This window comes from Anaerorhabdus sp. (genome assembly GCF_036637135.1).
Taxonomy (GTDB): domain Bacteria; phylum Bacillota_I; class Bacilli_A; order Erysipelotrichales; family Erysipelotrichaceae; genus Anaerorhabdus.
This window is the reverse complement of record NZ_JAVWNC010000009.1, coordinates 1-53,820: the sequence shown is the minus strand read 5'-3', so window position 1 is coordinate 53,820 and position 53,820 is coordinate 1. Positions and strand designations below refer to the sequence as shown.

Annotated in this window: 46 protein-coding genes and 2 tRNA genes; 34 read left to right on the top strand and 14 right to left on the bottom strand. The window is 31.6% G+C overall.

Going from position 1 to position 53,820, the window contains the following annotated elements; all coding sequences use genetic code 11:
• Positions 1 to 110 precede the first annotated feature (110 nt).
• Positions 111 to 195: transfer RNA gene (locus tag RR643_RS02970), tRNA-Leu, on the top strand.
• 404 nt (positions 196 to 599) lie between these two features.
• A complete protein-coding gene (locus tag RR643_RS02965; RefSeq protein WP_332482284.1) occupies positions 600 to 941 on the top strand; it encodes a hypothetical protein in 342 nt (113 codons plus the stop codon).
• A gap of 182 nt (positions 942 to 1,123) precedes the next feature.
• Here RR643_RS02965 and RR643_RS02960 read toward each other — a convergent pair whose 3' ends face one another.
• The 3 genes from RR643_RS02960 to RR643_RS02950 form a co-directional block, all read right to left on the bottom strand.
• A complete protein-coding gene (locus RR643_RS02960) occupies positions 1,124 to 1,603 on the bottom strand; it encodes a hypothetical protein (protein WP_332482283.1) in 480 nt (159 codons plus the stop codon).
• A gap of 273 nt (positions 1,604 to 1,876) precedes the next feature.
• Complete coding sequence (locus tag RR643_RS02955; RefSeq protein ID WP_332482282.1) at positions 1,877 to 3,310, bottom strand: M56 family metallopeptidase; 1,434 nt, start codon at positions 3,308 to 3,310, stop codon at positions 1,877 to 1,879.
• Positions 3,307 to 3,684: a BlaI/MecI/CopY family transcriptional regulator gene (locus RR643_RS02950; protein ID WP_332468557.1), complete on the bottom strand. Its 378-nt coding sequence runs from the start codon at positions 3,682 to 3,684 to the stop codon at positions 3,307 to 3,309. Before RR643_RS02950 ends, RR643_RS02955 begins: the two co-directional genes overlap by 4 nt.
• 288 nt (positions 3,685 to 3,972) lie before the next feature.
• On the opposite strand from RR643_RS02950, the gene RR643_RS02945 reads away from it, so the two are divergent.
• The 4 genes from RR643_RS02945 to RR643_RS02930 all read left to right on the top strand — a co-directional run bounded on the left by RR643_RS02945 (position 3,973) and on the right by RR643_RS02930 (position 8,628).
• Complete coding sequence (locus RR643_RS02945; protein WP_332468558.1) at positions 3,973 to 4,350, top strand: hypothetical protein; 378 nt, start codon at positions 3,973 to 3,975, stop codon at positions 4,348 to 4,350.
• Between the two features lie 79 nt (positions 4,351 to 4,429).
• Positions 4,430 to 5,293, top strand: coding sequence for an alpha/beta fold hydrolase (locus tag RR643_RS02940; RefSeq protein ID WP_332482281.1), 864 nt, complete (start codon positions 4,430 to 4,432; stop codon positions 5,291 to 5,293).
• Positions 5,294 to 5,474: 181 nt separating this feature from the next.
• Positions 5,475 to 7,067: a GGDEF domain-containing protein gene (locus tag RR643_RS02935; protein WP_332482280.1), complete on the top strand. Its 1,593-nt coding sequence runs from the start codon at positions 5,475 to 5,477 to the stop codon at positions 7,065 to 7,067.
• The gene (locus tag RR643_RS02930; RefSeq protein WP_332482279.1) at positions 7,057 to 8,628 is read left to right on the top strand and encodes a GGDEF domain-containing protein; all 1,572 of its coding nucleotides are present in this window, start codon (positions 7,057 to 7,059) and stop codon (positions 8,626 to 8,628) included. The genes RR643_RS02935 and RR643_RS02930 overlap by 11 nt, the downstream gene beginning before the upstream one ends.
• Before the next feature lie 63 nt (positions 8,629 to 8,691).
• Here the strand turns inward: RR643_RS02930 and RR643_RS02925 are convergent, their stop codons facing one another.
• The 5 genes from RR643_RS02925 to RR643_RS02905 form a co-directional block, all read right to left on the bottom strand.
• Positions 8,692 to 10,113 (bottom strand): glycosyltransferase family 2 protein, encoded by a 1,422-nt coding sequence (locus tag RR643_RS02925; RefSeq protein ID WP_332482278.1) that lies wholly within the window; start codon positions 10,111 to 10,113, stop codon positions 8,692 to 8,694.
• The gene (locus RR643_RS02920) at positions 10,110 to 10,925 is read right to left on the bottom strand and encodes a hypothetical protein (RefSeq protein WP_332468563.1); all 816 of its coding nucleotides are present in this window, start codon (positions 10,923 to 10,925) and stop codon (positions 10,110 to 10,112) included. Before RR643_RS02920 ends, RR643_RS02925 begins: the two co-directional genes overlap by 4 nt.
• A 148-nt stretch (positions 10,926 to 11,073) precedes the next feature.
• Complete coding sequence (locus RR643_RS02915; RefSeq protein ID WP_332482277.1) at positions 11,074 to 13,170, bottom strand: hypothetical protein; 2,097 nt, start codon at positions 13,168 to 13,170, stop codon at positions 11,074 to 11,076.
• A gap of 206 nt (positions 13,171 to 13,376) precedes the next feature.
• The gene (locus tag RR643_RS02910; protein ID WP_332482276.1) at positions 13,377 to 14,963 is read right to left on the bottom strand and encodes a tetratricopeptide repeat-containing diguanylate cyclase; all 1,587 of its coding nucleotides are present in this window, start codon (positions 14,961 to 14,963) and stop codon (positions 13,377 to 13,379) included.
• Positions 14,964 to 14,994: 31 nt separating this feature from the next.
• The gene (locus RR643_RS02905; protein WP_332482275.1) at positions 14,995 to 16,560 is read right to left on the bottom strand and encodes a tetratricopeptide repeat-containing diguanylate cyclase; all 1,566 of its coding nucleotides are present in this window, start codon (positions 16,558 to 16,560) and stop codon (positions 14,995 to 14,997) included.
• Positions 16,561 to 16,831: 271 nt separating this feature from the next.
• On the opposite strand from RR643_RS02905, the gene RR643_RS02900 reads away from it, so the two are divergent.
• The 6 genes from RR643_RS02900 to RR643_RS02875 all read left to right on the top strand — a co-directional run bounded on the left by RR643_RS02900 (position 16,832) and on the right by RR643_RS02875 (position 22,490).
• The gene (locus RR643_RS02900; RefSeq protein WP_332472265.1) at positions 16,832 to 17,503 is read left to right on the top strand and encodes a response regulator transcription factor; all 672 of its coding nucleotides are present in this window, start codon (positions 16,832 to 16,834) and stop codon (positions 17,501 to 17,503) included.
• A 3-nt stretch (positions 17,504 to 17,506) separates the two neighbouring features.
• Positions 17,507 to 18,658 carry a sensor histidine kinase gene (locus tag RR643_RS02895; RefSeq protein ID WP_332482274.1) on the top strand — a complete coding sequence of 384 codons (1,152 nt, stop codon included), beginning with the start codon at positions 17,507 to 17,509 and terminating at the stop codon, positions 18,656 to 18,658.
• 70 nt (positions 18,659 to 18,728) lie between these two features.
• Positions 18,729 to 20,120: a hypothetical protein gene (locus RR643_RS02890; RefSeq protein ID WP_332482273.1), complete on the top strand. Its 1,392-nt coding sequence runs from the start codon at positions 18,729 to 18,731 to the stop codon at positions 20,118 to 20,120.
• On the top strand, positions 20,121 to 21,317 hold the full coding sequence (locus RR643_RS02885) for an ABC transporter permease (RefSeq protein WP_332482272.1): 1,197 nt from the start codon (positions 20,121 to 20,123) through the stop codon (positions 21,315 to 21,317).
• A 10-nt stretch (positions 21,318 to 21,327) separates the two neighbouring features.
• Positions 21,328 to 21,819, top strand: a complete 492-nt coding sequence (locus RR643_RS02880) for a hypothetical protein (protein ID WP_332482271.1) — start codon at positions 21,328 to 21,330, stop codon at positions 21,817 to 21,819.
• The gene (locus RR643_RS02875) at positions 21,819 to 22,490 is read left to right on the top strand and encodes an ABC transporter ATP-binding protein (protein WP_332468572.1); all 672 of its coding nucleotides are present in this window, start codon (positions 21,819 to 21,821) and stop codon (positions 22,488 to 22,490) included. Before RR643_RS02880 ends, RR643_RS02875 begins: the two co-directional genes overlap by 1 nt.
• A 44-nt stretch (positions 22,491 to 22,534) precedes the next feature.
• Here the strand turns inward: RR643_RS02875 and ytvI are convergent, their stop codons facing one another.
• From ytvI to RR643_RS02860, 3 genes are all read right to left on the bottom strand, one after another.
• Entirely contained in the window at positions 22,535 to 23,608 is a 1,074-nt protein-coding gene (gene ytvI / locus RR643_RS02870) for a sporulation integral membrane protein YtvI (RefSeq protein ID WP_332468573.1), read from the bottom strand.
• An 87-nt stretch (positions 23,609 to 23,695) separates the two neighbouring features.
• On the bottom strand, positions 23,696 to 24,448 hold the full coding sequence (locus tag RR643_RS02865; protein WP_332482270.1) for an esterase family protein: 753 nt from the start codon (positions 24,446 to 24,448) through the stop codon (positions 23,696 to 23,698).
• Positions 24,449 to 24,464: 16 nt separating this feature from the next.
• A complete protein-coding gene (locus tag RR643_RS02860; RefSeq protein WP_332482269.1) occupies positions 24,465 to 25,649 on the bottom strand; it encodes an ATP-grasp domain-containing protein in 1,185 nt (394 codons plus the stop codon).
• Positions 25,650 to 25,806: 157 nt separating this feature from the next.
• Between RR643_RS02860 and RR643_RS02855 the strand changes: the two genes are divergently transcribed.
• Positions 25,807 to 26,655 carry a Nif3-like dinuclear metal center hexameric protein gene (locus RR643_RS02855; protein ID WP_332472267.1) on the top strand — a complete coding sequence of 283 codons (849 nt, stop codon included), beginning with the start codon at positions 25,807 to 25,809 and terminating at the stop codon, positions 26,653 to 26,655.
• 17 nt (positions 26,656 to 26,672) lie between these two features.
• Here RR643_RS02855 and RR643_RS02850 read toward each other — a convergent pair whose 3' ends face one another.
• A complete protein-coding gene (locus tag RR643_RS02850) occupies positions 26,673 to 28,406 on the bottom strand; it encodes an ABC transporter ATP-binding protein (RefSeq protein ID WP_332468577.1) in 1,734 nt (577 codons plus the stop codon).
• 140 nt (positions 28,407 to 28,546) lie between these two features.
• Here RR643_RS02850 and RR643_RS02845 point away from each other — a divergent pair, with 140 nt between their 5' ends.
• From RR643_RS02845 to RR643_RS02830, 4 genes are read left to right on the top strand one after another with little or no spacing between them, the layout of a single operon-like run.
• A complete protein-coding gene (locus RR643_RS02845; RefSeq protein WP_332468578.1) occupies positions 28,547 to 29,458 on the top strand; it encodes a hypothetical protein in 912 nt (303 codons plus the stop codon).
• On the top strand, positions 29,455 to 30,144 hold the full coding sequence (locus RR643_RS02840) for an ABC transporter ATP-binding protein (protein WP_332482268.1): 690 nt from the start codon (positions 29,455 to 29,457) through the stop codon (positions 30,142 to 30,144). Before RR643_RS02845 ends, RR643_RS02840 begins: the two co-directional genes overlap by 4 nt.
• Complete coding sequence (locus RR643_RS02835; RefSeq protein ID WP_332482267.1) at positions 30,141 to 31,367, top strand: ABC transporter permease; 1,227 nt, start codon at positions 30,141 to 30,143, stop codon at positions 31,365 to 31,367. The genes RR643_RS02840 and RR643_RS02835 overlap by 4 nt, the downstream gene beginning before the upstream one ends.
• A 14-nt stretch (positions 31,368 to 31,381) precedes the next feature.
• Positions 31,382 to 31,825 (top strand): GatB/YqeY domain-containing protein, encoded by a 444-nt coding sequence (locus RR643_RS02830; RefSeq protein ID WP_332468581.1) that lies wholly within the window; start codon positions 31,382 to 31,384, stop codon positions 31,823 to 31,825.
• Positions 31,826 to 32,235: 410 nt separating this feature from the next.
• Here the strand turns inward: RR643_RS02830 and RR643_RS02825 are convergent, their stop codons facing one another.
• Entirely contained in the window at positions 32,236 to 33,387 is a 1,152-nt protein-coding gene (locus RR643_RS02825) for a helix-turn-helix domain-containing protein (RefSeq protein ID WP_332482266.1), read from the bottom strand.
• Between the two features lie 196 nt (positions 33,388 to 33,583).
• On the opposite strand from RR643_RS02825, the gene RR643_RS02820 reads away from it, so the two are divergent.
• The 7 genes from RR643_RS02820 to RR643_RS02790 all read left to right on the top strand — a co-directional run bounded on the left by RR643_RS02820 (position 33,584) and on the right by RR643_RS02790 (position 41,942).
• Complete coding sequence (locus RR643_RS02820; RefSeq protein WP_332482265.1) at positions 33,584 to 33,772, top strand: hypothetical protein; 189 nt, start codon at positions 33,584 to 33,586, stop codon at positions 33,770 to 33,772.
• Positions 33,773 to 33,993: 221 nt separating this feature from the next.
• Complete coding sequence (gene kdpF, locus RR643_RS02815) at positions 33,994 to 34,083, top strand: K(+)-transporting ATPase subunit F (protein ID WP_332468584.1); 90 nt, start codon at positions 33,994 to 33,996, stop codon at positions 34,081 to 34,083.
• Between the two features lie 12 nt (positions 34,084 to 34,095).
• Complete coding sequence (gene kdpA, locus RR643_RS02810; protein WP_332482264.1) at positions 34,096 to 35,805, top strand: potassium-transporting ATPase subunit KdpA; 1,710 nt, start codon at positions 34,096 to 34,098, stop codon at positions 35,803 to 35,805.
• Positions 35,806 to 35,816: 11 nt separating this feature from the next.
• Positions 35,817 to 37,868, top strand: a complete 2,052-nt coding sequence (gene kdpB / locus RR643_RS02805; protein WP_332468586.1) for a potassium-transporting ATPase subunit KdpB — start codon at positions 35,817 to 35,819, stop codon at positions 37,866 to 37,868.
• 13 nt (positions 37,869 to 37,881) lie between these two features.
• Positions 37,882 to 38,508 (top strand): K(+)-transporting ATPase subunit C, encoded by a 627-nt coding sequence (locus RR643_RS02800; RefSeq protein ID WP_332482263.1) that lies wholly within the window; start codon positions 37,882 to 37,884, stop codon positions 38,506 to 38,508.
• A gap of 61 nt (positions 38,509 to 38,569) precedes the next feature.
• Entirely contained in the window at positions 38,570 to 41,257 is a 2,688-nt protein-coding gene (locus RR643_RS02795; protein WP_332482262.1) for a sensor histidine kinase KdpD, read from the top strand.
• Positions 41,250 to 41,942, top strand: coding sequence for a response regulator transcription factor (locus RR643_RS02790; RefSeq protein WP_332468589.1), 693 nt, complete (start codon positions 41,250 to 41,252; stop codon positions 41,940 to 41,942). Before RR643_RS02795 ends, RR643_RS02790 begins: the two co-directional genes overlap by 8 nt.
• A 32-nt stretch (positions 41,943 to 41,974) precedes the next feature.
• Here RR643_RS02790 and RR643_RS02785 read toward each other — a convergent pair whose 3' ends face one another.
• A complete protein-coding gene (locus RR643_RS02785; protein WP_332482261.1) occupies positions 41,975 to 44,434 on the bottom strand; it encodes a heavy metal translocating P-type ATPase in 2,460 nt (819 codons plus the stop codon).
• Between the two features lie 110 nt (positions 44,435 to 44,544).
• Between RR643_RS02785 and RR643_RS02780 the strand changes: the two genes are divergently transcribed.
• The 10 genes from RR643_RS02780 (at position 44,545) to RR643_RS02735 (ending at position 53,595) form a co-directional block, all read left to right on the top strand.
• Positions 44,545 to 46,344 carry an aminopeptidase P family protein gene (locus RR643_RS02780; RefSeq protein WP_332468591.1) on the top strand — a complete coding sequence of 600 codons (1,800 nt, stop codon included), beginning with the start codon at positions 44,545 to 44,547 and terminating at the stop codon, positions 46,342 to 46,344.
• Positions 46,341 to 47,093, top strand: a complete 753-nt coding sequence (locus tag RR643_RS02775; protein WP_332482260.1) for an exodeoxyribonuclease III — start codon at positions 46,341 to 46,343, stop codon at positions 47,091 to 47,093. Before RR643_RS02780 ends, RR643_RS02775 begins: the two co-directional genes overlap by 4 nt.
• A gap of 55 nt (positions 47,094 to 47,148) precedes the next feature.
• Positions 47,149 to 48,504, top strand: a complete 1,356-nt coding sequence (pepV, locus tag RR643_RS02770; protein ID WP_332468593.1) for a dipeptidase PepV — start codon at positions 47,149 to 47,151, stop codon at positions 48,502 to 48,504.
• A 54-nt stretch (positions 48,505 to 48,558) separates the two neighbouring features.
• Positions 48,559 to 49,398, top strand: coding sequence for an HAD family hydrolase (locus RR643_RS02765; protein WP_332482259.1), 840 nt, complete (start codon positions 48,559 to 48,561; stop codon positions 49,396 to 49,398).
• Positions 49,398 to 50,096: a CBS domain-containing protein gene (locus RR643_RS02760; RefSeq protein ID WP_332468595.1), complete on the top strand. Its 699-nt coding sequence runs from the start codon at positions 49,398 to 49,400 to the stop codon at positions 50,094 to 50,096. Before RR643_RS02765 ends, RR643_RS02760 begins: the two co-directional genes overlap by 1 nt.
• 54 nt (positions 50,097 to 50,150) lie before the next feature.
• Positions 50,151 to 51,083, top strand: a complete 933-nt coding sequence (locus tag RR643_RS02755; protein ID WP_332482258.1) for a calcium/sodium antiporter — start codon at positions 50,151 to 50,153, stop codon at positions 51,081 to 51,083.
• Positions 51,084 to 51,091: 8 nt separating this feature from the next.
• Positions 51,092 to 51,490 (top strand): PPC domain-containing DNA-binding protein, encoded by a 399-nt coding sequence (locus RR643_RS02750; protein WP_332482257.1) that lies wholly within the window; start codon positions 51,092 to 51,094, stop codon positions 51,488 to 51,490.
• A gap of 37 nt (positions 51,491 to 51,527) precedes the next feature.
• Positions 51,528 to 51,603 (top strand) — tRNA-Thr (locus tag RR643_RS02745).
• 108 nt (positions 51,604 to 51,711) lie between these two features.
• The gene (locus tag RR643_RS02740; protein ID WP_332475270.1) at positions 51,712 to 52,677 is read left to right on the top strand and encodes a virulence protein RhuM/Fic/DOC family protein; all 966 of its coding nucleotides are present in this window, start codon (positions 51,712 to 51,714) and stop codon (positions 52,675 to 52,677) included.
• 210 nt (positions 52,678 to 52,887) lie between these two features.
• Positions 52,888 to 53,595: a M23 family metallopeptidase gene (locus RR643_RS02735; RefSeq protein WP_332482256.1), complete on the top strand. Its 708-nt coding sequence runs from the start codon at positions 52,888 to 52,890 to the stop codon at positions 53,593 to 53,595.
• Positions 53,596 to 53,820 lie beyond the last annotated feature (225 nt).

Sequence of the window (53,820 nt, the reverse complement as noted above, 5' to 3'; positions counted from 1 at the left end):
CCATTATATTTCTTTTCATTACAAGGTACTGTCCAATTTAACTTAATAATCTACGATTAGTAGAAATATCTTGATTTTTCCATAGGTGATTGCTATAATAATAAAGCACTGCGGGTGTGGCGAAATTGGCAGACGCACTAGACTTAGGATCTAACGCCGCGAGGCATGCAGGTTCGACCCCTGTCACCCGCACCAGTTGCATATAAAACGACTTATTAAGTAAGCCGTTTTTTTATTATATGTGATTTGTTAAATCGAATTTAATGGATAGAAGAAAAGTTGCGTAATCCCTAATTTATGTTTTCCATTTGAAGTAGTAAATCTAGTTTCAGATATTTTCCGTAATTTTGCAAAGAGCAAAGGAAGAGCTGACTATTTCAAGTGTTTTCTTACAAGTGCCGCAATCATATATACCCACTAAGTATATATCAATTTAACTTAATAATATGTGAAAAATATCAAGAAGCTTGTTTACAATCCCATTACTTGTTAGACTCATCTTAAGGGACTATTCTTTAAAATGCAAAAAAGAAACTAGTAATATCTAAAATATTAACTAGTTCGTATCCATATCAACTAAGTAATAGAGGAGAGTTAATATGAAATTTAAATATGTATTAAAAATTCTTACCCTAAATAAGGTCCAACTTGGTAGTTTTGAAAAAGGTCTTAATTCATTGGATGATAAAAGTAAAGTTAAGAAACTCAAACTTATTCTTAAAATTCATTATCCAATAATTTTTGCTATAATCATCAGTAATTTTATTTTACAAAGCATGTTAGTAAATAAAGGTAGTTTATTTTTTGATAGTTTGTTTTCCAGTTTTATGGTTGTAATTATTAGTTTATTACTACTTTATCTATTAATTTTATCATTTTTAATTAATCAAGATACTATTGAAATTATTGATAGGTATGAAGATTTCTATAAAAATATCTAATTAGTAAACAAACTCTTTAAACTTTTATGAGTAAAGTGAGAAGAAAAGCCAAACCAAAAATAGGTTTAGCTTCTGTGATGAGAACGAATAATATCTCATTAAATGCATGTCTAAAATTCAATGTTTCATTTTTAATCTAAAAGGGATTAATATTTATAAATTGCATTTAGTGAGAAAATTTACTAATAATTAAAGATGACACAATCTTCGCATTTTTTTTGATACTCAAGTAAAACCTGTATGATATCTTTATCTAATGCTGTGTCATATTCGATTGTTCTTAAATCTACATAATAGCCATTTAATTCATAGAATTGATTGAGATATTCTTTCTTTTCAGGAGAAATCCAATAGTCTAATACTCCGAAACTTTGATTATCCTTCTCGAAATAAATATAAATTCTCCCTGTTGAAGTTCCCTCGATTACCCCTGAAGAAGCTTTGCAGAAGAAATTCTCGGGCAATGGATCCTTGAGATAGAAATAAAATTCATCATCAAATAATGTGATAGTTTTGTATCCTTCTGGAATGGCTTCTGGTTTTGGAGTTAATTCAGGACTAATAGTTTTATTACCATTATCTTTAATTGTGTTATTTGCACTGCAACTTATTAAAAATATTGCAATAAAAAAAATAAATAATAGTTTCTTTTTTTTATTCATAGATATGCAGCCCCCTGATGATATATATTCGAGTAGAAATCTAAACCATTTGAGTTCAGAGCATCAGTATCTTCCCTATTGCTATTAGTAGCATAAACATTATGTGCAGTTATCGTAAATAAACAATACACAGTTATCAATATAATAATGTTTGGTGTAATCATTTTCATTCCTCCTTTTTTTGTATGAAATTTTAATGATAAATATGGTTCGTTGGTTTATCCTCTTTATACGTTGATTGAATAACTTAAATAATAACAAATCAATAAATAGTTATTGCATTTTTTTCGTGTAGTTTTCAATATATCCTCGAATAGTGTTTGATGAATTATACGTATTCTCAATATAGATTGAATAATTTGATCCATCAAATCCGGTTAAATCTTGATTAATACGCCCATTTGATGAATTAACGGTCTTACAAGAAGAACTTCCTTCTCGACAAACTAAGAATTTGAATGTTGCGTTTAAACTTGATGATAAATTAACTGAAAGATTTTCAGATGAAGTTAACTTAATATTATACAGATAGTTCTTTTCTAACTTATATAAAGAAATATCGATTGAGTTGTAACCTTTAGGCATAATCATAAATTTACTTGGACTGAGCTTGTTTACATAGAGTTCTTCATCTAAATAGTTTATATCGATTGTCTCTATTTCGTTTTCGATGATTTCGCATGTAGTTTCACGAATTTGATTTATAGCGAATCCGGTACTCTTATTTAAAATTACGGTGCCTGCATAAGTAGTTAATGGCATAAATAGAAAAAATGATAACATTAAAATTATAGACAGAATTTTAGTTTTTAAATTATATTTGAAATTCATCATATAATTTATTCTTTTTATTAATTCACTATGATTTTTATCTATTAAATTCATGGTTGGATATTCATTTTTAATTCTGATTGAATGCATTAATGCATTTTTAATAGCTAACATGTAATTCAACTTTACATTTTCATTAGAAGAGACTATTTTTTCATCGCAAACTATCTCGGCAAATGAGGAATATAGAGTATATAGTTTGTTGATAAATGGATTAAACCAAAACATTGTCTCCAAGAATTCGATGACTTTTAAATAGATTAAATCGTGACTTTTAAAATGAAATGCTTCGTGTAATAAAAAATAATAAGTGTCATCTGAAGACTCACCCAAAGTTGGTGTTAAAATTATGTAATCTTTGTATTTAATTAGACATGGCGAAGGCACGTAAGGACATAGATATACATTGATTTTCTTTTTGATACTTAGTTGCTCTGATATTTCATTAAATAGCTTTGATAGTTTTTCATCTTGCTCCATATGTATTTTAAGAAAATGCAGAATCGCCTTTTTTTCTCTCAATTTCTTAATTGCTATTATTACAAAACCTAGAAACCAGATAATAATAACAATTATGGTAACCCAATAAAAATCACGACTAAATAACTGATTAAGAGAGAAATTTGACATAATTAAAATATTATTTGTATCCTCCATTCCAGATACAAATACATTTATTTGACTATTTAGTGAAATATAAGTAGCTAACAATAGAATCCAAAAAGGTGTTATAAAAAATAGTACAGTATACTTAATCATAATAATTACGTATTTTGGATAAATCCAAAATTGTTTTTCTGCAAAAAAGTGAAGTACAATATAAACGATTGAGCTAATAATATTATAAAAAATTAAGTTAAAGAAAATGAAATTCATATTTTTTTTGAGAGGAGTTTTATCATCTTATCAACTTCCTCTAACGATTTCTCATTCGCTTCTTTTCCTATTAGAGCAACAACTAATTCTTCAACAGACTTACCCATGTTTTTAATCACTTCGCGATTTACAACGAATTTTTGGTATTCATCCTTATCAACAGCGGTATATATACAATATTTTCCCTTTGCGGTAGATTGAATTAATACTTCTTTCTTTATCATTCGGTTGATATAGACGGAGATCTTTGCTTCAGTCATGTTTTCATCGAATGCTGTTCTTATTGCTTTGTGTAGATTAACGGAATCAATAGGCTGCTTTAGTGACCATACAAGTTTTAGAATTTCTAACTCAAAATTTGAACATTTTTCCAAAATATCCCTCTTTTCATATCCATGAATATAATAACATTATATAATATATTTGTTATTATTAAAAGAAGATTTTATAGGAGTTTATTATAGTGATTATACGACAATATAATGAGGACAGTTAGTTAAAATGCTGGTATTAATTCATGTGAATTACAGTAAAATTAAGTAATATTCATATAATTAAATATCCATTAGTACTTTAATGATTTGCTAATATGAGTAGACAATATTCACCTAGTTAGTTTATTTTTTAATTAAGAAGCAATTTAAAATTTTAGGGAGAAGACAATGAAAAAAATATTGATAGTTGTTACCGTTTTATTATTATTTTTTGGAATAACACAATGCATTAATGTTTTTATTATTAATAAAAGCAAAGAAAATTTTGCAAATATACCTAAAATAGAAGGATATGAATCAATCTATGAAACTACCTTTGATGATAAGAAAGTGGTTTTCTATCAAAGGAATAATGATATTTACTATACTGTTGATGATCAAGCGTTCAAAATAAATAATTTATATGCTAAGGATGGAATAACTAGGTTTTGGTGGGCAAATGCGGATGAGCCAACTGGTAATTTAGATAAATTGAATGGTGATAAAGTTATGGATTTGATGTTAAATACTACAAAGAAGTTGAACGCAACTGTTTTCTTGTTATAATAAGTGGGAAATAGATAACATCTATAGTATATGATAAGAAATAAGCATTGATATTAATGAAAGAATAAGAGGTAATGTTATGCAAAAAGGATTGAATTTTAGATCTATTGAAAGCAAAACAGAATATTTTAAAGCATATGATGAATCGCTTCTTCTTATTAATTGCGATTATGTTGAAACCTATATAACTACATCCTATGGTAATAGCCATATATTGTGTTGTGGTGATGAAAATAATAAACCTTTGGTCTTATTGCATGCAGCAAGTTGTGGTTCACCAATGTGGTATAAGAACTTAGAGGTATGGAGTAAAGAGTATTGTGTTTATGCAATAGATTTGATAGGCGAGTGTTCAAAAAGCATTCTTCTGAAGCCACTCAAGAATAATAAAGATAATGCTCAATGGCTTGATGAAACAATAAGAAGGTTAATGTTGGATCGAATTGTACTTTGTGGATTGTCCATTGGTGGCTGGACTGCTGCAAATTATGCTGGATATTACCCAGAAAGATTGGAAAAACTTATTCTATTAAGTCCTGTACAAACTTTTGCTAAAATGCATTATTCATATTTCTTTAAAATTATGAAAATGGGATTCAAGCCAACAAGAGAAAATATAGAGAAATATATTGGATGGGGAAATAAAAAAGAAGTTCCTTTACCAGATTCAATGATTAAACAGTTTACGTTGTCTGTGATGAATATGAATTCAAATATGAGTTTTCCTAAATGGATAAAAAAGAAACATTTGAGAAAAATTGAAATCCCTGTTCTTGTGATGTTTGGGGAAAACGAATTTGCTTTCTCAGTAAACAAAGCAATTCATAATGCAAATTTAGTAATTAAAAATATCGAAGTAGAAGTAGTACAAGATGCATCACATTTGTTACCGCTAAGCAAAGCAGAATACATAAATCAAAAAATTGTTGATTTTATCAAATAAATTAATCCGTTGTTAGAAGAGGATCTCATATAAAACAAGGATGAATAAAAATAATTTCTATACTAACTAACTATTTTTTATTTGTGCATGAGATTTAAAAAGTCAGATTGTAGTAAACATGAGTTTAAAGTGCTATAATTTTTCTATATGTACAAAAGTATATCTATTCGGGGTGATAACTGTGAGAGATAGAATTATTGAATTAAAAAATAAAATAGCGAATAATTCTTTCTCCTCAAGAGAAGATCGTTTTGATAGTTGTAATGAACTGTTAACGCTAACTTTAAAAGAAAACTCAAAAGATGATATTGCTTTTGCGTATCTTTCGCTTGCTTCGTATTACGCAAATGTTGCTCATGACATGACTCTACTTAGTCAATATATGCAAAAGACAAGAGAGTATTTATCGATGGAACCAAGTGTAGACTTGATTGCATATTATACACTAAAAGCATTAAGTGATGATACAACATTTGATTTGTTGAGTCGTTTAGATTGTTATCTAGAAATAATTAGAATTGCAGAAATTTTAAATATAGAGAGTAAGGCATTCTTTGCGTATGGTAATATTGCGGAATTGTTCCGCTTATGCCAAGATTATGAAACTGCTTTAGAATATAGTATTGAAACATATGATAAGTATATGTCTAGCGAAGAAAACTATGCGAATAATAAAGTAATTACATTAACTAATATCGTTGAATTACTGAATCATATTGGTAAAGTAGATGATGTTCCTTTCTATATATCGGAAATTGAGAAACTCAATTGGGAATCTAAAGTATATCCAATTCTTTTGAATATTTGTTATTTGAGATTATACTCAATGCAAAAAGATAAGGAAAAAGCAGTTCAACTAAATCAAAAATTACTCACAACAGTTAAAGAATTTCCGGCTAATAAAAATTTTAAATATGACTGTGTTATAAACATGGCTGAAGCTATGATGTATGTTGAAGCATTTGATGAAGTATTAACAATTGTCGAATATATGGAAGAGTTATTTTCAAGTGAAGATGTTAATGAATGGTTACAAATACAAAAAATTAAAATTGAGTATTATGAAAAGACACATAATGAGGATAATCTAAAATATCAATATATAAACTTTATTAAGGCTTATGAAAACGTTGAAACAGAAAATCAATCAACGAAAATAGCTGGTATTCGTGCACATATTGAAATCCAAAATATTATTAAACATGAAGAAAAATTATTGGATGATAATGCTTCATTAAGAACGGATTCATTAGTTGATGTAATGACACAGTTATATAACAGAAGATACATCAACACATTTTTAATGAACATAAGTGATGATCAAAAATTAAAGTCGATTGGATTTGCGATTTTAGATGTCGATTATTTTAAAGAATACAATGACACTTATGGTCATATCAAAGGAGATCAGGTCTTAATTGAAATCTCGAATATTATAAGGAGTATTGCAAGTCTATCTCCTGATTGTATAAAAGCGTGCCGAATTGGTGGAGATGAGTTTTTTTGTATCTTCTTAAATACAAGTGAAGATGAAGTTGAGACATATATTAAAGAGGCAGTAAATCAATTAAGTATAAAAGCCATTCAGCATGAAACAAGTAAATGTGCGAACAGGGTAACACTTTCGATTGGTTTTGGTGTGGAAGAAATGACGCCAGATTTTAATCCGCAAAGATTACTCGAAAAAATTGATGCAGTTTTGTATAACTCTAAACGAAGTGGTAGAAATACGTATTCAAAATACGTAAGTGAAGGTGAAAATCATGACGAATAGATATATTAATCAAAAACTAACGGGTTATTATTTGCGCCTTGATGGATGTATTTATAATGACTTTGAAGGTATGAAAGACAATGCGGAAGAGTTATTAAGACAAGGCTATTTGTTAAATGATTCATATGCACAAGCCTATGCATTCTTGCATTTAGCATCTTATTATATAGCGTATCGCAAATTTGGATCTGCTGAATTTAATTTAAACAAGTCGATTCGACTATGTATGACAAATGATTATGATGAACTTTTGATACAATGCTATCGTAATGAAGGTAAATTGTATCAACTTAAGGGTGATAATTTCATCGCAACACAAGTTTATGATAAAATCATGAAAATTGCTGAATCGAAGAACGATAGTAAAACAATTGGCATCCTTTATAACAACATTGCCTACATTTTAATGCAACTTAAGGATTATGAGTTCGCAAAAAATTACTTTGAGAAAGCAATAGAAAAACTACAAATGACTGAGCATCAAAATTATAATGTTACACAAATCTATTTGAATCTTGTTCGTGTCTGTTGTGATATGAATGATCTTGAAAGTGCATATGCATATCTTGAAAAATCAAAAGAATTAAGTGTAAATAGTAACTATGTTGAATTTATTCGAATCGTGTCAGAGATTCGATTATGTGCAATTCATCATGAAGTTAGTCAAATTAAGAAACTCATAGATAAAATCAATAGTATTATGGTAAATTTCAAGGGGAATCATAGTATTTTCGCTGCAGAATTAATTTACGTGATTGAGAGTTTACTAATCGCTGATATGAAAGAAGAATGTTATTCAGTATTAGAACATGTGAAACAACAATTGAATGATGATGACATAGAGATTGAACTAGAATATCAAAAACTATTATTTAAATATCAAGAAAAGTATGAAGAAATTAATGTGGATGTTAGTGCAAGATATTATTATTTATTGATGACAAGAGAAAAACAAGAACTTAGTAGTATTGCAGAAGCACTAAGAAATAAAATAAAACTATTTGAAATCAACCAAAAACATTCATTGTTAGTCAAAGAAAATGAAAATTTGGAAAAACAAGCTCACTTGGATGAATTGACGGGATTATACAATCGACGCTATTGTGATAAATTATTATCGAAAATTGGTTCAAATAGCATAGAAGAATTATTTGGTTGTATTATGTTGGATATTGATCATTTTAAACAATACAATGACACCTATGGGCATGTACAAGGCGATAATATCTTGAAACATGTTGCAGATGTTTTGAAACAAAATAGTGTTCCTGGAATTAATGTTGGTAGATATGGTGGAGATGAATTCTATTGTTTATGTACAGGATTGACTGATCATGAAATTAGTAACTATTTATCGAATGTATTAAATAACTTAAGAGAATTGAAATTTGAACATAAGAAGAATATAAGTGGTATAGTTTCAATTACGGCAGGTTTCTATAATGAGATTAAATCGAAAATGTCGATTGAAGAGATTATGAAATGTGCGGATGAAGCATTGTATGTGGCTAAGGAACGGGGAAGAGATAATTATCTCAATCTAAGAGATCACAAACACTAAATAAAAAAGCAGAATACATATAAACCATATCTAATATGATGGTGATAAGTATCTGCTTTTTATTTATTTTTTTGTATTTTGACTTGTTGAATATTCATTTCTCTTCATTTTATTCCAACTGTTTTGATAATGTTTATAGCGAATCATGGCATAAATTCTGATGAAATTACAATATTGTCGATATACCAATGGTTCAAAGAGGGAGAAGAATATTAGCTTAATCGTTAATGATAACTTATGTTTACTATCAGTAAGATATCGTTCTAGCATCAATGCGGATGATGTGATACTAAAACTATAGATAATAATGGATGTGAAGAGGAAGATGTACATCCAAGCATTAAATAAACCAAAGATAAGGGCTAGTAAAATTACGAAATAACCAAAAACTTCAATTACAGATGAAAACAATTCGAAGAAAGTATAATAAACAATTCCAATCAAACCTACCTGATTGTATTTCGGATTTAATACTGATTTTCTATGGAAACCGATACTTTGCATTAATCCAATATGCCAACGTATTCTTTGGTTTGTAAAATCTTTAAATTTATTAGGTACTTGCGTATAACAATATGCATCAACCTGATTCTCAATACGATATTCACGTTTACATTCAATTTGATGTAGATTAAGTCGTACAACTAATTCCATATCTTCTCCGATTGTATCGGTTCGATATCCACCAACTTCAATGACACGATCTTTACGGAATAATCCAAATGCTCCGGATATAATTAAATTACTGCGATATTGATTCCATGCAATTCTTGATATCATGAATACACGCATATATTCTATTGTTTGATAAATGACAAGGAATCCTTTTGGTGGTTTCTGATCAACAATCTCACCATCTTTGATGATTGAGTTGTTGGATATTCTGATATTCCCACCAACTGCAATTGTACTTTTGTCCATAAGAATGGGATAAACTAGCTTTGATATGGCATCTGGTTTTAAAACACAATCCGCATCCATTGCGATGAATAATGGGTATTGACTTATATTGATACCGGTATTTAAAGCATCAGATTTTCCACCATTCATTTTATCTACCACAAGAATTTGGTGACCATTTACAATGCCTTCGTATACAAAATTTATGGGTTGAGTCTTTAATGTTGTTTTGTATATTCGCTTTGATTCTTGTAAATCAAAATATTCTAAGATTTTTTGCATGGTGTTATCTTTTGAGCCATCATTGATCACAATGATTTCATATGTATCATAATCAAGTTTAGATAAGGAGAGGATACTATCGACAATAACTTCTGCTTCATTATATGCAGGAACTAAAATGGATACAGGAATGAATCGCTCTGGCATACCATCGACAATAGAACCTAATTCTCTATCATTTTTCTTTAGTTTTGATAAATAAATCGCTGCAGTAATAATAGTTACGCAAAAGAAAGTAAGAATGATAATAGTATAGAATATGATTACATTATTAAAACCTGTTACTAGATTTTGCAATGTCATACCAATACCTCCATGCTTTCTAAAATAGCTAAGAATGTTTTATTTGTTAGATTACTGACTTGTGACATGAGTTCTTCACGATTATAAGAAGGATAGAAAGTTTCTAAGTATTGATTGAGTAATATAAAGTATTGTATTTGTTCTGAGTCAATCTTATCATATTCTAATAAATGTTGAATTTCTTGAAGGCAGAACATAGTATACTTATCTTGCCTAATTTCCATGAAGTATTTTAATGCGATAATTTTATGATTGATATTATCGTGTAGAAGAACTTTTTCTTGCCAGGATGACACATCTCCATTAAATGAAATTAATAGTCCTACATACATTTCTTCACTCGTGATTTCACGATGATTGATGATATAAGTAAATGTCTCTTTGAATCTTTCCATTTCTCCAATTCGTGCATATCCCAGTAAAACATAATACGCTAAGATAGTATTCTTTTTGCGTAGAAAAATAGTTTCGTATTCTTCAAATATTGGCAGCGAACGTTTATCTCGAATAACACTTAAGATTGCTAAGGTATTGTACTCACCAAAGAATTTACTGAAGTTAATGACGGATTCATATAATTTTGTTTTCCATGCATAATTCAATAAGTATTTTTTTTCGCGATGATATAGTGTTTTGTCCTTACCTGAATATTTTTTAATTCTACTTAAGAAGCGCTTGATAAACACAATGGTAAAATACTTATTTTTAAATAATTTGTTTTCTATTTCATTGTTTTGTTCATTGTAGCGGTATTTATTTTCACTAATTTGATCTAGAAGATTTTCAATGATTAGTCCATATTTTCTGTGCATTCTTCGTTCTCTATATAAACGATATTTAAACATATTAGTTTCATAATAGGAGTACATTTGAATACAAGTTATGATATATAAATAAAATATGATTAGGATGATAAAGATCTTAATAAGAATCGGTAGGTTATACCAAATGATTGCGAAATTACTCATTAGACCACACATCCTTTACTATGTAATAAGAAGACTTCAATCTTTCGGTATATTCAACCTCATCCCAATTTTTAAGAGGAACCTCTAGATAATCAATTTGGTCATTATTACGAATACCAATAGTGAATGAATCAATTTTCTTTGATTTCATTTGCATACCTGCTTCATAAGGACTGTAGTTTTCATAAAAATCATCCAGTATCATGCCTTGACTTGGATCACTGAAGTTAAGTAATAACCAAGGTATTTGGATTGTTAATGTATCACCATCGGTATAAAAATCATTTAGTGAATTATAGTTCTCATCCTTAGTATCAATTGGTCCATATAAGAAGTTACCAGTTGTATAATAACTAGGTTCAAGTGTAGTATCACTACTAGGAATATATATCCTATTTCTTAAGCGTAGTCGAATCGAGTTCAACTCACGTGATGAATATGATGTTTCCTTAAGTAATGGTAATGATAGGTTAAGTTGTGTTCCAAATAAGTAGCTAAAATTGTCATAATATGGATCTACGAATAGTTCTGTATTCTTTTTCCCATCAACTTTTAAATAGAAGTCAAAGGGTTGTGTAAATTCAAATTGATTAAGTGAAGTGAATCCTGAGGAATTAGTTGTATCAAAGAAAATGTCAAATTGATCTTTTTCTATATCCAAGTTGTCTTTCTTAATCTCAATGGTTAAATATTCAGCATCACTTTCAATTGTTAAGTTGATGTCATTCTTTGATAAATGAGTTGAGATCAATTCATCTTTTTTTGGATCAAAGGCAGTTAAACCAAAACTTGTTTCTGAAGTTTGGACATCATGCCAATTTGGACGACCATCAGGTTCAGTAAGCTCCATCGTATTCCAAGTACGTTTAAACCATTCGTCTTGCCACGAAAAAATGATTGCGCCACACATGCCAGCATCTTGAATGTCTTTAGTTAATGATATGATAGCGTCTCCTTGAGCTTGTTCACTGAGACCACCTTGATTATAACCGCGCGTTAAATCGATATGAGTAGTTCCACGTGATGTTGGTACACCATACTCAGAAATGAGTACGGGAATAGCGTGTATATTGTTAAGTCGTTTTAAGTAATCTTGATAAGGATTTGTTGGAGAACTACTTAAATACGTAGCTTGATTTTCAAAATTCATGAAATCTGGATAATAGGGATACACATGGTAAGATGCCACCATACCACAAATATAAGAATCATTCTTTATTATATGTTCGACATTGAACCCCATCATTTTATTCATATCTTCAGGTTCATTTGGGTGCTCAAGAGGATCACTTGTTGGCCAATTCGCAAATCCAATGATAGTTTGTTTGTTATATGTAGTTGTTTCATAGGTAATAGCGTAATCACCATGCTGAGCTAAAAAGACCTCAAAAGGGGTTGCATTTTCAGTATGTAAATAATTACCATCATATTTTATTTTATTTGGGTTCTTTAAATTAGTATTTGTTACGGTATCACCAGAAAATTCAATACCTAGAATCATCATACTGGTATACTTACTAACATCACTGGTGTAGCGACCATACGCATGTCCGACTCTTTTATCAATATTGGCATTTCCATGTACTGCATCAATGACATTTTTGATTTCAGTTTTGAAATCTTCTTCTATTTTTGGATTGAAAACATCATTATATTCATTGATATAATCTTCATTCATATAAGCCCCTTGAATTAGATACAAAGGTTTATCAGATAGCATATTAAAATCAAATAATGCTTGATAAAAATCAGGGGATTGTAGAGTATAGACACGAATAAAATTCGCACCTAAATCATGGATGTTTTGAAACCAATTTAAGTATTCGGATTGAGTAATAGAAATCTCACCAGGAAAACTATTTGGTTTGCCTAAACCAATATTAACTCCCTTAATAAATACTTCTTCAAGTTCTTGGTTATCATTGACTTGATAAATCTTGTCCCCTTCAACCCAAGCTGTGGTAATGATATCTTCGTTGTTGATAATGAGCTGGACATAGTTTCTGTGAACGAATTCATTGAGATAAATATTAAAACCACCAACAACAACCCCGAAAACAACAATACAAATTATTATAAATCTTTTCATAGTTCCCTCACACGATAAGGCTATCTTAAATTTATTATACACTTTAATCATTAAAATGGGTGATTTATAATCGTATGTAAATGAAGATTATAGGGGGTTTAAATAATTCGAAAAACATAGGTGTATGTGCTTGTCTTTAATAGAAGGACACATAGTAAAAAACCTTGTTGAATATTATATCCAACAAGATTAATATCTTCATACATCTATCTTTCTATAGGTTGATAACAATAACAATTTCTTCCTTTATCTTTTGCTTGATAAAGAGCTTTGTCTGCACATGCTAGTAGATGGTTATGTAGTGTTTCATTGGTTGCGTAACCATTACTGAATCCAATTGAAAGGGTCAGTTGAGAAGCGCATTTTGATTTTTCATGGGGTACATTACATGTTTTTAGATCTTTTTGTATACATTGAATATAGTGTTCAATTTGTTCCTTTGTGTAGTTTACAAATAGCACTAAGAACTCATCACCGCCATACCGACTGGCATATATGTCTTTCTTATTATGTTTTATTAAGATATCTGCGACATGTCTTAGAGCTTCATCTCCTTTGAAATGTCCATAAAAATCATTATATTCTTTGAAGTAATCGACATCCAACATAACATAACCCAATTGAAAGTTATCTTGACCTATAAGCACTTTAGATTTTAATTTTAATAGATAACGGCGATTGTATAAATGTGTTAGTTCATCTATATGACTAGCATTTTCTAATTGTTTATTCTCATTGCGAATGGTTTTTAAATCAAATAGTGCTTGTGTTAAATTAATTTTAGACAATATGTTTTCGACACGCATTGCATCATCTACTTCGTTTAGTTTTAAACTTGTTTTGTAGAATTCTCGGTATACTTTATCACATTCTTCGCTTGTACCATACCGTTGGTAATATCTTGTTTTCCGGACAATGTAATTGTAGTAATCTCCTATTTTTTTGTGACTACTATATGATTCTAATAAAGTTAAATAGCGATAAGCCATTTCCTTACAATCAAGAAATAACATATGATCAAATACTTCAAAGTATGCACTAGAAACAAATTGTGTATGGGAAAAATTACTTAGTCCATCATCAATTAATTCTTGAGCAATTGAAATGCTTTTTTCTTTGTCTCCTGAAATAGCATAATGACCATTCCAAGTACTCTTTAATTGATAATAACTATACTGATTATCAGTGTATAATTCTTGAGCTTTCTTAAGGGCTGATTCTGATTCTTCAACCATATTCATCGCTTGATAAACTTCGGCAGCATTGCACAGAAAGCTGATAGTAGTACTACGCTCTTGTTCGCAAAAATGAGGTTTTATTGTTTCATATGCAGCGTTAAAGTAGTGTAGCGCTGCGGCGTTATCATATCGTCTACGTAGGCATATTCCTAAGTTATTATATATTTTACTTTCAGTAATGGGGTTATTTAGTCTTTGCGCTAAATCTAATCCGAGTAGATAATGTTGTAAGGCAGAGTGCTCATCGAATAAGTCTTGATAATATAAACCAGCAAGATTGTGCATAACCATTAAAAGGTCATTATATTGGTAACGGTCGCATAGGGATTGTGTACGGAGTAAGTAGAATCTTGCTTTCTCGTGATCATCACGCGTAAAAAAGGCATCGAATAGATACAAATTCGCAAATGCAATACCATAGGTATCTTGATTTGCGGTAGAGATATCTAATAGTTGATTGCATAACTGTTCAAGAAGATCAATATCATTAAAACGTTCAATTAAAATTGACTTCATCAATGAAGATGTTTGTCTACTTGATTTTATACTGTCCATGGGTCTCTCCTTCAGTATCCTTCATACTACATTAAGCAACAATTTTGGTATAAGTGTTTCTACCATTTTGCTTTGATTGGTATAGTGCTTGGTCAGCAAGTTCAAATATTTCTTGAAGATTAATATGCTCACTCACATTTGAATAACCTATTGATAAAGTAATCTCTTTGGCACATCGGGATGTATTGTGAGGGATATTTCTTTCATGTAAGTCTTTTCTAATATTCTTGATATACTCTTCAATTTGTTCATCGGTATTGTTGATACAAAGACATACAAATTCATCTCCACCAAAACGACAAGGATATATATGATCATTTTTATAGATGTTTAGCAATGAACCAACATAATGCAATACATAATCGCCATTGATATGACCATAAGTATCGTTATACTCTTTTAAACAATCAACATCAATCATGATGAATGCGAGAGTTTTTGATGTTTGTTTATCAAATTTTTCAATAATCATTTCCAAATAGTGTCTTGTATATACTTTGGTTAATTCATCAATGTTTATTTCGACATCTAAATTCTTTTTCTCACTATGTAAGGCTTCCTTTTGTTTTATGACGCTCAAGTAATTGATCGCATCTTTTAAACCATTTGTAATGGTTGCATTACGAACTTGATCAAGAGCTAAAAGTTCCTGTGCATAACGTTTATAAGCGTTATTAATGCATAATTCATCCTTTTCAAAAGTAAGATTAAATTTCATATTGCGGAGTTCTAAACTCTGACATTGATTAAAAGAATTACGTTTTGCATGTTTCTCCATTAATGAAAGAAATTTACTTGCGTATTCTCTATTTTGTAATTCAATCATACTGTCAAACAAGAAAGCATAAATATCGAATGAGTCAGGATTTTCTTCTGTTTCATTTTGTTCAATTAATAAAATTTGATTGGCCCAAGAAAGTGCTTTTTCATGGTCTTTTATAGCACTATAGTACTGACACCAGTTTTGTATTTGATATAAATCATATTGTTCCCTACTAGGGTATTCTTTTTCACAAAGCATAATATAATTTTTTGCTTCTTCGATTTGATTAATTAGAATGCAGACAGTTGCTAAATTGTTTAGTAAGATTTTTTTTATAGGTGAAGGCTCACTATGATTTTGTAGTAAGTTATAAGCATCTTTGTAAAATGATAAAGCCTGGTCATACCCATGACTTCGTTGTAAGTTATAGCCAATGTTATTTAAAATTAGGGCTTCGTTAATAACATCTTTGACTTGATGACATACACTAATTCCTTCAATGTAATATTTTAATGCACTTTGATCATCAGCGATAGAATTATAATAGAAACCCAATGTATTATATATTCGTACCAAGAGATAATTATAAGAATTATCGCTAGAAATTTCATGTGCTTTCATGAGGTGTGGAATACATTGCTCACTTTCTCCAACGGCACAACCCACATAATAGTCGCCTAAATAAGTATGTGCAAAAGCACAAACATAACTGTTTGTGTTTTTTTCTTCCCACTCCAATAATTCAAGACATAGTAATTTTTCTTGTTCAGGATTACTATAACGAACACGAAGAATCTCACTCATATCCAATTCTATTTGTGCTAAAGTTTTCATACAAAATTATCTACCTTTTATGTGTTGGTTTCTATGATAAGCAAATTATAACATATAAAAATTCTTTTGAAAGAAGCATATATATGATTTTTTATTATTTAAATTAGAAGGTAAAAAAAGAGGGAATTTAGATTTTTAACCGAGTATTCGTCAAAAATGAATAATTGATGTTTTGTTTCATTATTTACTATAAAATAATGATTAAAGGTAGAATATGGTAGACTTTACTTATATTTAACTAGTTTTGTATATACTATAATTGAGGTGAATTATGAAAATATTAATCATAGAAGATGAAAAAGATTTAGTAGATGCGCTGGCTATGGGCATTCGAAAACAAGGATATCTTGTCGATATTGCTATGGATGGCGAAGAGGCATTGGATTTATATTACGCAAATTCATATGACCTAATTGTGTTAGATTTAAACTTACCTTGTCTAGATGGCATTGAAATATTAGAAATTATTAGAAAAGAAAACAAAGAAATTAAAATTATTATTGTATCTGCTCGTACTGAAATAGATCATCGCATCGAAGGATTAGACAAAGGTGCTAATGATTATTTGATTAAGCCCTTTAGCTTTCAAGAGTTATTAGCAAGAATCAGATCGCTATTAAGACGTAACTTTATTCAAAATGATACCTCGATTGAAACAGATTACTTTCGATGTGATTTAATATGTCGATGCATTGAAGATCTAAATGGTAATAAAGTAAAGTTAACATCAAAAGAATATCAAATATTGGAATACTTATTAATTCATAAAGATAGACCAGTTTCAACAGAAGAGCTATTAGAGAAAATTTGGGATAATGATATGAACGAATTATCGGATACAGTGAAGGTACATATGAGTACATTACGAAAGAAACTTAGAAATCATTTTGGAAAAGATTTCATTGAGTATATACAAAAGGTTGGATACACCTTTAAAGGATAAATTATGAGAAAAAAATTAGATTTGAAATTAAAATTAACTTTGAGTATTGCCATTATGTTTTTAAGTATGGTTGTCATATTGACAACCGCATCATTACAAAGTTTAAATAAATACTTTATTGCTCCTGTTCAATCTGCAATTCCAACAGTACCTCTACAACCTACAATTGATGTTAGTGATGCTCTTGAAATTGTGCCTGCAGAAAATGTGATGCAAGCTCTTTCTGGTATTGTTGAATATGGTAAGGTACAGTTTAATACTATGACTTTTCTTGCTATGGGTATCGTTGGGATAGTAGGAATTGCGATTACATATATTATTGTAAGTAGATCATTAAAACCATTGGATACACTGACCTCAGAAATTGGTAAAATAGATGAAAATGCGATACATCAACCACTTGAAGTCGATACGACATCGAAGGAAGTAGAACAATTAACAATTTCATTTAATAAAATGTTGAAACGACTTGAATCCGTATTCAATGTACAAAAGAGATTTTCTACAGCTGCTGCACATGAATTGAAAACACCCCTAGCGGTTTTAAAGACAAATATAGAAGTACTGGATGAACAGGCTACTTTAGAAGAATACAAACATGTAATGGAAGTAACCAAGCGACAAGTAGAACGGATGAATGACTTAGTGAACAACTTATTACTTGTATCTACATCTTCAGAATATAATTGTAATGAAGTTTGTTCGATTCAAGAATTAGTAAAAAACGCACTAAGTGAACTAAATCCAAGGATTAAGGAGAAAGCCATACAAGTAAGAGTGAGCGATACGGATTGTACATTAATAGGAAATGAAGTTATGCTCCAAAGGGCGATATCTAATTTATTAGATAATTCAATTAAATATGCAAAGAGAATTGATCCTAGAATTACGATTGAAATAAGACAAGATCAAGAATATTTATCACTAATGATAAGTGATAATGGTATTGGTATACCAGAGGATCAATTGAATTTAATCACTGAACCATTTTATCGAATTGATCAATCGCGTTCAAGAAAGATAGCGGGTAGTGGGTTAGGATTAACACTTGTTAAAGAAATCATTGAGCGACATCATGGACATCTCAACATTGAATCAAAACTGGATGAAGGTACTACAATATCAATACAATTACCATTAAAACTTTCAATTTAAATGAGAGTTTTTTTTTACTCAGATTTAACCATGAGTATTTTATAATGCAATAGTGAAATGAGGTGATGTAATGCTTAAGAAAAAAAAGACGAAACTATTCTTATTTGGAAGTATTGTTATGATTGCAGTTCTTTTAATTTCTCAGGTTGTTTTAGTAAGTGGGAAAGATAAGAAAGAAGAAATTATGTATCGTGAATATCCTGTAACTCAAGGTGATATTATTGTTGGAATAGATGGATATGGATCACTCAAACTTGAAGGTGAAAGTTATCGCTACGAAGAAGAAATCGTAGTAGATGAAGTTTTGGTTAAAGTTGGAGATAGCGTTAAAAAAGAACAGAAACTTGCAAAATTATCAATTGAAAGCATTGATGAGAAAATAAAAACATTGAATGATGAAAAAGCAAAAGTAGAAGGAACAGTATCCCAAACAAAGAATAATAAAGATATTCAACAAACAACATCAGATTCTTCTTGGAATGATATAACTCAAAACTCAAAGAATTTATATGATACTAAGAAACAACAGTTAGAAAGCAGCATAAATCAAACAATGCAACAAGTTGATGCTTATAAAGCAAGGATTGCTGAAATAGAAGCACTAATCAGCCAAGTGCCATCCACATTAATTATTGAGGAGAATGTAAGCGAAAGTAAGCCAGATATAGAGGCATTGAAATTAGAACTTGAGGAAAAGAAGAAGCTTCTAGTTGAATCTGAAAGTAAAGTAGTCAGTTTGAATCAAAATTTAGTAAATCTAAATAACGCAAGGCAACAAGAAGTAGATGAAGAAAATCGTAAAAAATCAGAGAAGGATTCAATTCAATCAAAGAATAACCAAAACTTTGATACATCATTAACGCAGTCATATCGTGATTTAGATAGGATAAATCAAGACATTCAAAAATATGTTGAACTAAAAAAGAATCCTTATCTTATTTCTAAAACTGAAGGTGTTGTGCTAGAGATAGGATATGAAAATGATAAAACAGTAGATCCATTGAGTTCAGGGATAACTGTCGGAATTCCTTCAAATCAATATGTATTAGCATCCGTAGAACAAGAATCAATTGTCAAAATCAAAGAAGGACAAAAAGTTGAACTACAATTTAATGCTTATGGTGATGAAATATTTGAGGGAGTAGTAAAGAAGAGAGATTTAGTCGGTAAAAATAAAAACGGGACCATTGTTTATGAAATTGTTATTGAGTTAAGTCCTACTGATCGTGAGCTTTTATCTGAAATGACTTGTAACTTATCCTTTATTACCAAAGAAGTAAAAGATGTAGTGAAACTATCAAATAAAGCAATTCAATTCAAAGATGGAAAACAAATAGTAAATGTACTTATGGAAGATTCAACAATTGTTGAAAAGGAAATAAAAACAGGTTTCTCTGATGGAAAAGTAAGTGAAGTAATTGATGGTTTAAGTTCAGGTGATATTGTGGTTGTAGGTGAATAAATGAATTTGATAGAAACTTTGAGAATTGTAATCCTAAATTTACTCGCAAATAAATTCAAAGTGTTTCTAACTTCCCTAGGTATTTTTGTAGGGACAATAACTATAATTATGGTCATTGCCATAGGTAAAGGTGGAGAGGAACAAGTGCTTAACCAATTCAAAGGATTGAGTGCAGAAACAGTTTATGTAAATCTAAACTATGAGAAATTAAGTGATTCAGATAGTACAAAAATAGAAAGACTTACAAAAGAACATGTAGAACAAATTATGAATGAAAGTAATACTCTAAACGGTTTATCGATTAATAACTCAAGTCATAAAGAAGTTAGCTTTGGAAAAGAAAATGATTATATTTCTGTCTCCGCAGTAGATGATGATTATGCAAGAGTTTCCAACTTAGAGATTGAAGAAGGTGTTCAATTTAGTGAGGAGGATCAAGAGTATGGAAGAAATGTTGTAGTTTTAGGAGGCAATGTCGCTAAGAAGTTTTATGGTACTCCAGGAAGTGCTATAGGAGAAACCATCAAGATTGAAAATAACATGTATAAAGTTATAGGAACACTTATACCAAAAGGTGATGGTATTCAAGGGTTAAATCCAGATGATACTATCTTCTTGCCATATGATGTTGGACAAAAAGTTATAGGTGATAATGGATTTCCAAGAATCATTGGTTTATCAAACGACATTGACAACATTGAGAAAACAAAAAAAGAAATTTTAAGTACGTTAGATTATGTATTAGAAGACAGTTCCTATTATGTTATAGAAGATGCAGGAAGTAGAATAGATGCTGCATTGTCATCTGCAAAAACGATGAATTATTTATTGATATCTGTAGGAACAATTGTCTTTGTAGTCGGTGGTATTGGAATTATGAATGTACTCTTCCTTTCTGTAAGGGAGCGTACAAAAGAAATTGGTATTCTTAAGGCTCTTGGAAGTCATAACAAAGATATATTAATTCAGTTTATCTTGGAATCAGCGATTATCAGTTGCATTGGTGGAATGGCAGGAGTAATCACAAGCAGCCTGGTCTTTCCAATTCTAAATGTCGTAAACGTTAGTGCAATAGATACAATGGAAGGAAGAATTATTGCCTTTATGTTTGCACTTGTAACTGGAACGTTATTTGGTATTTATCCAGCGTATAAAGCATCACGATTAAAACCAATCGAAGCACTATTAGTTGAATAAGGAGAAAAAAATGAAAAAACTAATTTATATTTTAATGGCAACACTATTAATAACAGGTTGTACAACACAAGGCAATAAAACGGAATCTAAAGAAAATGCAATGGAAGAAACACCGCAATATGAAGTAATGTATGGAAAAATTAAGACAATGACTGGAAATGAAATTGTTATTGACCTTGCGAAGGATCCATTTGTAGATGAATCAGTAATTGATGAGAATCCAGAAGCACAAGAGGGTGAAGTTATAGCAGCAACTACACTCGAAGCAAGTACAACGATGAGTGATGCAGCAGCAAGTGATGCAAAAGAGAACGAAGCAAAGATGGAATTAGAGTATACAGGTGAATCAATCAGTTTGATAGTACCTACAGGAGTAGAAATCTTTGATTTTATAAAAGGTGGAGAGTTAAAATTAACAGATATGAAAGAAGGATCCGTTATTACAATAACAAAAGATGAGAAAACAGGAGAACTTGTAAAAGTTGGTGTCATCGAAAAATAATGATTAAGATTCAAGAGGTAAACAAATCATATTTCATGAAAAGTGACTCTTTACATGTATTGAAGAATGTTAGTTTAGAAATAGAAAAAGGTGAGTATATTTCTATTTTAGGTAAATCAGGTTCTGGTAAAACTACATTAATGAATATTATTGGGTGTATGGATATGCTTGACGATGGTAGCTATTTTATAGATGGAATTGAAATAGGTAGTTTATCACAAGATGAATTAGCAAGTGTACGCAATGAGAAGATTGGGTTCATCTTTCAAAAATATCATTTAATTCATACATATACAGTATTACAAAATGTAATGTTGCCGTTGTTGATTCGTGGTGTTTCTAGAAGTGAAGCGACTCAAAAAGCAAAAACAATGTTAGCACTTGTAGGATTAGAAAATCGTGAAAAACATAAGCCACAGGAGCTATCAGGAGGTCAACAGCAACGTGTTGCTATTGCCAGGGCACTTGTTACAGATCCGAAAATACTCCTTGCAGATGAACCTACAGGGGCATTAGACTCGAAAACAGGTGAAGAGATTTTGGAACTATTTAAAACTTTACATCAACAAGGAAACACAATCATTGTGATTACACATGATTTAAAAGTGGCAAAGCAAAGTGAAAAGATTTATACACTTGAAGATGGACAATTTATAGATAAAATATACTAAAAAAGACCAATCCAATTAGGGTTGGTCTTCTATTATTTAACTCGTTATTTAAATATCTTGATTGTTCCATCTTCATTGAGATGATTAAGTAATGATAGTGTAATTGGTAAACCAAATAAACCGAGAACACCAAATAGTTTTGTACCGATAAACATACTTAATAAAGTAACAACCGGATGTAATCCAATTTGTTGTCCAACAATTTTTGGTTCAATGATATTACGTATAACGGTAATGATTAGATAGACAACAAGTAATCCAATTGCCATAACATAATTACCTTGGAAAGCAGTAAGGATAATCCAAGGAATCATGATACCACCAGTACCTAAAACAGGTAGTATATCAAATACGGATATCAACAAGGCAATAAACAAAGAGTTCTCTACTCGAATTATCGATAATCCAATCGCAAGTTCAACAAAGGTAATAAACATAATCAAAGCGTAAGAGCGAATACACACAAACAAGGTACCCACGATGTAGTCTTTGATATGAGTAACAAGCGTAAATGTTTTTTGTGAAAGTTGACGTTGTAAAAATGCAACGATTTGATCATAATCAATTGCAATAAAGAATGTAGAAATCAGTGTGAATAAAATACGAATTAATAATTCAGGTAATGCACTTGCATAGTTTGTTACTGAAGAGATAACCATAACAGATAAATTTGATAATAAATCACCCAATGCTTTTAATGATTGATTTAATACATCACTTAGAGTTTGTATTAATTGAGGATCCATCGATTTAAACATACCTTCAATAACATCAAAGAATGCCATTAATGTAGGACTTAACTGAGTCGTGTAAAACTCAGGTAAAAAAGTAAATAAGTAAGCAACGCCACTTCCAATGCGTAGTGTGAGTAATACAATAATCACACCAATTGTTGAGAAGAATAAAATTACCATCAGGATAGAAGTAAGTTTTTTTGGTAATTTTAGTTTATTTGAAACCCAGTCTGTTGGTTTTTTTAAACAATATGCGATTATGAATGCGATAATGAACGGTGCTAATAAACCCAAACCATACTTAATAATAAAGAAAACAATAACTGAGATGATTGCGATATACAATGTGTTGATGATAAAATTTTTCTTTTTCTCGATATTCATCTGTACCTCCGATACCAAGTGGGTATGTATGCTATTGTAGGGTAACCTAAAATTAAAGTCAACAATACAAATTGTTGACTTTAGCAATTATAAAACTTTGGGTAAATAATATGGAAGTTGTTTTCTCCACCATGGCCAATCGTGATTTACATCAAATCCCCAATACTCAACGCAGGCAGGAATATCTTTGTATTGGAATAAAGAATCCATCTTTTTTGTATCAACTAGCATTTCATCTTCCCATTCACCTTGACCAACACATAAGATAATTTTGCGTTGTCTAAATAAATCAACATAGAAGTGATCATAGTACATATTATCCATATATTGTATTGGTGAATTGCTGTAAACTAAATCATCACTGTAGTCTTTAAAGAAGTGGTTTGCGTGATATACACCGCTTAAGGCAATGACCGAGTCGAAGAGATCGGGTCTTCTTAAAAAGAAGTTTAATGAGTGGGCTGCACCCATACTACAACCTGTTAGTAAAATGTCGTATTCAATATTACTGTTTGCGTCACGATTTATTTGTTTTACACGAGGCACAAATTCATCACAAATATAACTGTACCAACGTTCATGTTGCTCAATGCGTTGGCGAGGGGTACTGTTTGTATTTGACCAGGACTCTAAATCAATACTATCTACGCAGAAGAATTGAATTTGTCCTTGATCAATAAACTTTTGACAAGATTCAATCATTCTAAAATTCTCAAAGTCAAAATAGCGCCCATCTTGTGCAGGGAATACAATACAGGGTTTACCAGCATGACCGTATACTTTGAATTCCATATCACGCCCTAAACTAAAACTATATTCTTGAAAATATTCGATTTTCATTACGATCTCCTTTGTATTATTGTTGTAACTGATGGATGAAACTTAATGCTTGTTTGGTATTATCGAATCGAGCTGTATACATTTGATTGCCCATTGCTTCCGCAAGAATTAATGGCATTCTTTCACACATACACATTTGATTAGCATACTTCTTTAAAATTTCAGCGTGCGATAATTTGTGTTTTAATCCATCACGTCTTCCATAATAAACGCAAACATAAGGACGATGATCTACATCAAATCGACCTTCATTAAAACAAATCATATTTGCCCATATTTGATAAACGCTAATATCACTCGCAAAGTTCATCATATCAGGAGTGTATCCACCTGGAGGACGCATATTCACCTCAAGGGCAACTAAGTCGCCTTTTTTACCGATGCCTTCTTTATCATGAAGTAATCGGAAATACTCACAATGGAAGAAACGACTTCTTACATTAAATGCATGAATTACTTTTCTTCCTATTTCTTGTAAATCAGCGGGAATTTTTTTATATGAATAATAGAAGATTTCTTTTTTCTCATTTACGATATCCATAATGGATGTTGGAAATTGATGAGCTGTTTCATAAATAATATTGGAATCTTGATCACATATACCATCATATGAAATGATTTCTCCATCAATAAATTCTTCCATAATGAATTGACGTGTAGGTAGATTCTTATAGAAACGAACTAATTCTTTCTCGTTAGATAATTTATATGTAGTTGAAGCACCAACACCACTATCTGGTTTAACAATCACAGGATAACCGACAGTCTCAATAAATAAACGTGCTTGATCGATGGTAGAAACTAAATGATAACGTGCTGTTACAACACCAGCTTCTTGATAAAACTGCTTCATTTGAGATTTATATTTATAAGGACCAATATCTTTATATTGAACTCCAGATTGTATATTGAAATCAGTTCTTAACTTAGCATCTTGTGTAAGCCAGTATTCATTATTGGATTCAATCCAATCAATTTTTCCATATTTAAAAGAAAAATAAGCAACCGCTTTAAAAACTTGATTATAATCTTCCAATGATTGGACTTGATAGTAATCATCTAAGGATTCCTTACATAAAGGATTTAGTTGTTGTAGTGAATCTTCACCAATTCCAAGTGTTCTAACACCATTATTTTTAAGTGCGTCACAAAACAAGTAATAGGACTTTGGAAAGTTTGGTGAAATAAAAATAAAATTCATCAAACTGTACCTCTCTTTATAACATTATATCAAACATGAATAAAAAAAGAAGTGAGATTTAAGAATAACCTTGTTTATATAGAATTATTATTTGTGGCACAACTGTATTTGACCTATAATGTAATCAATAAAAAGTTGTAGCAAAAGGAGAATAAATATGGAAATCAAAGAAATTATTGAAAAGGTTAAGGGATTCTATTCAGGAAAGGACTATCAGGGTAATTCAATTGATGATTTAAAAACACGGGATCAGGTGTTATTTGGTGATGTTACTCAAGAGTGTACAGGGATTGTAACAACTTGTTATTGTTCGATAGATGTAATCAAGGAAGCTATTGAACACAAAGCGAATCTTATTATTTGTCACGAATCAGCATTTTATAATCGTGGTGCAAATACGGAAAGTATGAATAGAAATAAAACATTAGTAGAGAAAAGACGATTGTTAGAAGAACATCACATTGTTGTGTGGAGAAATCATGACTACATTCATTCAGGTATGATGAATGAAAAGAATGAATTAACTGATGGTATATTTTATGGATTAATGAAAGTGTTAGCGTGGGATAAATATTTAATTGCACCAATACGTACACCAATGTTATTTGAACTACCACAAACAAATACAGAAGACTTATGTCGTTATCTCATAGAAAAATTACATTTGAATGGAATTAAAATAATAGGTAATCGAAATGCAGTGATTAAAAAAGTATTAATTGCTGAACACATCATGGGTGAAGATGATTATCGAAAAATTGAAATGATTGAAGATCATGATATTGATTGTGTAATCGCGATGGAATGTATTGATTTTACAGTTTCAAGTTACATTAAAGATGCTGCAGAACTTGGACAATCCAAAGTTATTTTAGCCGTTGGACATTTCAATGTAGAAGAACCAGGAATGGATTATCTTGCGCAAATATTAAAAGATGGAATTCAAATTGATTTACCTGTTCGTTTTGTTCAATCAGGTGATATGTATCAGTTTATTACAAAATAAAATAAGGACCGAAGTCCTTATTTACTGAATTGCATATTATATAAATGAGCGTATGTTTTTCCGTTCTGAAGTAATTCATCATGGCTACCTTCCTCAACAATACCTTCTTCCGATAAGACTAATATCTTTTTGGCATTGCGTATTGTGGATAAGCGATGTGCAATAACAAAAGTAGTTCTATTTTTTGCTAGACTTTCTAGTGAATCTTGGACTACTTTTTCACTTTCGTTGTCTAATGCACTAGTAGCTTCATCAAAGATGAGGATAGGTGGATTCTTTAAGAATACACGTGCAATCGCTAAACGTTGTTTTTGACCACCAGACAATTTTACACCACGTTGACCAATGTCAGTGTTATAGCCATCAGGTAAATCAAGAATGAAGTCATGAGCGTTTGCGTTTTTTGCAGCTTCTAGTATTTCATCATCTGTAGCATCAGGTTTACCATAACGAATGTTGTCTAAAATTGTTCCGGTGAATAGATATACATCTTGTTGAACAATGCCTATTTTAGAACGAAGTGATTTCATCTTAACATCACGGATATCGTGACCATCAATTGTAATCTCACCTTCACTTACTTCATAAAATCGAGGTATGAGAGAACATAAGGTTGTTTTCCCAGCGCCTGATGATCCGACCAATGCGATATATTCACCAGGGGTAACATCTAAATTAATATCTTGTAAGACATAGTCAGATTTCTCATTATAACGAAAACCTACATGTTTGAATGAAACAGCACCTTTTACATCATCAAGTTCAATAGCGCCTTTTTTATCAGTGATATCTGGCTCTATCTCTAATATTTCCATAAAACGATCAAATCCAGTAATACCTTCTTGGAATTGTTCAGTAAAGTTGATTAGCTTTTTAATTGGATCAGTAAAGTTGCCAATATATAATAAGAAAGTTAATAAATCTCCAATAACAATAATACCATTACCAATAAACATAGAACCTGCAATAATTACGATTACAGTTACTAAAGTTATAAAGGCACCTAATCCTGAATGGAATTGAGCCATGGCTAAGTAGCTTTTTGACTTACTTTGTACATAATTGTTGTTTTCATAATCAAACTTTTCAATCTCATCTGATTCATTCGCAAATGATTTAACAACACGAATACCAGATAAATTATCTTCTATACGAGCATTAATTTCTCCTACTCTTTTCTTATTTAATTTAAATGCTTTCTTCATTTTGCGATTGCAATAGAAAGTGAATATAATCATAGGAGGTAAAGTAATGAAGACAATGAATGTTAATTGTGGATTGATATTTAATAAGATAATAAACGCCCCAACAAATTTAATGATAGATATGACGATATCTTCAGGTCCATGATGATACAACTCAGCTAGTGAGAATAAATCGTGAGTTAATCGTGACATCAAAATACCAGTTTTTTGTTCATCATAGAAACTAAAAGAAAGCTTTTGATAATGTGTAAATAAATCATTACGCATGTCATGTTCCATGTAGACGCCCATTAAGTGACCTTTATAGGTGATAAAGAAATTAGCGGCAAACTCAATAAGAGCTAGTCCTACCATGAATGCACCGATTGTGTAAATTGCATTGAATTCTATGGGTGTTTTTACAAGAATAGTATTTGTAATTTCTCTCGTACATAAAGGTAAAATAAGAGATATTGCAGCAACTACTAAAGCGCAAAACATATCTGCGAAGAATAATTTCTTGTAAGGTTTGTAATAAGATAAAAATTTCTTTACTCTGTTATTCATTTTGATTCCCCCTTTAAAACCTTTATTAAGTTTACGCTAAATCAATGAAAAATGATAGATTTAGTCATTGCATTTCAAACTGAAAGTGATACAATGATTATTGTACTAATAAACTAATACAATAGAATAGCGGAGGATATATGAAGAAAGTATTAAAGTGGATAGGAATTATTCTAGGAATAATTGTGGTAGGATTTATAGCATTGAATTTTCTAATGCCTAAACCAACTCCATCAGAGACAGAAGAGATGAATCAAGTCATGAATGAGATGATGATGGGGGAAACAACACAAAGTGATGTTGTAGAAACAGAAAAAGGTATTGTGTATAACGGGAAAGTTGTACCAGTAGATACTTATTATTATACAAAGGATCCAACCTTAACATTCAATCAAGTATATGTTAAAGAAGGAGATATCATCGAAGATAAAACACTCTTATTTGATTATAAGATTGATGGAAGCATTGATGCTCAAATCGATGTTTTAGAAAAAGATTTCTTAAATATGAAACAAGAATTAGATGATTATTATACTCGTTTAGAAAACATCAAGGGTGAAATTGCGGGTGCAAATCAAGAGGATAAAGCTTATATTAATTTCCTCAATGTTGAATTGAATAATGCAGATAAGAAAATTAGCGAAATTAAAGTTCAATGGACCAATGCAGAAGCAAGTATTGAAAAACTAAAAAAGATGAAAAAAGATGGCAAGGTTGTATCTGATATTGGTGGACTAATTTATAAAGTAAACGAATCAAATTCAATTGATCCATCAAGTAAAACAGGTAGCGCTTATATTGTTTTATATTCAACAGCAAAGAAAGTAAGAATTAGCGTATCTGAATATGAATATCAATTAGTATCTGTAGGGCAAGATGTAGAAGTTACAATTGAAAGTACAAATGAAAATTACACATGTAAGATTATTGCGGTTGATACGATGCCTAATAATTTAGAAACAGAAGATACTTCTTATTACAATGTTGAGGTTGAAATACCAGCAGAGGTTCCATATGGTTATAGTGCAATCGTAACGGTACCTAGACAATGAGCGAAGTAGTAATTGAATGTAGGGATATAAGAAAGATATACAATCCGGGTGCCAATGAAACACATGCACTTGCGGGTGTATCATTTAAGATCCATCGTGGTGAATTTGTATCGATCATTGGAGCAAGTGGTAGTGGTAAATCAACACTCTTGAATACACTTGGGTTACTTGATAAACCAACAAGTGGAGAATATTATTTGAATGGCGAAAATGTAACGAGTTATTCTGAAAAACAATTAACGAATCTACGATTAAAGAAGTTTGGATTCATTTTCCAATCATTTAATTTAATGAACAATATTACTTGTTTAAAAAATGTTGAACTACCTATGTTGTATGCAGGTATCCCTGCAGCTAAAAGAAAAAAACTAGCTGAAGAAAAAATGGATCGTATGATGATTAAGAATCAAGCAAATAAAAAACCGATGACATTATCTGGTGGACAAAGACAAAGGGTAGCGATTGCACGTGCATTAGTTAATAATCCAGAAGTCATCTTTGCGGATGAACCAACAGGGGCATTAGATTCAAAAACAACAGTGAGTATCTTAGATTTATTAAGAGAACTCAATGAACAAGGAAACACAATTGTTGTCGTTACACACGATATGAATGTAGCGAAAACTGCAAAACGAATCATCACAATTAAAGATGGATTAATAGAAAGTGATGTGAGTAATGTATGATATTTGAATATGTAAAACTATCGATTAAGGAATTATTGAACAATAAACTTCGTTCTTTCTTATCATTAATTGGGATTGTTATTGGGGTTGCGGTTGTCTTTATCATCTTCTCAATATCAGATATTGCGAATGTAGCGATTACTAACCAAATTACGGGTACCAACGGATCTGTAAATATCAATTATGTTCAAGATCGTACGGATAAAGTACAGGTATTAAATCAATCTATGAATTCAAACTTTGGTGGAGCAGGTACTAAACAATATGTATTCGATTTAAATGACTTAAATGAATTAAAACTAGTAGAGGGTGTAGATGATGCGATTGCAGTTGCAACTTCGTATGAAAATGTAAAAGTAAATCGTGAAGCATTCCAAGTTGCAGTTAGAACAGCACCTGAAAATTTTATGAGTTTCTACGAATTTAAAATCATTGCGGGTAAAGCAATTGAGGATTATCCTCAAGAGGAAAGAATAAATCTTGCATTAGTAAATGACAAGTTATTAGAAAATTATTTAAATATGACACCGCAAGAAGTAATTGGACAAAAGATTAAAATTAAAAATCGTTTGTTTACGATATGTGGAGTCACGGATACGCCAAATCAAAATTTAGGAACTATGGTTGCGATTGACCATGAAGCATATGATTTAATGTATTCGAAAGGGACTGTACAATACTTATCCGTAAAAGTGAAAGATGGACAAGATTTAGAAATTACTTCTGCGAAAGCGGTAGATCGTTTAAATGAAATTCATGGGTACATCGATACCAAAAATGGATACGCTTTAGAAGATTTATCTTTCTTTATCTCACAAGTAACACAAGTTACAGGTATTCTATCTTTGGTCATGGGTATTATAGCTTCCATTTCACTACTTGTTGCAGGTATTGGTGTAATGAATATCATGTTGGTAAGTGTTATAGAACGTACTCGTGAGATTGGTGTTAAGCGTGCTATAGGTGCAAGTAAATCCGCAATACGTATCCAATTTATAGTAGAATCGTGTCTATTGACTCTGATTGGTGGTATAATAGGTGTTGGAATTGGCATAGGTGTAATTAAGATTGCGCTTATCGTATTGAATATGCAACTACCAATAAATGTTTCGTATGTAATTTTTGCCTTAGTATTCTCAATTACTCTTGGAATACTATTTGGATATTTACCTTCTAAACGTGCTGCAAACCTCAATATTATTGAAGCGATCCAATCTGAATAATTAAGGAGGACAAAATGACATTTTTAGAAGAATTAAGAAAAGAAAATATTCAAGCAATGAAAGATAAAGACACTTTAAAGAAAGGTGTTTACTCTCTTTTAATCTCCGCAATAAATCTTGCAGAGAAAGAAAAAGGTGAACCACTTACAAAAGAAGAAGCACTTAAATTTGTACAAAGAGAAGTTAAACAAGCTAAAGAAACTTTAGATTTAACTCCCAAAGACCGTACAGAGTTAATTGAAGAATCTAAAAAGAAAATAGAATTACTTGAAAGTTATTTACCAAAACAATTGAGTGTTGAAGAATTGGAAAAAGAAATTCAAGTATTCTTAGCTGAACATAGTTTAGAACCAATCAAAAAGAACCAAGGTGAAATTACTAAAGGTTTAATGGCTAAACTACAAGGTGCTACGGATGGTAAGAGTATCAACATGGCATTATCTAAAATATTAAAGTAAACAAAAACGCTAGGAAATAAATTCCCAGCGTTTTTTTTCTAATGATAAAAGGGATTTCTTCCCCAACACTTTAATTATATCACTTAATAAAAATAAGTATAGACTACTAATAATTTGAATGTGAGGTATTATAAAGATGTAAATAGAGGAACTACTGAAAGGAGGTACTCAATTACATATGAAAAAGGTGTTACTAGAATATTAAGTCAAGTTTTCAAATAACTTGCAGATAAGGATTTGAAAACGGAAATAGTTTTATGATTACATGTGAATAGAAAGTAAAGTCTGCAGAGGGTAGACCAATGGACAAGATTTCGTAAAAATTAAATAATTTGAAAACTCATTAATAATTGAGATATTAGAGATAGATCTAAATAAGAAAAGATAAAATGAAAAGTAATGTTTGCGCATTACTTTTTTTGTTTTTTTATGAAGATAAGGATAACGATAGATATAAGACTTATGATTTGCATCACATGCATGGATTTCGTTATTTTAGATAAGGTTTGTTCAAAAGTATCGCGATAAGTTACTGAATAAGTGGAATCATTGAAGTTTTCAATATTACAATGGGTTTGGCACAATTCTCGATCTTGAATATGATTATCAAAGGTTCTAAAGTCTTTTGATGATAAACCTTGATCAACTGGAGTATATAATTCAGGATATAATCTTTGAAAACCAGTATATGTTTTAACAAATGTCTTTTTATAAACATCATATTCTTCAGGAGTAAACTTTTTAGTAGTTGTAGGTTGGTTTATATAACTAACACATGAAATAGACGAAATCACTAAAACAAGAGTGATTAGAATAGATGATATCAACTGCGATTTCTTTTGTTTTAAACCGGAATACTTATTCTTCATCATAGAACCAAATTCATAAATAAGCATACCTAAGATCCCAATCATTGGTAAATAATTAATGTAGTCTTTTAATGTTATGAATAAATTAAAATCCAAATTCATTGCATTCATACTAGAATCATAAGGAAGTCCTACAATGTTCATGAAGTATTCAACGAATTCTGGTGAGGTAGGTAGAAACTTAATGACAACAGATGGAATGATGAATGTGGAAATGATAATGAAATACATCAACCAGTTGATATTTGTATCTTCAACATTGTGATTATATTTTTTGATTCTATTGAGATGAATTAGGTGATATGTAAAAGATATTGTTGCGAATACAAGATAAATGAATAAAGAAAGTTCAAGCAACTTTGTTGCAAAGTAAATTGCAAAGAAGACGAGTAACCCAATAATTAGTATCGCTTTAGTAATAATATTCTTTTTATCTTTATTGAGTTCGATTAACTCTTTAAAGGTATCTTGTGTTGAGGTTGTTGGAGTTAATCTTTCTGCATTTAATAATTCATCAATGGATATTCCATAAAGATTGGCTAAATCAACAATTGATTCCAATTCAGGATATCCTTGATCTCTTTCCCATTTACTGACTGTTTTATTAGAAACATTTAAGGCGTCTGCAACTTCTTGTTGGGTTAAATTTCTTTCTTTTCTTAATATTGTAAGGAAATTACCTAATTGTTTCATATTTTTTCTCCTTTATGTGATTCAATCTTAATCTTTGTATCTTATGAAGTACACGCATGGAGCATAGAAATTAGTCTATTTTGCGTAGAATGAGCTTTAAATACACATCTTTATTCAATCTTAACATAATTCCTATTTTATTTTTACCGTCTTAACAACATTGTTTCTATACTGTGTGTATACGGAGGTAGTTATTATGGTATTAGACAAATTAGGACAAGGATTTTTAGAAGTAATCGCTTCAGTTAAAGAGTATTTAATCAATAATCAAGGGTTGATGTTAATATTTATGTTAGTAGGATTGCCTATTCTTTCTATAGTTGCGATGTTTGCGATCGTCTTTGCAATCATGTATCCTATCTCATTATTAGCTGCATTATTTTAAATCTTTATACAATCTTAATACGGAGTTCATATTCTTTATAACTTCTTATTAGAGGTGGTGCTAGAATTTGTCAATGAACATAAGTTTGATGTTCGTAGGGAGGCTTATTTATATGGATATTGCAATGATTTTATTATTGATTGTTTCTGTGCTAAGTGTGGGATTACTCATTAATTGGTGTCAAAAACAATTAAACAGGGAGTAATAAGAAAGAGGTCATTATGCCAATAGGAATGATATTTTTAGGAATTATATTAGTAGCTCTTGGATTGTATTTGCTTTATGCATTAATTAATCCAGAGAAATTCTAGGGGAGGATAGCTATGTTACAAATAGCATGTACAATATTGTTATATCTATTATTGGTAATTCCAGTAGGGAATTATTTATATAAAGTAGCAACATTCAAGCATACATTTATGGATCGAGTTCTTGATAAAGTAGATCATGTCATCTACAAATTCTGTGGAATTGATATGAATCAAGAAATGGATTGGAAAAAGTATGCATTTTCTTTGGTTTTAACCAATGCAGTAATGCTTTTAATAGGATATTTAATTTTAAGAGTTCAAGCATTACCACTATTTAATCCAAATGGTATTGGTGGTATGGAATCAACTTTATCATTTAATACAGTAATTAGTTTTATGACAAATACAAATTTACAACACTATTCAGGTGAAAGTGGATTATCATTTTTATCACAAATGATGGTGATTACCTTCATGATGTTTACTTCTGCAGCGAGTGGTTATGCAGCATGTATTGCATTTGTGAGAGGTTTAGTTGGTAAAGATAAAACGAACATGGGTAATTTCTTTGTGGATTTCACACGTATTATCACACGTGTTTTATTACCTTTATCAATCATCGTTAGTTTGTTGTTGGTATGGCAAGGAGTTCCTCAAACGTTATCGGGAAATGTTATTGCACAAACCATTGGTGGTGCATATCAAGATATTGCAAGGGGTCCTGTTGCAGCATTAGAATCAATTAAACATATTGGTACAAATGGTGGTGGTTTCTTTGGTGCAAACTCATCGATGCCATTTGAAAATCCAACAATTATTTCAAATATTATTGAACTTTATTCCATGATGATTCTACCTGGAGCATGCGTAATCATGTTCGGTAAAATGGTTGATGAAAGAAAAGGATCAAATAAGAAGAGTATTTTCGGTAGTGAAGGTCGTACCATCTTTATTGCAATGGGAATTTTATTCCTTGTTAGTTTGAGTTTATGTTACTTCGCAGAACAAGCAGGCAACCCCGCATTACAACAAGTCGGGTTATCACAAGTTATGGGTAATATGGAAGGTAAAGAAGTGCGATTTGGTATAAGTCAATCTGCTTTATTTACAACGACAACAACCGCATTTACAACAGGTACTGTTAATAACATGCATGATACTTTAACACCAATGGGTGGCTTTGTACCCCTATTAAATATGATGTTAAATCTTGTGTTTGGTGGTAAGGGTGTTGGATTAATGAACATGATTATTTATGTCATTCTTACAGTATTTATTTGTGGATTGATGATTGGTAGAACACCTGAGTATTTAGGTAAAAAAATTGGTGGCAAAGAAATGAAACTCACAGCATTGTGTATTATCATTCATCCACTTCTAATCTTGGCATTCTCTGCACTAGCAGTAAGTATGCAAGGAGGATTACAAGGTATATCAAATCCTGGATTCCACGGGTTAACTCAAGTTTTATATGAATTCTCATCGTCAGCAGCAAACAATGGTTCAGGTTTTGAAGGTCTTGCGGATAACAATGTCTTCTGGAATGTGACAACAGGATTAGTTATGTTCTTCGGACGTTATCTTGCGATTGTAATTCAATTGGCTATTGCCGGTTCATTAATGAAGAAACAATTTGTTGCGGAAACTGTCGGAACATTGAAAACAAGTACAGTTACATTCACAATTGCTTTAGTGTTAATTATTTACATCTTTGCAGCATTAACATTCTTCCCAGCATTATCATTGGGACCTGTTGCAGAACACTTTATGTTGTGGGGTTAGGGAGATAAAATATGAAACAAACTAAGAAAAGTAAATTTATTACAAAAGAAATATTAATTGATTCAATTAAAGGTGCATTTATCAAATTGAATCCGATGTATATGATCAAGAATCCTGTTATGTTTGTAGTCGAAGTAGGATTTGTCATTACTTTAGTGTTATCAATCTTCCCAGATATTTTTGGTAAAGATCAAAATAACTTACAAACTTATAACATGATAGTTAGCGTTGTTTTGTTTGTCACAGTACTCTTCGCAAACTTTGCTGAAGCAGTTGCAGAGGGGCGTGGCAAAGCACAAGCTGCAACATTAAAGAAAACACAAAAAGATACAAAGGCTCGTTTGTTAGATGATAGCGGGAATGAAACAATAGTAAGTTCAAGTGAACTTAGAAAAGGTGATGTTGTCATCGTATCGGTGGGTGAATTAATTCCAAATGATGGTGAAGTAATCGAAGGTGTCGCTAGCGTTGATGAATCTGCAATTACTGGTGAATCTGCACCTGTTGTAAGAGAAAGTGGTGGGGATTTCTGTAGTGTTACAGGAGGAACTACGGTAGTTAGTGATTATTTAAAGATTAGAATTACATCAGATCCTGGGAATAGTTTCCTTGATCGTATGATTGCTTTAGTAGAAGGTGCTTCAAGAAAGAAAACGCCTAATGAAATTGCATTAAATACATTATTAGTTTCACTTACGATTATTTTCTTAATTGTAATTGTGACTTTATATCCAATTGGTAAATACAGTGGTGTAACATTACCAATATCAACATTGATTGCGTTAACTGTATGTTTAATTCCTACAACAATTGGTGGATTATTATCAGCAATTGGTATTGCGGGTATGGACCGTGTAACTCGCTTCAATGTCATCGCTATGTCTGGTAAAGCAGTAGAAGTTTGTGGTGATGTTGATACGATGATTCTTGATAAAACAGGAACAATTACTTTTGGAAATCGTTTGGCTGCAGAATTTCTACCAGTTGAAGGAATTGATTTAGATGAATTAGTTGAAACTGCAATGATTTCATCTCTATTTGATGAAACACCAGAGGGTAAATCAACTGTTGATTTAGGAAAGAAATTAGGATTTGAAGTTCCTAAAGTAGAAGCTAATGAAATCCTAGAATTCTCCGCTCAAACAAGAATGAGTGGTGTAAACTTAAGTAATGGAGTCAAAATCCGTAAGGGTGCAAGTGATGCAATTAGTCATTATGTTATCGACTTAGGCGGTAAGATTCCAAGTGATCTAAAGAAACATGTTGATGATGTTGCTTACCTTGGTGGGACACCATTAACCGTATGTGCAGACAATAAAATTCTGGGTGTTATTTATTTAAAAGATACTGTTAAACCTGGAATGAGAGAAAGATTTGAACGTTTACGTGCTATTGGTATTAAAACAATTATGTGTACAGGTGATAACCCACTTACTGCTGCAACAATTGCAGGTGAAGCAGGAGTTGATGACTTTGTTGCGGAATGTAAACCAGAAGACAAAATTGCAGTTATTAAAGCGGAACAAGACAAAGGTAAAATTGTTGCGATGACAGGAGATGGTACAAATGATGCACCAGCACTTGCTCAAGCAAATGTAGGTCTTGCGATGAACAGTGGTACAACCGCTGCTAAGGAAGCTGCCAACATGGTTGATTTGGATTCAGATCCAACCAAGATTCTAGAAGTTGTTGAGATTGGTAAACAAATGTTAATTACTCGTGGTAGTTTAACTACATTCTCAATTGCAAATGATATCGCAAAATATTTCGCAATTATTCCTGCAATGTTCATGGTTGCAATTCCTCAACTTGCAGTGCTTAATATTATGCAATTAGCGTCACCACTAAGTGCTATTCTATCTGCGCTTATCTTCAATGCTATTATTATTCCATGCTTAATACCACTTGCAATGAAGGGTGTTAAATATCGTCCAATGTCAAGTAACAAGATGTTGATTCGTAACTTATTGATTTATGGTGTTGGTGGCGTTATTACACCATTCATAGCAATTAAAGTTATTGATATTATTATTCATCCATTATTAACGATGATTGGTTTATAAAAGGAGAAAGACAATGAAAGATTTATTTCATGGATTTAAAAGGGTATGTTTACTTACAATTTCATTCCTTGTAATATGTGGACTTATTTATCCACTTGTTCTTACAGGAATTGCACAAGTCATTTTTCCTAAACAAGCAAATGGAAGTTTGATTGAAGTGAATGGTGAGGTTGTAGGTACAGAATTAATGGGACAAGATTTTAATGAACCTTACTTCTTAAAATGTAGACCATCTGCAGTTAACTACAACACATATACACAAGAAGAAAAAGACAATGGAGATTATGCAGGAGTATCGTCAGGTTCAAATAACTATGCTCCTACTAATCCGGAATTAGCTAAACGTGTTGAACAAGATATCCAAGACTTCTTAGCAAGTAATCCAACTGTAGCAATGGATCAAATACCTACTGATTTATTGACTGCATCAGGTTCAGGTTTAGATCCACATATCTCAGTAGAATCCGCAAAGATTCAACTTGCATCAGTAGCTGAAGCATCGGGTTTATCCATGGATACTTTGAATCAAATTGTAGAACACAATACAACTGATAAAGTATTAGGTATTTTTGGAGAAAAATATGTGAATGTAATAAAAGTTAACTTAGAAATCGCTAAAGAAATGGGATTATTAAAGTAAATAGTAAGAAATGATTTAATGCGTTATAATTACTTTATTCACAAGGCATGGGAGATAAAATATGGATGAGCTAAGAATGAATCCAAATGATGTACTTAGAAGAATCACAGAAGTTGAATCAGCCAAACCTACAGGGCAGCTAAAGATATTTTTTGGCTATGCAGCAGGTGTTGGTAAAACTTATGCGATGTTAAAGGAAGCCCATGAACTTAAAAATAAAGGTGTGGATGTTGTTATTGGGTATGTTGAACCTCATCAAAGGGTTGAAACACAAGCTTTGGTTGAAGGTCTTGAACAGATACCCACACAGGCTATTGATTATCGTGGATTAATATTGAATGAATTTGATTTAGATTCAGCTATATTAAGAAAACCAGCCTTGGTTTTAGTAGATGAATTAGCTCATTCCAATGCAGAAGGATGCCGACATGCAAAGAGATATCAAGACATTGAAGAGTTATTAAGAGCGGGTATTAATGTTTATACAACTATCAATGTTCAACACATTGAAAGTTTAAATGATATGGTTCAATCAATTACAGGTATCGTTGTGCGTGAACGGATACCGGATGATGTGTTTGATAATGCCTCACAAGTCAAACTTGTGGATATTGAACCTAACGAATTACTTGAACGTTTAAACAATGGGAAGATTTATAAAAAGGCACAAGCGCAAAGTGCCCAATTGAATTTCTTTGATATCAAAAACTTAACAGCACTAAGAGAGATTGCATTACGCCGATGTGCGGATCGTATTAATCGTATATCAGAGAAAGTAAGACAACTTGAAAATAATGAATATTATACCGAAGAGCACATATTAGTGTGCCTTTCGTCTTCACCGACAAACCCTAAAATTATTCGTACAGCATCAAGAATGGCGAGTGCATTTAGAGGTAAATTTACGGGGTTATTTGTAGAGACATCCGATTTTCAATCATTAAGTGATGATATCCGAAAACAACTAAGAGCTAACATTCATCTAGCGCAACAATTGGGCGCAACAATTGAGTTAGTTTATGGTGATGATGTTCCATTACAAATTGCAGAATTTGCACGTGTTTCAGGGGTATCAAAAATTGTCCTTGGAAGAAGTAGTGTGAAACGTAAATACTATTGGAGTAAACCAACGTTAAGTGAACGACTTACAGAAAATGCACCCAATTTGGATATCTATATTATTCCTGAAAAGGGTGTTCCATATTATAAAACAAAGAAGAAACAATTTGAGAAAGTCAGTTTTGATATAGCTGATGTATTTAAGAGTATAGCGTTACTTGTCATCACAACAATCATTGGAACAATCTTTTATCAATTGCATTTCTCAGAAGCAAATATTATTACAATTTATATTTTAAGTGTTTTGTTGACATCTATTGTTACCAAACAAAGAATATATAGTTTAATATCAGCCTTTGTCAGTGTATTAACATTTAATTATTTCTTTACTGAACCAATATTTACATTCTCAGCCTATGATTCTGGATATCCTGCAACATTCTTGATCATGTTTATTGCAGCCTTTATCACAAGTACTTTGGCTGTAAAGTTGAAACAACATGCTAGACAATCATCACAAACTGCATATCGTACAAAAATTCTTCTTGAAACAAATCAATTACTTCAAAAAGCAATCAAAAAAGAAGAGATAGTATCTGTTACTGCGAATCAATTGGTAAAACTATTTGATAAAGACATTGTTATCTACATGGTGGATAAGGATGAATTACAACCACCACAGATTTTCAAATCGGGATTGGGTAGTACAAGTGCATTAGTAACTGAAAATGAAAAAGCAGTTGCAGCTTGGGTCTATAAAAATAATAAGCATGCAGGAGCTTCTACAAATACATTAGGTAGTGCAGCTTGTCTATATCTAGCGATACGTGCTAATGATAATGTTTATGGCGTTATTGGTATAGCACTAAACAATCAAGCGCTTGAATCGTTTGAAAACAATATTCTCTTATCGATATTGGGAGAATGTGGTTTAGCATTAGAAAGTCAACGCGCAATTAAGGAAAGAGAAGATGCAGCGGTATTAGCGAAGAATGAACAATTACGTGCAAACCTCTTACGTGCTATATCCCATGATCTTAGAACACCACTTACATCCATTTCTGGAAGTGCAAATATTTTATTAGCAAGTGAAGATGCCATGGATAGTGAAACAAAGAAGAAGCTTTATACGGATATCTATGATGATTCATTGTGGTTAATTAACTTGGTGGAAAACTTATTATCTGTTACACGTATTGAAGATGGTACAATGAATTTGAAGTGTACCTCAGAATTAATTGATGAAGTGATTACAGAAGCAATGAACCATGTGAATCGCAATAAAGGACATCATAAAATTACAGTTCACCATCCAGATGAATTTATCTTTGTAAAGATGGATGCAAGATTAATTATTCAAGTGATTATTAATATTGTAGACAACGCTATTAAATATACACCAGATGGTTCTGAAATTGTGGTTGATGTGAAAAAGAAAGACAATGTCATTCTAGAAATCAGTGACAATGGTCCTGGTATTCCAGATGATGCAAAAGCTAAAATCTTTGATATGTTCTTTACAGGAACGTCAAAGATTGTGGATAGTCGTAGAAGTATGGGGTTGGGATTAGCTTTATGTAAATCAATTATTACAGCTCATGGAGGAGAAATATCAGTTCATGATAATAAACCTCAAGGAACTATATTTAGATGTACTTTACCATTAGAGGAGGTCGTTGTGCATGAATAATAAGCCATTTGTTTTGGTTGTTGAAGATGATTCAGCTGTACGCAACTTAATGTCTACAACATTACAAACACACAATTATCGTTACATTACGGCAGCTACGGGTGAAGCTGCAATATTACAAGCATCAAGTCAAAATCCGGATATCATTTTATTGGATTTAGGATTACCTGATATGGATGGTGTAGATATCATTAAAAAAATACGCACCTGGTCAAATGTACCTATCATCGTGATTAGCGCAAGGAGCGAGGATACAGATAAAATAACAGCACTTGATGCAGGCGCTGATGATTACATTACAAAACCATTCTCAGTCGAAGAGTTACTTGCTAGATTACGTGTTACGTTGCGACGCATGGGGACAAATGTTAAGCAAGAAGATGCGATATTTACGAATGGTGAATTGCGTATTGATTATTCTGCAGGATGCGCCTATTTATCTGATGATGAATTGCATTTAACACCGATTGAATATAAGATACTATGTCTATTATCAAGAAATATAGGTAAAGTATTAACGCATACATACATTACAAAGGAAATATGGGGAAGTACATTAGAAAGTGATGTATCATCACTCCGTGTATTTATGGCAACACTACGTAAAAAAATTGAGAAGAATACAAATTCTCCTCAATACATTCAAACTCATGTAGGTGTTGGCTATCGTATGATCAGAGTATAAGAAAAGCACATCAAATGATATGCTTTTTTAAATTAATCGATTGTGATAACGTCGTATCCTGCATCTTCAACAGCTTTTTTTAGAATTTCATTCGCTACTTCTTTAGTTAATTTTACTGTAGCTGATTTTGATTCTAAATTAACAGTTGCTTCAACACCGTCGATAGCGTTAAGCGCTTTTTCAACTCTAGCTTGGCAATGTCCACAAGACATTCCTTCGATTTGAATCACTTTTGTATTTTGTATATTCATAGTTGGTTTTTCTCCTTTAAAGTTTTTTAAACGTAATGCGTTAGCAACCACGCTAACTGAACTAAAACTCATTGCGAATGCTCCAAACATCGGGTTTAATTTCCAACCCAAGATGCCATAGAATAAACCAGCAGCGAGTGGAATACCGATTGAGTTATAGATAAGAGCCCAGAATAAGTTTTGTTTGATGTTTTTAAGTGTAGCTTTGCTTAATTGGATAGTTGTAATAACATCCCATAAGTTTGATCGTGTAAGAACAATATCGGCAGATTCAATAGCGACATCAGTACCTGCGCCAATTGCGATACCAATATCAGCACTTACAAGTGCAGGTGCATCGTTAATACCATCACCTACCATTGCGACAACTTTACCCTCTGCTTGAAGGTTCTTAATGTAGTTTTGTTTATCTTCTGGGAATACTTCTGCAACATAGTTGTTGAGATTTAGCTGTTTAAATACAGCTTCTGCGATAATTTGATTATCACCTGTCAACATCAAAGTTTCAATTCCCATTTCATGTAATTTATTAATCGCTTTGATACTATCTTCTTTAATCACATCCGCAACAGCGATAATACCAAGGATCTCAGATTGATTAGCGAAACAAAGGGCTGTTTTACCTTGTTTAGCGAACTTCTCAACTGCAGGTCTAATTTTAGTTGTATCAATACCATTTTCTTCTAATAAAGCAAGATTTCCAGCGAAATATTGAGTGTCGTTAAGAACAGCGTTAATCCCACGAGCACTAATTGATTTGAAATTATCAAAGTCAATTTCTTTGAATTCCGTATCTTTTAAATATTGAATAACAGCTTGCGCTAATGGATGTTCTGACTTCTTTTCAAGTGAGTAGGCAATATAATAAAATTCACTTTCTTTAATATTTTCGTTCACAATGACATCAGTTACTTTCGGTTTACCTTCTGTAATTGTACCCGTTTTATCTAATACGATTGCTTGTATTGAACCAGCTGTTTCTAGAATTTCAGCAGACTTAATTAAGATTCCGTTTTCAGCACCTTTACCAGTTCCAACCATGATGGCAGTCGGAGTAGCTAAACCAAGGGCACATGGACAAGATATAACAAGAACAGCGATACCGATACTTAATGAGAATTCTAATGACTTACCAAGAAGTAGCCAGATGATTGTAGATACAATCGCGATACCAATAACAGTTGGAACAAAGATGCTACTTACTTTATCAGCCATTTTTGATATAGGTGCTTTTGAGTTCGCAGCTTCTTCAACTAATTTAATAATTTGAGAAAGTGTTGTGTCTTGACCAACTTTTGTAGCTTCAAATTCAAAGTATCCGGATTTATTTATTGTTGCACCTACAACTTTAGAATGAACTGATTTCTCTAAGGGAATACTTTCACCAGTAATTGCAGACTCATCGATGGTTGTGTATCCTTTTGTGATAACACCATCGACTGGAACACGTTGACCAGGTTTTACACAAATAATATCACCAAGTTGAACATCTTCAACAGGGACTACAACTTCTTTGTGATTCTTGATTAAAGTAGCTGTTTTAGGAGCTAAATCAATCAATTTTGAGATTGCTTCAGAAGTTTTACCCTTAGATTTTGTTTCAAGATATTTACCGAGAGTAATTAAGGTTAAAATCATAGCACTTGTTTCAAAGTATAAATCCATAATGAATTCATGAACTAATGCCATATCATGTGTTTGTACACCAATTGCAATTTTAGTGATGGCATAGATTCCGTATAATACAGCTGCTGTAGAACCAATCGCAATGAGTGAATCCATGTTTGGATTACCTTTCACCAATGATTTAAAACCATGGATGAAAAATTCGCGATTGAGTATTAAAACAGGAATGGTTAATAATAATTGTAATAATGCATTTAATAAAGCATTATCCATTAATATTGAAGGAAGTGGCCAATTCATCATATGTCCCATTGCGATATAAAATAGTGGAACTGTAAATATAGCTGAATAAATGAACCTTTTCTTCATTTTTTCTGATATTTGGTCATAACTAGGTGCTGGTGCTGACTCTGAAGGAATGCTTGCGCCATATCCGACATCTTCAACCGCTTGAATGATGTCATTTTCAGTTATATCGTTGTATTCTACAACCATTGTATTCGCAAGTAAATTCACTTGGCAGGATGTTACCCCGTCTAAATGGTTAAGTTTTTTTTCGATAGCACTGCTACATGCAGTACAAGTCATACCAGTAATATTGAATGTTTGTTTCATTTTATCACCTCAACCCTGTTATAAGATTAAATATATTGTACAAGAAAGTCAATGTTATTGCTTTAAAAATGCCCGCAAAACGAGTACAATAGGATAATGAGGTGAAGGATATGACAGTAAAAGAAAACTTAAGTAAATTACGGGATTTAATGAAACAAGAAGGAATTGATGTATATTATATTCCAACTGCAGATTATCATCAAAGTGAATATTTATCAGATTATTTTAAAACAAGAAAATTTATGTCTGGATTCACAGGTTCTGCTGGAACATTAGTAGTAACTATGAAAGAAGCAGGATTATGGACAGATGGACGTTATTTTGTTCAAGCTGCAAAACAATTAAAAGGAAGTACTATCGATCTATATAAGATGGGACAAGAAGGTGTACCAACATTTATTGAATTCATTGAAAAGAAAATTCCGAATCAAGGTGTTTTAGGTTTTGATGGAAGAGTAGTAAATGCAAAAACTGCAAATAACTTCCAACAATGTCTTGAAAGTAAGAAGGTAACACTAAAAACAGATAAAGATTTAGTAGAACCAATTTGGACTGATCGTCCTGCATTACCATCAGAAGCATGTTTCTTATTAGCTGAAAAATATGCAGGTGTAAAAGCAGAAGATAAGATCAAACGTCTTCAAGCTGCAATGAAAGAAAAGAATGCGGATGTATGTGTTCTTGTATCATTGGAGGATGTAGCGTGGTTATTAAATCTTCGTGGTTTTGATATTGAAGATACTCCGGTTGCATTAGCTTTTGCGACTGTGACAAAAAATAAAGTAAATTTATTTATTGATAAGAAGAAACTTACTGCCGATATTTGTAAGAAGTTCTCTGCAGCAAAAATATCAATTCGTGGATATAATGATTTAGGTGATGAATTAGTTACATACAAAGATAAGACAATATTATTAAGTTCTTCTACAATTAGTGCTTATCACAAATCGTTAATTGATAAGTCATGTACAATTATTGATGAAGATAGTCCAGTTGTAATGTATCGTGCTATCAAAAATAAAACAGAAATTAAAAATACTAAATTTGCGCATGTTAAAGATGGTGCAGCTGTAACTAAATTTATTTATTGGTTGAAAAATAACATTGGTAAGATTGAAATCGATGAATTAAGCGCAACAGCTAAATTGCATGAATTACGTCAAGCTCAAGATAATTTCATTGAGGATAGTTTTGGTGCAATCGTAGCTTATGGACCAAATGCTGCAATGATGCACTATTCAGCAACTGAAAAGAATTTTGCAGTGCTAAAGAATGAAGGTTTCTTGTTGGTTGACTCAGGTGGACAATATTATGAAGGTACAACAGATATTACACGTACAATTGCACTAGGTAAATTAACACAAGATGAAAAAGTATACTTTACAACAGTATTAAGAAGTATGATTCGCTTGAGTAAAGCTAACTTCTTATATGGTTGTACAGGAGCATCATTGGATATTCTTGCTAGAGGACCAGTTTGGGATTTAGACTTAGATTATCAATGTGGTACAGGCCATGGTATAGGATTTGTATTGGGCGTTCATGAAGGACCTCATGGGTTCCGTTGGTCAAATACAGGTACAGGTTATGGTGTTGTTAAGTTAGAAGAAGGTATGATCGTTACTGATGAACCTGGAATCTATCTACCAAACAAACTTGGAATAAGAATTGAAAATGAATTACTAACTCAAAAAGGTAAGAAAAATACATATGGTCAATTCATGCATTTTGATACAATCACACTTGCACCAATTGATTTAGATGCAGTGTTACCAGAATTAATGAATGATGATGAAATTGAATTCTTAAATGCATATCATGCAGAAGTTTATAAACAAGTTAGCCCATATTGCACACCAAAAGAAAAGACTTGGTTGAAAATTCAAACAAGAAAAATTAAAAAAGCATGAAACTGATATCTTGGAATGTAAATGGGTTAAGAGCTTGCGTTACAAAAGGGTTCATCGATTTCTTTCAAGAAGAGAATGCAGATATCTTTTGTGTACAAGAAACAAAGTTACAACCTCATCAAATTGAATTAGATTTTGAGGGTTACTTTCAATATTGGCACAGTGCAGAAAGAAAAGGGTATTCAGGAACAGCGGTATTTACTAAGAAAGAACCAATATCAATACAAACTGATTTTGGTAAAGATATTTTTCATGATGAAGGTCGTGTTTTAACACTGGAGTTTGATAATTTCTATTTAGTGAATGCTTATGTACCTAATTCAAAAGAAGAATTAGCACGCTTAGATTATCGTATGCAATGGGAAGATGAATTAAGAAATCATTTGAACCAACTTGAAAAGAAGAAACCGGTTGTGTATTGTGGGGATCTCAATGTTGCACACCAAGAGATCGATTTAAAAAATCCAAAAACGAATCGTAGAAATCCAGGTTTCTCTGATGAAGAACGTGAAAAGATGACAACATTACTTGAATCGGGATTCATTGATACGTATCGTACTTTATACCCAGATACAATTGAGTATTCATGGTGGTCATATCGATTTAATTCTCGTGAAAAGAATGTTGGATGGAGAATTGATTATTTTGTGATATCTAAAGTGTTACAAGAGAAGATTAAGGATGCAAAGATTTATACACAAGTACTGGGGTCAGATCATTGTCCAGTAGGGCTTGAGATCGATTTATAGTGTAGTAATTAGTGAAACATGTTAAACTAATTAAAACTAAAGAGAGGGTTTAATTATGGACGTAAGAGGAAGAGTTGAAAATCACTTAGATGAGATACTAACACACTTAAAGACATTAGTAAGTTATGACTCAACAATGGGAGCAAGTGAAGAGGGTTATCCATTTGGAAAAGTGCCAGCTGCTTGTTTAAATAAGGCATTAGAAATAGCTGATTCATATGGTTTTAAAACAGTGAATTTGGATAACTATATTGGGTATGCTGAGATGGGTGAAGGTAAAGATTTAATCGGTATCTTAGCGCATCTTGATGTTGTTCCTGCAGGAGAAGGTTGGAACACAGATCCATTTGATATGGTTATTAAAGATGGCAAAGCATATGGTAGAGGAACTACAGACGATAAAGGTGCTGTTGTTGCATCGATGATTGCAATGCAAATCGTAAAAGAATTAAATGTACCACTTACAAAAAGAGTGCGTTTGATTATGGGTACTAATGAAGAAAACGGTTCTAAGTGTCTTGAACACTATGTTGAAAAAGAAGGTCATATTGATATGGGCTTTACACCTGATGGATGTTTCCCAGGTGTTCATGGTGAAAAAGGAATGGTTGGTGGACAATTCCATAGTAAAGAAACAAAGATTCATGATATTCAAGGTGGGGTAGCATCCAATGTTGTATGCAATAAATGTACAATTACCATTGATAAGAATTCATTTAGTACAAAAGTATTAGAAGATTACTTTAATGACAATGACATTGAATATTCATTTAAAGATGAGAATGATACAATCACAATAGAAGCACATGGGGTTGCTGCACATGCAAGCACACCTTCACTTGGTAAAAATGCAATTAGTCACTTGTTAGTAGGTCTAAAAAAAGCAGGTTATCAGGATGCATTTGTGGACTTCTACAATGATCGTATTGGTTTAACTACTGATGGTTCACTAATGGGTGCTAAATGTAGTGATGAATATGGAGAACTTACATTTAATGTAGGTGTGATTGGATTAAAAGAAGGAAAGATTAGTGGAACAATCGATATTCGTTTCCCAGTGACAATGACTGTAAAACAAATACTTGAAAAGATGACGCCAAATCTTGAAACTGAAGGCGGATATGTTGAAATCACAAAAACACATGAACCACTTTATTTTCCAATAGATAGTCCTCTTGTAACTAAATTACTTGAAGCATATCAAGAAGTTACAGGTGATATGGAATCAATTCCACTTACTATGGGTGGGGGAACATATGCAAAAGGAATTAATAACTGCATTGCGTTTGGATGTGAAATGCAAGATGTAGATAATCATATTCATGATGCAAATGAATTTATCTCAATTGAAGCATTGGTTGTACAAACTGAAATTTATGTTAATGCAATCATAAAATTAATGAATAATTAGCTATCACTATTGATAGCTTTTCTTTTATAATAAAAGAAGGAAAAAGGTGATATGATGAAAAAAGTAAAAGTAGCATTGATGTATGATTTTGATAAGACACTTTCACCAAGAGATATGCAAGAATTTACATTTATACCATCCCTTGGATATAAGACAACAAGTGCTTTCTGGGCTGATGTAACTGCGATTGCAAAGGAAAACAAAATGGATGCAATCTTAGCGTATATGTATATGATGCTTAAGAAGTCACAAGATAATAGTAAATCAATACGAAAACAAGACTTTAAAGACTTAGGTAAGGATATTGAATATTACCCGGGTGTTTTAACTTGGTTTGATCGAATCAATGAGATAGGAAAAGGATTGGGTTTGGATGTTGAGCATTACATCATCTCTTCTGGATTAACTGAAGTCATTGAAGGAACACCGATTGCGAAGAAGTTTAAGAAAATATATGCATGTAAGTTCTACTATGACGAAAATGGAGTTGCTAAATGGCCATCATTGGTTGTGAACTACACAACCAAAACGCAATATATTTTTAGAATTAATAAACAAATATTAGATGAAAATGAAGATAAGGCTTTAAACCAATATACGAAGGAAGAGGATCGACCAATACCATTTAAACATATGATTTATATTGGTGATGGATTAACGGATGTTCCATGTATGAAGTTGGTTAAAGAGAATGGTGGTAAATCAATTGTTGTATACAATAAAAAGAAGAAAGATACAAAAGACTTAGCACAATCATTAATAGAACAAAATAGAGCGAATTACATGTCTGTCTCCGATTATTCAAGTAGCAAAGAAATGGAGAAGTTAGTTGAAAAAATATTTAAACAAATGAAAGCAGATATTGAATTAGAAAAGATGGAAGGTGTTCGTTAATGGATAATGCTCAACGCTTTTTATCTGCCTATGCAGCAATTGAAAAGAGTCTAAAACAAATTACAGGTAAAACAAAATATGTTAAGTTTTATCAATTAATGCAAGAAGCAAGCTACAAAAATAAATTTGTACAAAAATATGAAGTAGAACTTCAAGAATATGCAGAGTTAAGAAATGCGATTGTACATCAAAGAGATGGAGTAGGTAAAATTATTGCACAACCTACTTTGGAAACAGTTGAAGATATTGAAAAGATAGCTGAATTATTGGATGAATATCATCCTGTATCCAAGTATTTCTTAAAGAAAGTTTTAACCTGTACATTAGAAGAACCAATTTTATTGGTACAAAAAAGAATGCAAGAAAATAATATATCGAAGATTCCAGTTTACAGTGATAAAGGCATTATTGGTATTCTTACGGTAGAAGCGATTGCAAAATGGGCTTGTGCAAAACTTGAAAATCGCACTGAAGCAAATCAAGTTCATGATATATATGAGGGTATTAGTGAGAATGAAAAGGTATTCTTTTTATCAAAGAATGCGAGTGTTTATGAGGTCATCCGTATTTATAATACGAGTATGAAAAATGGTCAACTTGTACTCGCAATAATCATTACTGAAGAAGGTATCAAAACGCAGAAACCAATAGGTATAATTACCGTAAAAGATTTACCAATTCTCTTTGAATATTTCTAACAATTTCTAGCTTAATATGATAAAATACTTAGGCATATAGTTAGGTGGTTTAGGATGTTAATTCAAATTTTATTATTACTTGTCGGATTTCTAGCATTAATTAAGGGTGCTGATTTCTTTGTAGATGGTGCTGCTTCAATTGCATCATTATTAAAAATACCAACAATAGTAGTTGGTTTAACCATTGTCGCTTTTGGAACAAGTGCACCAGAAGCAGCAGTTTCTCTTACAGCAGCGTTGAATCATTCCAATGCCATTGCGATCAGTAATGTTATTGGCTCAAATATATTTAACTTATTAGCTGTTTTGGGTATTACTGCGATCATCACAAAAGTACCAGTACCTCACTCAATAGTAAGAAAAGAATTTCCTTTTTTATTGATAATTTCAGGTTTGATGGTTTTGTTTGTGGTAACAGGATTTTCACTCAATCGCATTGAAGGAATTATCTTTTTAGGATTAATTATATTCTATGTCGTTTGGTTAATAACTGATGCATTAAACAATCGTGCTAAAATTGAGGTAGCAAAACCAGCATTTAATTTCCCAATTAGTTTATTATTAATTATCGGCGGTATTGCAGGTATTATTATTGGTGGAGACTTAGTTGTTAATAGTGCTAAATCTATTGCTTTATCAGTTGGGTTATCAGAGAAATTAGTAGGGCTAACAATTGTATCCATTGGTACATCATTACCAGAATTAGTAACTTCAGTAGTAGCAGCAAGAAAAGGAAACGTGGATATTGCAATCGGTAATATAGTAGGATCAAACATCTTCAATATTCTGTTTATCCTAGGATTAAGCGCAACCATTACACCAATACCAGTAGAGATGGCATTAATTACTGATTTGGTTGTTATGTTATTTGCGACAGGGTTATGTTTCTTTGTTGCAAAACTAAATTTTCGTCTAAATAAAAAAGATGGCTATATTTTCTTGGCAGTTTTTATTACATACATGGCTTATATTATTGTTAGAAACTAGGTGGGGACATGAAAGAACACGCATTTCGATTGGTTTATGGTAATGATTTAAAGGAAGAAATTCAAAATTATTGTATAGAACATCACATCAATGCATGTGCAATTATCACATGTGTAGGATGCGTGAATCAGTTACGCTTACGACTTGCGGATGGAAAATCAATTCGGCAATGGAATAAACAATTTGAGATTGTCTCATTAACAGGTACAATCGCAAATGGACATGCACACATTCATTTTTCGGGAAGTGATTTAGAAGGAAAATGTAGAGGTGGTCATTTATTAGAAGGAACTATAATAAATACAACAGCTGAGATTGTTCTAGCAGAACTTGAGAGTGTAGAATTTAGTCGTGAATTCGATGAGTCTACAGGATATGATGAACTAGTAATTACTAATAAACGGTAATTGAAAATCATCAAAATTTGGAATACAATTATTCCATGCCGACTTAGCTCAGCTGGTAGAGCAATTCATTCGTAATGAATAGGTCGCAGGTTCAACTCCTGTAGTCGGCACCATACAAATTGGACGAACCTGTGTTAAATACACAGGTTTTTATGTGCTTCCTGTAATTATTTGAGGAATTTGTACTATTCCTACTAATAAATAAGTAGGAGGAAGTATGAATGGAAGAAAATAGTATTACTATCTTTGAAGATGGAGAATTATTGGTAAAAGTAAAACTTGATAAATGTAATGAAACGATTTGGTTAGCAAAAAGAGATATTGCTTATTTATTTGATTGCACAATAGATAACATAAGTTTACATTTAAAAAATATATTTGATGATAATGAGTTGGATGAAGAGTCAACTGCCGAGGTTTTCTCGGTAGTTCAAATGGAAGGGAATCGTAATGTTAAACGAAGTATTCAGTTTTATAACTTAGATGTAATTATTGCAGTTGGATATAGAGTCAACTCAAAAAAAGCTACGAAATTTAGGCAATGGGCAACAAAAGTTATCAAGGAATATACATTGAAGGGTGTAGTTTATAATGATAAACGACTAAAACAACTAGAACGCATGCGAGAAATCCAAGTAGATATGATGGAAGGTGTAAAAGGATTTGATGCCTCAGAGGTATTAAGTGTACTAAATCTCTATTCTCAAGGGCTACAATTATTAGATGACTATGATCATCAAGTGCTTCTAGAAAAGAAGAATCAAGAAACGGAATGTATCTATCAATTATCATATGAAGAGTGCAAGGAAGTCATTGAACAATCACCCTTTGATGCAAGAGGAGATTTGTTTGGTAAAGAAAGAGATGAATCTTTTCAATCGAGTATTAACCAAATCTATCAAAGTTATGGTGGCGTGGAACTTTATCCAACGCTTGAAGATAAAGCAGTTAATTTACTCTACTTCATTACAAAAAACCATAGTTTTTATGATGGAAATAAGAGAATAGCTGCAACTATCTTTATTTACTTCTTAATGAAGAATAGACAATTGATTGTGAATAATAGACAAAGGATTACTAATACTACACTTGCTACATTAACTGTTTTAATCGCATCATCTAAACCTGAAGAAAGAGACAATATATTAGCGTTTTCAAAAGAACTTATCCAGATTTCAAGGGATTAGTATAAATATATGACTTCAAAACCCATTGGGTGTTCCAAAGAAGTATAACGCGATAGATATCATATCGTTTAAGCCTTTAAATTAAGGCTTTTTTATTTCATTTATTTTTTTTTTGAAATAAATTAAAATAAAGAAAAAATTGATGTTCATTGTTTTATGTGATATTCTTTTGCCAAAGAATATTTATATTTTGAGAAAGAGAAGTAAAATATGAAAATTTCAAAACAGGTTGTTTTTCAAGGTATAAAACAAATTTTGTGTATACCTTATATCTACATAAAACATGGTTTTAAGTTGCCATGTGATAATTATTACAGTAGAGTTAAATACCAACTTCCATTTGATGGTGAATGGACTGTTGTAAATGGAGGCTGTGAAAAAAAATTTTCACATTCTTGGGGAGTGCCTACACAACGATATGCATATGATTTTCTTATTATGGATGATAATGGAAAAACTAATCAAGGCAATGTTGCCGAGTTAACGTCATATGCTTGTTATGACAAGAATGTTCTTGCTCCTGCTGATGGTGTAGTTGTATCTATTGGAAATATCTGCGATGATGAAAAACCATTTATAAATGGAAGTATGGAAGCGATGGCAAAAGACATTCGTGGTAATTTTATTTTGATAAAACATGCAGAGAAAGAATATGGATTTCTAGGACATCTTAAACCACAAAGCATAGAGGTTAAAATTGGGCAAAAGGTTTATCGTGGTGAAGTAGTTGCAAAATGCGGGAATTCAGGGAATACTTCTGAACCACATATTCATTTCCATTTGCAAGATGGTATAGGTTTTTTTACTTCCATGGGAATTCCCATAACATTTGAAAACATAAGAGTAATAAAGAAAAAAGGGTATGAAAATTATGATGTTCGAATTGTTTCTGATTTGCAAAAGTCAGCGCAAGCATAAATACAAATAAGCCGTGGACAACAAGTGAATAATATTCTTAAATAACTCATAATCATCTATCATAAATTATAAGTATAGCCTTCATGCAAGTTCAAATTAGTATAAAATATTGTTTGCATCCCCAACTATCAATTCAATAAGAGAAACAGAACATGATAGATATCGCAATGCTTAAGCCTTTAAATTAAGGCTTTTTTAATGCTTATATTATTTTGAAATACATGA

Excerpts from the sequence above, each read along its gene's own strand:
- RR643_RS02930 (WP_332482279.1), top strand. The coding sequence starts at position 7,057 with ATGACGAATAGATATATTAATCAAAAACTAACGGGTTATTATTTGCGC.
- pepV (WP_332468593.1), top strand. The coding sequence starts at position 47,149 with ATGGACGTAAGAGGAAGAGTTGAAAATCACTTAGATGAGATACTAACA.
- RR643_RS02760 (WP_332468595.1), top strand. The coding sequence starts at position 49,398 with ATGGATAATGCTCAACGCTTTTTATCTGCCTATGCAGCAATTGAAAAG.
- RR643_RS02735 (WP_332482256.1), top strand. The coding sequence starts at position 52,888 with ATGAAAATTTCAAAACAGGTTGTTTTTCAAGGTATAAAACAAATTTTG.
- RR643_RS02830 (WP_332468581.1), top strand. The coding sequence starts at position 31,382 with ATGACATTTTTAGAAGAATTAAGAAAAGAAAATATTCAAGCAATGAAA.
- RR643_RS02780 (WP_332468591.1), top strand. The coding sequence starts at position 44,545 with ATGACAGTAAAAGAAAACTTAAGTAAATTACGGGATTTAATGAAACAA.
- RR643_RS02960 (WP_332482283.1), bottom strand. The coding sequence starts at position 1,603 with ATGAATAAAAAAAAGAAACTATTATTTATTTTTTTTATTGCAATATTT.
- RR643_RS02855 (WP_332472267.1), top strand. The coding sequence starts at position 25,807 with ATGGAAATCAAAGAAATTATTGAAAAGGTTAAGGGATTCTATTCAGGA.
- RR643_RS02795 (WP_332482262.1), top strand. The coding sequence starts at position 38,570 with ATGGATGAGCTAAGAATGAATCCAAATGATGTACTTAGAAGAATCACA.
- RR643_RS02910 (WP_332482276.1), bottom strand. The coding sequence starts at position 14,963 with ATGGACAGTATAAAATCAAGTAGACAAACATCTTCATTGATGAAGTCA.
- RR643_RS02800 (WP_332482263.1), top strand. The coding sequence starts at position 37,882 with ATGAAAGATTTATTTCATGGATTTAAAAGGGTATGTTTACTTACAATT.
- RR643_RS02875 (WP_332468572.1), top strand. The coding sequence starts at position 21,819 with ATGATTAAGATTCAAGAGGTAAACAAATCATATTTCATGAAAAGTGAC.
- RR643_RS02905 (WP_332482275.1), bottom strand. The coding sequence starts at position 16,560 with ATGAAAACTTTAGCACAAATAGAATTGGATATGAGTGAGATTCTTCGT.
- RR643_RS02845 (WP_332468578.1), top strand. The coding sequence starts at position 28,547 with ATGAAGAAAGTATTAAAGTGGATAGGAATTATTCTAGGAATAATTGTG.
- RR643_RS02785 (WP_332482261.1), bottom strand. The coding sequence starts at position 44,434 with ATGAAACAAACATTCAATATTACTGGTATGACTTGTACTGCATGTAGC.
- RR643_RS02885 (WP_332482272.1), top strand. The coding sequence starts at position 20,121 with ATGAATTTGATAGAAACTTTGAGAATTGTAATCCTAAATTTACTCGCA.
- RR643_RS02765 (WP_332482259.1), top strand. The coding sequence starts at position 48,559 with ATGAAAAAAGTAAAAGTAGCATTGATGTATGATTTTGATAAGACACTT.
- RR643_RS02755 (WP_332482258.1), top strand. The coding sequence starts at position 50,151 with ATGTTAATTCAAATTTTATTATTACTTGTCGGATTTCTAGCATTAATT.
- RR643_RS02860 (WP_332482269.1), bottom strand. The coding sequence starts at position 25,649 with ATGAATTTTATTTTTATTTCACCAAACTTTCCAAAGTCCTATTACTTG.
- RR643_RS02865 (WP_332482270.1), bottom strand. The coding sequence starts at position 24,448 with ATGAAAATCGAATATTTTCAAGAATATAGTTTTAGTTTAGGGCGTGAT.
- RR643_RS02820 (WP_332482265.1), top strand. The coding sequence starts at position 33,584 with ATGGTATTAGACAAATTAGGACAAGGATTTTTAGAAGTAATCGCTTCA.
- RR643_RS02895 (WP_332482274.1), top strand. The coding sequence starts at position 17,507 with ATGAGAAAAAAATTAGATTTGAAATTAAAATTAACTTTGAGTATTGCC.
- RR643_RS02890 (WP_332482273.1), top strand. The coding sequence starts at position 18,729 with ATGCTTAAGAAAAAAAAGACGAAACTATTCTTATTTGGAAGTATTGTT.
- RR643_RS02915 (WP_332482277.1), bottom strand. The coding sequence starts at position 13,170 with ATGAAAAGATTTATAATAATTTGTATTGTTGTTTTCGGGGTTGTTGTT.
- RR643_RS02920 (WP_332468563.1), bottom strand. The coding sequence starts at position 10,925 with ATGCACAGAAAATATGGACTAATCATTGAAAATCTTCTAGATCAAATT.
- ytvI (WP_332468573.1), bottom strand. The coding sequence starts at position 23,608 with ATGAATATCGAGAAAAAGAAAAATTTTATCATCAACACATTGTATATC.
- kdpB (WP_332468586.1), top strand. The coding sequence starts at position 35,817 with ATGAAACAAACTAAGAAAAGTAAATTTATTACAAAAGAAATATTAATT.
- RR643_RS02840 (WP_332482268.1), top strand. The coding sequence starts at position 29,455 with ATGAGCGAAGTAGTAATTGAATGTAGGGATATAAGAAAGATATACAAT.
- RR643_RS02775 (WP_332482260.1), top strand. The coding sequence starts at position 46,341 with ATGAAACTGATATCTTGGAATGTAAATGGGTTAAGAGCTTGCGTTACA.
- kdpF (WP_332468584.1), top strand. The coding sequence starts at position 33,994 with ATGCCAATAGGAATGATATTTTTAGGAATTATATTAGTAGCTCTTGGA.
- RR643_RS02880 (WP_332482271.1), top strand. The coding sequence starts at position 21,328 with ATGAAAAAACTAATTTATATTTTAATGGCAACACTATTAATAACAGGT.
- RR643_RS02790 (WP_332468589.1), top strand. The coding sequence starts at position 41,250 with ATGAATAATAAGCCATTTGTTTTGGTTGTTGAAGATGATTCAGCTGTA.
- RR643_RS02955 (WP_332482282.1), bottom strand. The coding sequence starts at position 3,310 with ATGAATTTCATTTTCTTTAACTTAATTTTTTATAATATTATTAGCTCA.
- RR643_RS02850 (WP_332468577.1), bottom strand. The coding sequence starts at position 28,406 with ATGAATAACAGAGTAAAGAAATTTTTATCTTATTACAAACCTTACAAG.
- RR643_RS02900 (WP_332472265.1), top strand. The coding sequence starts at position 16,832 with ATGAAAATATTAATCATAGAAGATGAAAAAGATTTAGTAGATGCGCTG.
- kdpA (WP_332482264.1), top strand. The coding sequence starts at position 34,096 with ATGTTACAAATAGCATGTACAATATTGTTATATCTATTATTGGTAATT.
- RR643_RS02825 (WP_332482266.1), bottom strand. The coding sequence starts at position 33,387 with ATGAAACAATTAGGTAATTTCCTTACAATATTAAGAAAAGAAAGAAAT.
- RR643_RS02925 (WP_332482278.1), bottom strand. The coding sequence starts at position 10,113 with ATGACATTGCAAAATCTAGTAACAGGTTTTAATAATGTAATCATATTC.
- RR643_RS02740 (WP_332475270.1), top strand. The coding sequence starts at position 51,712 with ATGGAAGAAAATAGTATTACTATCTTTGAAGATGGAGAATTATTGGTA.
- RR643_RS02750 (WP_332482257.1), top strand. The coding sequence starts at position 51,092 with ATGAAAGAACACGCATTTCGATTGGTTTATGGTAATGATTTAAAGGAA.
- RR643_RS02940 (WP_332482281.1), top strand. The coding sequence starts at position 4,430 with ATGCAAAAAGGATTGAATTTTAGATCTATTGAAAGCAAAACAGAATAT.
- RR643_RS02965 (WP_332482284.1), top strand. The coding sequence starts at position 600 with ATGAAATTTAAATATGTATTAAAAATTCTTACCCTAAATAAGGTCCAA.
- RR643_RS02835 (WP_332482267.1), top strand. The coding sequence starts at position 30,141 with ATGATATTTGAATATGTAAAACTATCGATTAAGGAATTATTGAACAAT.
- RR643_RS02945 (WP_332468558.1), top strand. The coding sequence starts at position 3,973 with ATGAAAAAAATATTGATAGTTGTTACCGTTTTATTATTATTTTTTGGA.